Origin of the sequence: Enterobacter cloacae complex sp. P12RS (genome assembly GCF_014895875.1) — a bacterium.
In the GTDB taxonomy this organism is placed as follows: domain Bacteria; phylum Pseudomonadota; class Gammaproteobacteria; order Enterobacterales; family Enterobacteriaceae; genus Enterobacter; species Enterobacter bugandensis.
In genome coordinates, this window is the sequence record NZ_JADBQO010000013.1 from 56074 (window position 1) to 103071 (window position 46998).

Here is a 46998-nt window from a genome sequence, read left to right on the forward strand (position 1 = left end):
CGGCGGCCCGGTTATCCTCGACCTGCTGTTAAAACGTATCCTGACCCTGCCTGGCCTGCGCATTGCGAAGCCGGGCGAATTCTCCGAGCGTGCCTTCCTGAACGACAAGCTCGACCTGGCACAGGCCGAGGCGATTGCAGACCTGATCGACGCCAGCTCTGAACAGGCGGCCCGCTCCGCCCTGAACTCGCTGCAGGGCGCGTTTTCCGCACGTGTGAATCACCTTGTGGAAGCACTTACTCACCTGCGAATCTATGTCGAAGCGGCTATCGACTTCCCGGACGAGGAAATCGACTTCCTCTCTGACGGTAAAATCGAAGCACAGCTGAACCAGGTGATGAGCGATCTGGATGCCGTCCGCGCCGAAGCGCGTCAGGGCAGCCTGCTGCGTGAAGGGATGAAGGTCGTCATTGCTGGTCGCCCTAACGCCGGGAAATCGAGCCTGCTGAACGCCCTGGCGGGCCGTGAAGCGGCGATCGTCACCGACATAGCCGGTACCACCCGCGACGTGCTGCGCGAGCATATCCACATCGACGGGATGCCGCTGCACATTATCGATACCGCGGGCCTGCGCGATGCCAGCGACGAGGTTGAGCGTATCGGTATTGAACGCGCCTGGCAGGAGATTGAGCAGGCCGACCGCGTGCTGTTTATGGTAGATGGCACCACGACCGACGCCGTTGACCCGGCGGAGATCTGGCCGGACTTTATCGCCCGTCTGCCGGCCAAGCTGCCTATCACCGTGGTGCGTAACAAAGCGGACGTTACCGGCGAAACGCTGGGCATCAGCGATGTGAATGGTCACTCACTTATTCGCCTTTCGGCACGTACAGGGGAAGGCGTGGAAGCCCTGCGTAACCATCTCAAGCAGAGCATGGGCTTTGATACCAGCATGGAAGGTGGCTTCCTGGCGCGTCGCCGTCACCTGCAGGCGCTGGAAGAGGCGGCACGCCATCTTGACCAGGGCAAAGCGCAGCTGATTGGTGCGTGGGCGGGTGAACTGCTGGCGGAAGAGCTGCGTCTGGCGCAGCAGAATCTGAGCGAGATCACCGGGGAGTTCACGTCGGACGATCTGTTGGGCAGGATTTTCTCGAGCTTCTGTATTGGTAAATAGTTTCCGCTAATTGATGGTGATTTCCTCTCAGGAAATCACCATTGTCCAAATGGCAACTCGCTTTAATCCTTTTCACCCCCTATTCTGCATGCCTGCATTTATGGGGGGTTTATGGCGCGTTTTCTGTTTTGTAGTTTCGCATTAGTTCTGCTTTATCCGTCGGGTATTGATATGTATCTGGTGGGATTACCGCACATCGCCCGCGATCTGGGTGCCAGCGAAGCGCAGCTGCATATCGCGTTTTCGGCCTACCTCGCAGGAATGGCGTCGTCGATGGTCTTTGCCGGGAAGATCGCGGATAAGGCTGGCCGTCAGCCCGTCGCAATAACCGGAGCCATCATCTTTGCCCTGGCCTCTCTTCTCTGCTCACAGGCACAGAACAGCACCTTGTTCCTGGCAGGACGTTTCATCCAGGGCATTGGTGCCGGCGGCTGTTACGTGGTGGCGTTTGCCATTTTGCGCGACACCTTAAGCGCCCAGCGCCGTGCTAAAGTGCTCTCCATGCTGAACGGGATAACCTGCATCATTCCGGTCCTGGCACCGGTTGTAGGCTATCTGATCATGCTGAAATTCCCGTGGCAGAGCCTGTTCTGGACCATGGCAGCCATGGGCGCCCTGGTGTTTGTGCTGTCGATCGCCGTACTGAAAGAGACCCACCCGGGCTCGCAGAACCCTAACCATACCGCGACCATTCATCCGGCAGAGAAACTTCTCAATCGCTTTTTCCTCAGCCGTCTGGCCGTAACCACGTTAAGCGTGGCGGTGATCCTGACGTATGTAAACGTTTCCCCGGTGTTGCTGATGGAGACCATGGGTTTCGATCGCGGTGAGTATTCAACGGTGATGGCATTAACCGCTATGGTCAGTATGGCCGTCTCATTTTCTACCCCCTTCGCGCTGAATCTCTTCCGCCAGCGCACGCTGATGCTGACCTCGCAGGTACTGTTTCTCGCCGCAGGTGTGGTTCTGGCAACCACCAGCTCGCATGCGCTGATGCTGGTGGGCATTACGCTCATCTGTGCCGGGTTCTCGGTTGGCTTTGGCGTGGCGATGAGTCAGGCGCTTGGTCCCTTCTCGCTGCGGGCAGGCGTGGCAAGCTCGGTGCTGGGGATCGCGCAGGTCTGCGGCTCGTCTCTGTGGATATGGCTGGCGGCGGTCATCGGACTTAACGCGCTCAATATGCTGATCGGGATTCTGATTGGCTGTAGCATAGTCTGCATCACCTTACTTATGGTCATCCAGCCCGCGGCACAGTATGAAGAAGCCCATCAGCAGTCTCGATCTTAACCTGTTGCTTTGCCTGCAGCTTTTGCTGCAGGAGCGCAGCGTCACCAAAGCCGCGAAGCGGATGAACGTGACGCCGTCGGCGGTGAGTAAATCGCTGGCCAGGCTGCGCGACTGGTTTGACGACCCGCTGTTTGTCAAAACGCCGTTAGGGCTGCTGCCTACGCCACTGACGGTCAGCCTGGAGCAGGATTTGGCCGACTGGATGCAGATTGGCAACCAGATCCTCGATAAATCTCACCATGATTCGCCTGGCGGGCTGACGTTTGTGCTGGCCGCCGAAACGCCGCTGATGCTCATCCGCTTTAACGCCCTGCTTGAGCAAGTGAACCAGCGTTATCCGCAGGCGACGGTGAAGATGCGTCACTGGGATTACGACTCGCTGGACGCCATTACGCGCGGGGAAGTGGACGTTGGCTTCACCGGTCGCGAAACCCACCCGCGCTCGCGTGAACTGCTGAAACTGATGCCGTGGTTTATCGACTACGAAATCCTGTTTAGCGACCATCCATACGTCTATTTGCGTGAGGACCATCCCGCTCTGCAGGAGGAGTGGAATCTGGAGACCTTCCTGCGCTATCCCCATATCAGTATCTTCTGGGAACGGAGCGACACCTGGGCGCTGGATGAGGTGCTAAAAGAGATGGGGCGGGAGAGAAACATTGCCATGTGTTTGCCGGGCTTTGAGCAGTCGATGTTTATGGCGGCGCAGCCCGGCCATAACTATATCGCCACGGCTCCCCACTACTGTCGCCACTACAATGAACTCCACCAGCGGAAGCTGATCGCGCTTCCTATTCCCATTGACGAAGCGCAGGCTGAAAAGCTGACCGTTCCCTTCACGCTGATCTGGCATAAACGGAACAGCCATAATCCGAAAATCCTCTGGCTGCGGGAGACCATCAAGGCGTTGTACGGTGGCAGCGATCCAATTTTTGCCTAAGAAAATGTAAAGTTCGGCCTTCAGGCTTCTCTTACTCCGATTTACTGATTAAAACAGGAGTCAAGTTAAGCGATAATCATGTAACCGTTTAACCGATTACGACCATTATCAAGGAGCGAAAAATGGCAACGCACTTTGCAAGAGGGATACTTACAGAAGGACGTCTCGTATCGGCCAGACTCTCTTCAGCCTGTCACAGTGAGGCGCTCAAACTCCCCGAACACCGCAGGACGCGGTTTTTAGCCTCGAGAGCACTTCTCGCAGAACTGCTGTTTATGCTGTACGGCACCAGCGAACTCCCGGAGATCGTCACGCAACCAGAAGGCCGCCCGGTCTTTGCTGACCCGGAACTCCCCCGTTTTTCCATTGCCTATACGGGCAATATCATTGGCGTGGCGCTGACCACCGAAGGGGATTGCGGGCTGGATATGGAGCTTCAGCGTGCAACGCGGAGCTTCCACGGCGCAAGCCCGCACGATGACTACCCGCTCTCCAGTAATGAGAAGCTGTGGGTACGCAACCAGAACGACTCCGTCGAGGCCAGAGCCCAACTCATCACCCTGCGCCAGAGTATTCGCAAGCTCTGCGGATGCGCTTCAGACGACGCCAGCCTGTTGCAATTGTTGCCCGGCTCCGGACGCCTGCGTGCTGCTAAAGCTACGCTTGTAGAGGCGCTCAGCGATGCAGAAGATGTGTTGATATGGTCTGTTGCAGTTAGCCCAGCCATCGAACGGCTAAAGATTTGGGAATTTGACAGTAAAGAGGGATGGAGTAGCCTTCCGGATGTGCCCGAGCGCGCCAACGAGCCCGCCGCACGCCTGATGCGTTTAACCAGTTTACCGGCAGAAAAAGCATTTACCCATAGCTGATCCAATCAGGGTCATCATGATGAAACAGGAGTAATCATGTCTGATACGTTGAAAGTAGTTACGTTACTGGGAAGCCTGCGCAAAGGTTCATTTAACGGAATGGTTGCCCGCACGCTGCCGCAGCTGGCCCCGGCAGGTATGGAAATTAGCGCCCTGCCATCTATTGGCGATATCCCGTTGTATGATGCAGATGTCCAGCAGGAAGAGGGGTTCCCGCAGAGCGTGGAGGCGATAGCCGAGCAGATCCGCCAGGCCGACGGTGTGGTCATTGTCACGCCGGAGTATAACTACTCGGTTCCGGGTGGCCTTAAGAACGCCATTGACTGGTTATCCCGTTTACCGGAGCAGCCGCTGTCTGGCAAACCGGTGCTGATCCAGACCAGCTCAATGGGCGCGATTGGTGGCGCACGCTGCCAGTATCACCTGCGTCAGATCCTGGTGTTCCTGGATGCGATGGTGATGAACAAGCCGGAATTTATGGGCGGTGTGATTCAGAACAAGGTCGACCCGCAGACGGGTGAAGTGGTGGATCAGAGCACGCGTGACCATCTCTCTGGCCAGCTGACCGCGTTTGGGGATTATATTAAGCGGGTGAAGGCGTAAGCCGGAGCGGCCTGATGCCCTCACCCAGGCCCTCTCCCACGTGGAGAGGGAACAAACCTGTTTATTTCGCGTCAATAAACACAATCTTCAACACAAACAGCAGCGCAACGATAATCACGCACGGGCTGAGTTCGCGGAAGCGGCCGGTACCGATCTTCATTACGCAGTAAGAGATAAAGCCCAGCGCGATACCTTCGGTGATCGAGAAGCTGAACGGCATCATCACGGCGGTAATAAAGGCCGGCACCGCTTCGGTTAAATCTTCCCACTTCACGCGCGCCAGGCTCGACGTCATCAGCACGCCCACGTAAATCAGCGCGCCGGCAGCCGCATACGGTGGAACCATACCCGCCAGCGGAGAGAGGAAGATCACCAGCAGGAACAGGATACCCACCACCACCGCCGTCAGGCCGGTACGGCCACCCACGGACACGCCGGAAGAGGATTCAATGTAAGCGGTAACAGATGAGGTGCCGATGAAAGAGCCGGCGACGGACGAGATGCTGTCCACATACAGCGCCTGCTTCATGCGCGGGAATTTGCCTTTCTCGTCAGCCAGACCCGCTTTGTCCGTCACGCCAATCAGCGTACCGGAGGAGTCAAACAGGTTGACCAGCATGAAGGAGAAGATCACGCCCGCCAGGCCCAGGTTCAGGGAACCCGCCAGGTCAACGTGACCAATCACGGTAGAGACGCTCGGCGGCGCAGAGACAATACCGCTGTAATGCACGTCACCCAGCATCCAGCCCAGCAGCGTGGTCACGATGATAGAGACCAGCACCGCAGCGTGGATGTTGCGCGACGCCAGGATCGCGATGATGAAGAAGCCCAGCACGCCCAGCAGCACGCTGTGCGAGGTCAGGTTACCGATGCTCACCAGCGTTTCCGGGTTCGCCACGATCACACCGGCGTTTTTCAGCCCCATCATGCCGATGAACAGACCGATACCGCTGGTGATACCCACGCGCAGGCTCACCGGGATATTGGCAATCATCCAGTAGCGGACGCGGAAGATGGTCAGCAGCAGCAGGCCGACCGCACCCCAGAAGATAGCGCCCATACCAACCTGCCACGGCAGGCCCATCGCCTGAACCACCACGAACGCGAAGAACGCATTCAGGCCCATAGCGGGTGCCAGCGCCACAGGCAGGTTAGCGAAAACGCCCATCAGGATGCTGCCAAGGGCCGCGATCAGACAGGTGGTAACAAAGACGGCGCTGGTGTCCATGCCAGCGACGCCCAGAATTTGCGGGTTCACAAAAACGATATAGACCATCGTCAGGAAGGTGGTGAAACCGGCGATCACTTCGGTGCGTGCCGTTGTGCCGTGCTCGCGCAGTTTGAATACGCGCTCAAGCAGACCCTGACCAGATGTCTGGGTTGTGTGTTGTTGACTCATCATCAATTTCCGAACAAGGAGGGAAAATTCGTCGCTATCCTATACCAAAATGCGACAATAGTGGCGGTTACGGGATACTTTTTTCATTGATTATGCTTATACGGCAACGATTGCGTCTCGTAAATCTGTCGTACGTAAACGTTAAACTTGTTAAAAGGGAAGGGCATGTCCGGAATTGAAGCGGTATTTTTCGACTGTGACGGTACGCTGGTCGACAGTGAGGTCATTTGTTCCCGCGCGTATGTCGCCATGTTCCAGGAATTTGGCATTACGCTCGATCTCGAAGAGGTGTTCAAACGCTTTAAGGGCGTGAAGCTGTACGAGATCATCGACATCATTAACGAAGAGCACGGGGTGGATCTGGCGAAAGCGGAGCTGGAACCAGTGTACCGCGCCGAGGTCGCACGCCTCTTCGACTCAGAACTGGACGTTATTGCCGGGGCTAACGCGCTGCTGGATGCGATGACAGTGCCAATCTGCGTAGTTTCCAACGGTCCGGTCAGCAAAATGCAGCATTCACTGGGCAAGCTTGAAATGCTGCACCACTTTCCGGAAAAGCTGTTCAGCGGCTACGATATCCAGCGCTGGAAGCCCGATCCGGCCCTGATGTTCCACGCGGCGAAAGCGATGAACGTCAACGTGGAGAACTGCATTCTGGTGGATGACTCGCCTGCGGGCGCCCAGTCGGGGATTGATGCGGGGATGGAGGTGTTTTACTTCTGTGCCGATCCGCACAACAAGCCGATCGATCATCCAAAAGTGACGACCTTTACCGATCTGGCGCAATTGCCAGAGTTGTGGAAGGCCCGCGGGTGGGATATTACGCGTTAAGCTAACGTAGGGCGGGTAAGCGCCAGCGCCACCCGCCACAACAATCACTCTTTCGGATCTTTACCCGCCAGCAGCTTGTCCAGCTCGTCGCCGCCCACGTGACGGAAGTCCTGTCCCTTCACGAAGTAGAAAATATATTCGCAAATGTTCTGGCAGCGGTCGCCGATACGCTCGATAGAGCGCGCGCAGAACAGCGCGGTCAGCACGCTTGGGATGGTACGGGAATCTTCCATCATGTAGGTCATCAGCTGACGCACAATGCCTTCATACTCCTGGTCGACTTTCTTGTCTTCACGGTAGATACGCACCGCTTCGTCCAGATCCATACGCGCAAAGGCATCCAGCACGTCGTGCAGCATCTGCACAGTGTGGCGGCCCAGCGACTCCAGGCTCACCAGCAGCGGCTGATGCTGCTGGGAAAACTTCTCCAGCGCGGTGCGGCAGATTTTATCCGCCACGTCACCAATACGTTCCAGCTCGGCGATGGTTTTAATGATCGCCATTACCAGACGCAGGTCGCTCGCGGTCGGCTGACGCTTGGCGATAATACGCACGCAGGCTTCGTCGATCGCCACTTCCATCATGTTGACGTTATGGTCGCCTTCGATGACGCGCTTCGCCAGCTCGCTGTCCTGGTTATGCATTGCCGTAATCGCATCAGAAAGCTGCTGCTCGACCATGCCACCCATGGTCATCACCTGCGTGCGAATACTTTCCAGCTCTGCGTTGAACTGGCCTGAAATGTGTTTATTAAGATTGAGGTTGTCCATGGTTTCTCCACATGCACTAAGGCAAATCAACCGTAGCGGCCAGTAATATAATCTTCGGTTTGTTTCTTCGCGGGCCGGGTGAACAGCGCGTCCGTATCGCTGAACTCAATCAACTCGCCCAGGTACATAAACGCCGTGTGATCTGAGCAACGCGCAGCCTGCTGCATGTTGTGGGTCACGATAACCACGGTGTAATCCTGCTTCAGCTCGGTGATCAGCTCTTCAATACGGCCGGTTGAGATCGGGTCCAGCGCTGAACATGGTTCATCCAGCAGCAAGACTTCCGGGCGAATGGCGATACCGCGCGCAATGCACAGACGCTGCTGTTGACCACCGGAGAGAGAGTACCCGCTCTGATGAAGTTTATCTTTGGTTTCGTTCCATAATGCGGCCTTGGTCAATGCCCACTGCACGCGCTCGTCCATGTCCGCACGGGAGAGCTTCTCAAACAGGCGAACGCCAAACGCGATATTGTCATAGATGGACATCGGGAACGGCGTCGGTTTCTGGAACACCATGCCCACTTTGGCACGCAGCAGGGCGATATCCTGGGCCTGGGTCAGAATGTTTTCGCCATCCAGGATAATTTCACCTTCAGCGCGCTGCTCCGGATAGAGCGAATACATTTTGTTAAAGGTACGCAGCAGCGTGGACTTGCCACAGCCAGACGGACCGATGAATGCCGTGACCTGGTTCTTCGCGATATCCAGGTTGATGTTCTTCAGGGCATGGAATTTGCCGTAGTAGAAGTTCAAATCACGAACCTGAATCTTACCCGGGGCAGTATCAACCATACTCATTGACTCATTTCCTCATTCGACGCCGCGAGCTGCCGCGCCGTAAAAAATTAACCGTGTTTCTTCTTCGCGAAAATGACGCGCGCCAGAATGTTCAGCAACAGTACGCAAAGGGTGATGATCAGCACCCCGGCCCAGGCCAGCTGCTGCCATTCCGCGAATGGGCTCATCGCAAATTTAAAGATCGTCACCGGCAGGTTGGCGATCGGCTGCATCATGTCCGTGCTCCAGAACTGGTTGGAGAGGGCAGTAAACAGCAGCGGTGCCGTTTCACCGGCAATACGGGCGATAGCCAGCAGGATACCGGTCATGATCCCGGAGACCGACGCTTTGAGGGTGATCGCAGAAATCATTTTCCATTTCGGCGTACCCAGCGCGTAAGCTGCTTCACGCAGGCTATCCGGCACCAGTTTCAGCATGTTTTCGGTGGTACGAATGACGATAGGCACCTGCAGCAGCGCCAGCGCAATTACGCCCGCCCAGCCGGAGAAGTGTTCCATTTGCGCGACTACGATGGTGTAAACAAACAGGCCCACGACAATCGACGGAGCGGAAAGCAGGATGTCGTTAATGAAGCGAATCACCTCTGCCAGCCAGGATTTACGCCCGTACTCGGCCAGGTAGATGCCGGCCATGATGCCCAGCGGCGTACCGAAAACGGTCGCCCACAGGATCAGCAGGCCGCTGCCCGCCAGGGCGTTCGCCAGACCACCACCCGCCGTATTTGGCGGCGGCGTCATCTCGGTGAACAGCGCCAGAGACATTCCATCAATACCACGCGTGATGGTGGACATCAGGATCCAGATCAGCCAGAACAGGCCGAATGCCATCGTTGCCATGGAAAGCGTCAGCGCAATGCGGTTTTTAAAACGACGCTTCGCCTGCATTTTGCGGCGGGATTCGGCAAGCTGAGCGGTGCTTTGCATTTCGAGAGTTGCCATCAGCGTGCCCCCTCATTTTTCGCGAGACGCAGGATCATCAGCTTGGAAATCGCCAGAACAATGAAGGTGATAACGAACAGAATCAGACCCAGTTCCATCAGCGCTGCGACGTGAAGCCCGGATTCCGCTTCGGCAAATTCGTTTGCCAGCGCGGAGGTAATACTGTTACCCGGCATATAGAGTGAAGCGCTGTCGAGCTGGTAGGTGTTACCGATGATAAAGGTGACCGCCATAGTTTCACCCAGCGCGCGACCTAAGCCCAGCATTACGCCGCCGATCACCCCATTTTTGGTGAACGGAAGGACAATGCGCCAGATAACTTCCCAGGTGGTACAGCCGATGCCGTAGGCCGACTCTTTCATCATCACCGGGGTTTGTTCGAAGACATCGCGCATTACCGCCGCAATGTACGGAATAATCATGATGGCGAGGATCACACCTGCCGCCAGAATACCGATACCGAATGCCGGGCCAGAGAACAGGGCACCCACAAACGGAACGGCGGAGAGAACATTACCTACCGGCTCCTGGAAGTACGTGGCAAACAGCGGCGCAAAGATAAACAGGCCCCACATGCCGTATACGATACTTGGGATGGCCGCCAGCAGTTCGATGGCAATACCCAGCGGGCGACGCAGCCAGCCCGGCGCGAGTTCCGTCAGGAACAGCGCAATACCGAAGCTTACCGGAACCGCAATCAGCAGGGCGATGAACGAGGTCACCAGCGTACCGTAAATCGGCACCAGCGCACCGTAGATATCGTTCGGCGCGTCCCACTCTTTGGTCCACAGGAAGGAGAAACCGAATTTCTGAATGCTCGGCCAGGAGGAGAAAATCAGAGACACGATAATGCCGCCCAGCAGCAATAGCACAATCAGCGCAGCCAGTTTGACCAGCGCGCCGAAAATCATGTCACCTTTTTTACCCGGAGGGTTAAATGCAGGCTTGGTTGCAGCCATAAATCACTCTTCTGTTAAACGCGTTTACGAAATCGGCGGGTAAGCGCAAGCGCCACCCGCCATTTTCGTCAGAATGCTAAATTAATACAATGCTTTACCGCTGCTGTCTTTCACGTTGGTTTTCCATGCAGCACGAATCTGCTCAACCACGCTGTCTGGCAGGCTGGCGTAATCCAGGTCGTTAGCCTGTTTGCCGCCGTTTTTGTATGCCCAGTCAAAGAACTTCAGCACTTCAGTACCTTGCTCTGGTTTCTTCTGATCTTTGTGAATCAGAATGAACGTTGTAGAAGTGATTGGCCACGCGTTGTCGCCTTTCTGGTTAGTCAGATCCTGTGCGAAGGATTTGCTCCAGTCAGCGCCTTTCGCTGCGTTAGCGAAGTTCTCTTCAGTTGGGCTAACCGGTTTGCCGTCAGCAGAAACCAGTTTGGTGTAAGCCAGGTTGTTCTGCTTCGCGTAAGCGTATTCTACGTAACCGATAGAGCCCGGCAGACGCTGTACGAAGGCAGCGATGCCGTCGTTACCTTTACCGCCCAGACCGGTTGGCCAGTTAACGGTAGAGCCGGAGCCGACTTTCGATTTCCACTCTTCGTTCACTTTTGCCAGGTAGCTGGTGAACACGAAGGAGGTACCAGAGCCGTCAGCACGGCGAACCACAGCGATGTTCTGCGAAGGCAGCTTAACGCCCGGGTTCAGCTTAGTGATGGCTTCGTCATCCCATTTTTTGATTTTGCCCAGGTAGATATCGCCCAGGGTTTTGCCGTCCAGCACCAGCTCGCCTGATTTCAGGCCAGGGATGTTAACGGCCAGCACAACGCCGCCGATCACGGTCGGGAACTGGAACAGGCCTTCCTGATTCAGTTTTTCATCAGACAGCGGAGCGTCGGATGCGCCGAAATCAACGGTATTCGCGGTAATTTGTTTTACGCCACCGGAGGAGCCGATACCCTGATAGTTAACCTTGTTACCGGTTTCTTTCTGGTAGGTATCCGCCCATTTGGCATACACCGGCGCAGGGAAGGTTGCACCAGCGCCAGTCAGGCTTGCTGCTGCAAAAGCAGAGAAAGCGCTCAGAGATAAGGTCGCGGCGACAACAGTTGCGACAGTGGTACGCATAACTTTCATAATGTCTCCTGCAAGGATTTCGTAAATCATTGTTTAAGTGGCTACGATGAGCAAAATAGGACAAACAGGTGACAGATAAATGTACGAAATATGACAGTTTTATGACAATCAACGTGTTTGATTTAAGGTAATGATTTTAATACAAATAAAATCATATCCCTGTCATGATAATGTCACACTGAGATGCGTTAAGCCTGGTTCAAAGATGTGAATATGACAACGGCTGTCATAAACAGCCGTTGTTATTAATTTTGAATTTCGAAGGTCACGGTTGCCCAGGCTTCAAAGGCGCCGGGCTTCGGAATACTCCCCGTCGCGCTGGCCGGGGCAGCAGAGAAGGTGAGTGAGTTAACTTCGGCGCCCCCCTGGTTGGCTCCCATATCCATCTCCATGCTCCCCCCATTGACGTTGACGACGCGGTCCCATTTATCATAAATAACGATCCCTACATCATCATTGCCGTTCACTTTCATCATCGTGGCGTCAGCGTCAACGGGATCGGCATGGAAAGCGGATCGGACGATGTTCTCATCCAGCATGCCGGTACATTTCACCTGTATCATCTTGCGGATTTTGCGGCTACCGACCGCCTCGCCTTTGGTGGCTGAAAACGCGCTGGCGGGAATTTTTCCAAAATCAATTTCCAGCGACTGACCCGGCGCAATCTCGCAGTTTTGCGGTACCACGATGTCTCCGGCAATTTTTATTTCGGCGAGCTTCTCGGTACTTGCCAGAGAGGACGCTTCATCGATACCGCCATAGAGCGTGGCAATCGTCGTACCCGGAACGGTAATTTTTCCAATAAAGGGCTTGTCGATCAAAAACGATATTTTTACCTGAGAGCCGGTATCAAGCGTTGCCTCTGAGCCCTCTACACTGGAGGTATAACAGTAGATACCGGACGTCACCCGGTTGGGCTCCGCCTCAAAGGGAACGGCGAGATAGTCACGTCCCAGCACGTGAATAGAGGACGCAATACTGAGGTGATCGTTCAACCTGTAGTAGGTATATCCATTTTTAACGGTATTAACGCTTAAGGGCGAACGCGCGGTGAAGTAGACGCTACGAAACGTGGTGGTGAAATGGGTCAGGCAGTTACATCCCAGTTTATACTGGGAAGGCGATTGCAGGGTCGTCAGATCGCGCACCTCGGTTCCCGCCTGGTTTTTATCTGCCGGTATTTCTGCCCCGTTAAGATTCAGATTGAAAATATAGGTGCCGCCGATGGCGAAACACACCCCGCCTTCTGTCGTCGCAGCGTGGGAAAAAGGGGTAAAAAGCAGCATGGCGACTGCTATAAAAGTGATACGTCGTTTCATCTCATTTCCCTATTGGCACACGACCGCTGTTTGAACCAGTTCAACACCCGTTGGTTTGGGGAACTGATAATGGACCTTGCAAGGTTTTGTCTTTTCACTCCCCCACTTCAGCGTGAACGTTCCCTCTTCCGGCATGCCCGAAAGATACAGTTCGCCATTCTCGCCGGTAATGCCCGACACGCTGCCCGTCGCCAGTTCGGCAGACGCCACTGCGCCAAAGGGAACCGGTTTGCCGTTGGCCTGTGTGACCTCAAAGAGCACGCGATAGCCAACGTGGGTGATAAATTCCGCCCGCACCACCGCACCTCGCGTGGGGATGACGTTAAGCACACTGTTCTCCAGCTCGACGTTCGCTTTTTCAAAATAGCCGCTCTCAATTTCCACACGGTTTTCATCGTAAGCGTTAAGCTGCGTTTGAACGGTGTAGCCTCGCCAGTCGGTTGCCGTACCGGTGCCGTTTTCCATTGCCAGACCGGCTGCACCGGGTGCTTTAATCAGCGCCACGGTTTCGCCCATCTCCTGCGAGAACGTCACTCCATCGCCATGCAGCAGGATCCCGCCGCGCGCGCCGTAGTTGAGCCGCTGGCTGTCCTGGTTGTAGTCATAGCTGCCGTTAACCGAACCATAGGTTCCGTCATATCCCACCCCCGCGCTGCTGCTGTACACACTGTCATCCGCATCCCAGGACTGCTGGAGGTTCCAGGAGAGATTACGGTTATCAAGTGCCGTACCGTTCAGGCCAAGCTGGTGCATTCCTTTTCCGCTGTTGTTCTGTGTGAGGCCGTAGCTCACATAGCTGTCCGGCAGCAATGCTGACAGCGGCACGGAGAACGACAGCATAAAAACCTGTTCGCTTTCTCGATCGTCGCTATCTGTATACTCCGCGCTCTGCGCCGTGGTGATGGAATCGCTGTAGTTCCAGGAGAGGTTCCAGGAAAGCGACCGCCAGACATTGCTGTAGCCAAGCTGAACCAGGCGTTCAACTTCGTCGGTTTTCCAGTACTGCTGGCGGCTCAGCGTGAGATAAATGTTCCCCATGCCATCGCCGAAATTCTGCGTCCAGGACCCTTCAAGCCGGCTGCGTCGGTTGCCCGTTACCCAGAAATCGCGCTGACTGTTCTGGCGTGACGCCCATTCATTGAGGGTGTAGTAGCCCTGTGTTGAGTAGCGATACCCCACCAGCCTCAGCGTGGTATCCGTCTCATCAAACCGTTTCGAATAGAGAAAACGCCAGGACTGGCCGGACTCCTCTGAGTCCTCGTCCGTAAACTGCGCGCGTGCCTGGGTGATATCGACGGAAAACGCGCCAACTGCACCCATATCTTTGCCGACCCCCACCGCTGCCGAGCGATACGCTTCCGCGGCCTGCACGCCACCGTATACCGTAATCCCGGCAGGAAAGCCGTGCAGAACCTGCGCCTGAAAAACGTTGGGCTGGAATTCGCTTTGATCGCGCAGTTCACCCGCGCTGATATCGACGTCGGTCTGATCTTCACGCTTGAGGATGGCCAGCGAGGCGTAGGGCTGCGTGAAGTGTTGCTCACTGCCGTCTTCTTCTTTGATGGTCACGTCCAGGTCTCCGCCGGAGCTGGTGGTGTTTAAATCCTTTAGCGCAAACGGTCCCTGCGGCACGGCAGATTGGTAAATGATGTAGCCGTTCTGCCGAATAATCACCGTCGCATTGCTTTTCGCTACGCCCCGAACGACCGGCGCAAAGCCCGTCAGGCTGGAAGGAAGCATTTCATCATCGGTATACAGGCGCACGCCGCGCACCTGGGTACTGTCGAAGACATCGCTCGCGGTCCAGGTATCACCCAGCATGATCTGGCTGCGTAACGTCGCGAGGTTTCGCTGCACATAGGTGCTGATGGAATGGTAATCCGAATGACCGTCAATGATGTTTAGCGTGCTGTAATTGCGTAAACGCCACGCGCCAATGTTCGCCCCGTTTCGCAGGTTCAGATAGTAGAAATCGCTATTGTCGTCATCATCAGACTGCAACGTGCTGGAGCCAGAAAAGTCATAGTTCATCATCAACGCATTAATACCTTCATCCCAGCGGGCAGGATTGATGGTGCCGCGGGCGGTGGTATCAATGTAAATCTGCGGCAGCGTGACGTTGAGCAGCAGCTTATCGGTATCGAACGTCCATGTGGCGCCAGGGATCAGCGGGGTAGGGTCCACACAGGCGTTTTCGTCCAGGCGATCCAGCGAACCGATCGCCGCCACCTTAGCCCCGAGCTCCGCAAGCACCGTCCTGACGTGCTTAAAACAGGGATGCAGCCTATCGCCAGCCTTATCTTCAATAAAGGTGACCTCCCGGCTATCGATAAACTCATCGTTAGCATGAATATCAACCTTATAAGAGCCCGCAGGTAACGTATTGGCGCGGTTAAACTGGTGGATATCAACATCCACCGGATGGTCAATTTCAAGAAGCGCAGGGTTAAAGATATCTTTCGCCAGCGTCACGCCTGAAAAGCCGAGAGATACCCCCGAGGCCAGCGCAATGAAAAAACGGAAACACCCCATATCAAACATCCCTATGTTTACAGCGTGACGTGAATTTCCTGACTGATTGCCCCAAAATCGTTAACGAAACGCCAGACCAGCGCGTGGCCGTTAATCCCTTCCGGAAGCGGCAAACGCACAGTGTCAAAAGGGGGAATGATGTTTAAGGGAACGTCTTTTTTATCGACGGTGACATTCATAACGTTAATATGTAGCGGGCTCGGATTTTCAATCACGAGCTGCCGGTTTTGAACACGCCATTTAACCTTCGCTGCAGCCCGTTCAGGCGTGATATTCAGGGTCGCCGGACGCCAAAAAAGTTTTATCCGCGTCTTAATCGCAATTTCGAGCGAATTGGGGTTTGAACTGGACGGCGGAATATTTTTGATGTTGAGCCAGAACAGCGATTCCCGATCGTGAGGCAGTTCGCCCTTCACTTTCATGATGCGCAATACTTTCTCCTGCCCGGCCTCCAGCCTTGAAACCGGCGGAATAACGGTAAAAGGAGGTTTATTCGACGCTGTATCGCCTTTAAAAGGATCGACCCACGTCTGTATGAGATAAGGCGTGGTCGCTTCGTTATTTTTTATGCTAATTGTCGCATCGGATTTATCGCTACTATAAACAACGCGGGTTCCGCCAATAATGACGCCAGCCGTCGACAAGGGTGTTAAAAATGAAAAAGAGAGCATGATGAACAGAGTCAACAAACGCCGTAAATACATCAGTTATCCTCACATCCTGTGGAGGAGCCTGCAAAAAGGATAAAACAGGCTCCTGGCGAACAGCTGAAGATTATTTCAGGTATTCAATGGTGAACTGGGAATCCGCGTTCGCTGTACCCGGCGTAACCGTAGCCAGCGTCTGCACAAACTTCGCTTTAAAGCCCATGTCCGCTTTGCCGTCGGTGATAGCAACATAATTTGAATTGTTATACAGCGGGATCGCCGTATCATCGTTCAGGTTGAAGAGCTTGATTGCAACGCCGGTAGCCGTAACGGCTTCACCTTCGCCGGTGTAAATACCGTCAGTATCCGCTTCACCGTTAACAGGCGTGCCAATAGACAAATATCCTTTGCCGATGGTGTCTTTATCTTCTGTTCCGTCAAAACGAACTGCTGCCTGAGTATAGGTTGCAGGGCATTTCTCCAGTTTAATATGGAAATCTTTTACTGACGCCGTTGAGTCAATGCCGGAGAACGTCGTTTTGGCAACGCGGCCGATATTCACCGTCTGATCGGCGGTATCAGGCGTCACTTCACACGTTGAATCAATAACCTCTCCGCGGAAATGAACCGTACCATCCGCAGCAAATGATTGTCCTGCCATTAACGCCGATGCGAGTGCAATCGCCACCGTAATTCCATTATTTTTCATGATAACTCCATTAATTAAATCAATATTGCGTTTATCATAAAGACAACGCCATCCCAAATGCGATGAAATAATATTCTTCGGGAAGAATGATCTTCAAGGGGGGAGTTTAAATTAATGGAATAATGACGAACCATAGCTGGAATAATAATAGAGAAAAACAAATATAATATTATTTTTGCTTTGTCATTAAAATTCCTTTTCAGTATACACATAAAAAGGACACATATTTTATAAACAAACCATTTTTAGGATTCCGTTAATAAAAGCTGATCGTTTAGTGATCAAAATAGAAAATACTAATGCCTGGAAGCAATCTCGTTCATTATTCACACAATAAAGTAACGAAATGCGTCAGAATAAGATGATTGATAGCAAAGAGAAAGCTGATGAGAAAAAGTAAGGAAAAAATGGCTACACGTCGTGTAGCCATTAACAGAAGGGATTATTCTACGGTGACCGATTTCGCCAGGTTACGCGGCTGGTCAACGTCGGTGCCTTTGATCAGCGCCACGTGGTAAGCCAGCAGCTGCAGCGGAACGGTGTAGAAGATCGGTGCAATCACCTCTTCCACATGCGGCATCTCGATGATGTGCATGTTGTCGCTGCTGGCGAAACCGGCATCTTTATCAGCGAAGACGTACAGCACGCCGCCGCGGGCGCGTACCTCTTCGATATTAGACTTCAGTTTTTCCAGCAGTTCGTTGTTCGGTGCGACAACAATGACCGGCATATCCGCGTCAATCAGCGCCAGCGGGCCATGCTTAAGCTCGCCTGCCGCGTAGGCTTCCGCGTGGATGTAGGAGATCTCTTTCAGCTTCAGTGCGCCTTCCAGCGCAATCGGGTACTGATCGCCACGACCCAGGAACAGAGCATGGTGCTTATCAGAGAAATCTTCCGCCAGCGCCTCAATGCGTTTGTCCTGAGACAGCATCTGCTCAATACGGCTCGGCAGCGCCTGGAGACCGTGAACGATGTCGTGCTCAACGGAAGCATCTTCGCCTTTCAGACGCGCCAGCTTCGCCACCAGCATCAGCAGAACGGTCAGCTGAGTGGTAAACGCTTTGGTGGAGGCCACGCCGATTTCGGTGCCCGCTTTGGTCATCAGCGCCAGATCGGACTCACGCACCAGGGATGAGCCCGGAACGTTACAGATGGCCAGCGAGCCCAGATAACCCAATTCCTTAGACAGACGCAGCGCTGCCAGCGTATCCGCCGTTTCGCCGGACTGGGAAAGGGTGATCATCAGGCTGTTACGACGCACTGCAGACTTGCGATAGCGGAACTCAGACGCGATTTCCACGTCGCACGGCACGCCCGCCAGGGATTCAAACCAGTAGCGAGAGACCATACCGGAGTTATAAGAGGTACCGCAGGCTACGATCTGAATATGTTCAACCTTGCCGAGCAGTTCGTTGGCGTTTGCCCCCAGCTCGCTCAGATCCACCTCGCCGTGGCTGATGCGCCCGGTCAGAGTGTTTTTGATAGCGTTCGGCTGCTCGTAGATCTCTTTCTGCATGTAGTGACGGTAAGCGCCTTTGTCGCCCGCGTCGTACTGCAGGTTAGATTCGATCTCCTGACGCTTCACCTGCTCGCCTTTGGTGTCGAAGACGGTCACGCTGCGGCGCGTCACTTCCGCGATATCGCCCTCTTCCAGGAAGATAAAGCGACGGGTGACCGGCAGGAGCGCCAGCTGATCGGAGGCGATAAAGTTTTCACCCATGCCCAGACCGATAACCATCGGGCTACCGGAACGCGCGGCCAGCAGGGTAGATGGATCGCGGGAGTCCATGATCACCGTACCATACGCACCGCGCAGCTGAGGGATAGCGCGCAGCACCGCATCACGCAGCGTACCGCCCTTTGCCAGCTCCCAGTGAACCAGGTGAGCAATCACTTCGGTGTCGGTTTCAGAGACGAAGGTATAGCCGCGCGCTTTCAGTTCTTCACGCAGCGGTTCGTGGTTTTCGATAATGCCGTTATGCACCACCACGATGTGTTCAGACACATGCGGGTGCGCGTTACCTTCAGACGGTTCGCCATGCGTCGCCCAGCGGGTGTGCGCGATACCGGTACCACCGTGCAGCGGATGTTCTTCCGCAGCCTGAGCCAGCATCTGCACTTTACCGAGACGACGCAGACGGGTCATATGCCCTTCTGCATCCACGACAGCCAGACCGGCAGAGTCGTAACCACGGTATTCCAGACGACGTAAACCTTCGAGAAGGATTTCAGCAATATCACGCTGCGCAACTGCGCCAACAATTCCACACATATTTTAGATTCCGAATTTAGGCATTATGCCTGCGTTGTCGCTGACCTGTATTTACCCTTTCCGGGCGCCCCGAGCCTTGTAGAGAGTGGGGTTATTTTTATGGGTACTGCTTGTGGGGGGAGATATATATTTATCTCCTCTCCCGGGTTTGCCTGATGACGGCTACGCCTTATCAGGCCTACTCAATCGTAGGGCGGGTAAGCGTAGCGCCAACCCGCCTTGTTGTTACTTTTTCTTCACCGGGCGTTTCCAGCCCTGCTTGTGTACCTGCGGCACGCGGCTTAACACCAGCTCGTTATCCGCTACGTCGCGCGTGACGGTCGTGCCGGCGGCAATGGTCACGCCGTTACCCACGGTAACCGGTGCCACCAGCTGCGTGTCAGAGCCCACGAACACGTCATCGCCGATGATGGTTTTAAACTTATTGGCGCCGTCATAGTTACAGGTAATGGTTCCTGCACCAATATTCACGTTATCGCCAATCTCCGCGTCGCCCAGATAGGTTAAATGACCCGCTTTGGAGCCTTTACCCAGACGCGCTTTTTTCATTTCCACGAAGTTGCCCACGTGCGCGCCTTCCAGCAGCTCAGCACCCGGGCGCAGACGCGCAAACGGGCCGATAGTACACGCTGCTTCAAGATGAGCATCTTCCACCACGCTGTACGGGCTGATTTCGCAGTCGTCACCGATGACGCTGTTTTTAATCACGCAGCCGGCGCCAATTTTGACGCGGTTGCCCAGCGTGACGTTGCCTTCCAGGATAACGTTAGTATCGATCTCAACGTCGCGCCCGTGAGACACGGTGCCGCGCAAATCGAAACGCGCCGGATCGCGCAGCATCACGCCAGCAAGCAGCAGCTTCTCTGCCTGCTCGGACTGATAAATACGCTCAAGACGGGAAAGCTGCAGGCGGTTATTCACGCCGTCCGTTTCGCTGATGCGCGCCGGATGAACGGCGGCGATCTCACGCCCTTCGTGATACGCCATCGCAATGATGTCGGTGATGTAGTACTCACCTTGCGCGTTATTGTTGTCGAGCTGAGAGAGCCAGCGCTTCATGTCCGCACCATTGGCAATCAGGATGCCGGTGTTGATCTCCTGAATCTTGCGCTGTTCATCACTGGCATCTTTATGTTCAACGATACCCGTTACGTTGCCGTTTTCACGCGTGATACGGCCATAGCCCGTTGGATCGTCCAGCACAACGGTCAATAAACCGATGCCGCCCTGCGGCTTGGCTGCACGCAGGCGAGTCAGCGTTTCAACGGAGATCAGCGGAACATCACCGTAGAGCATCAGAATATCTTCGTCATCGGCAAAGAACGGCGCAGCCTGCTGCATCGCATGACCGGTACCCAGCTGTTCAGCCTGAAGCACCCAGTTGAGCGCGTCATCGCTCAGCGTCTTTTTAAGCAGATCGCCGCCGTGGCCGTAGACCAGGTGAACCTGACGGGCACCCAGTTCATTCGCTGCATCAATGACATGCTGCACCATTGGCTTTCCTGCCAGCGTGTGGAGCACTTTAGGCAGATCGGAATACATGCGGGTACCTTTGCCAGCGGCAAGGATCACCACGCTCATCGCACTGTTTGACATACGCATCCTGACGGTAGTTTGAGTGAGAAGTAAAAACGTTTGATGCCTAAAATTCTACATCTTTTTCATCATGAATTAAGGATGAAAAAAAAAGCCAGTCTGGTATCCAGACTGGCTTTTGTGCTTTTCAAGCCGGTGTTACATCGCTTTTTTGGTCAACTCGATAACGCGCAGTTTCGCGATCGCTTTGGCCAGCTCCGCAGACGCCTGAGCGTAATCCACGTCACCATGAGAGCTGCTAATGTGCTCTTCAGCCTTACGCTTCGATTCCAGGGCTCGCGCTTCGTCGAGATCCTGGCCACGAATAGCGGTATCGGCCAGAACGGTCACACTGCCAGGCTGCACTTCAAGAATGCCGCCGGACAGATAGATAAACTCTTCGTGACCGAACTGTTTAACGATGCGGATCATACCAGGCTTAATGGCGGTGAGCAGCGGTGCGTGACCCGGGAAAATACCCAGTTCACCTTCACTGCCCGTTACCTGGATTTTCTCGACCAGACCAGAGAACATTTGTTGCTCTGCGCTGACGACGTCCAGGTGGTAAGTCATTGCCATATCACCCTCCGATTAAGGCGTTAAAGTTTTTTGGCTTTTTCCACGGCTTCTTCGATGGAACCAACCATGTAGAACGCCTGCTCTGGCAGGTGATCGTATTCGCCTTCCATGATGCCTTTAAAGCCACGGATGGTGTCTTTCAGGGAAACGTATTTACCCGGAGAACCGGTGAATACTTCCGCAACGAAGAACGGCTGGGACAGGAAGCGCTGGATCTTACGCGCACGTGCTACCACCAGTTTGTCTTCTTCAGACAGTTCATCCATACCCAGGATGGCGATGATGTCTTTCAGTTCCTGGTAACGCTGCAGCAGGGACTGTACGCCACGCGCGGTGTCGTAGTGTTCCTGACCAACAACCAGTGGATCCAGCTGACGGCTGGTGGAGTCCAGCGGGTCAACGGCCGGGTAGATACCCAGAGACGCGATCTGACGGCTCAGTACCACGGTTGCGTCTAAGTGCGCAAAGGTGGTTGCTGGAGATGGGTCAGTCAAGTCATCCGCAGGTACGTATACCGCCTGAACAGAGGTGATAGAACCGGTTTTGGTAGAGGTGATACGTTCCTGAAGAACACCCATCTCTTCCGCAAGCGTAGGCTGATAACCTACCGCTGAAGGCATACGACCCAGCAGTGCAGATACTTCGGTACCGGCCAGGGTGTAACGATAGATGTTATCAACGAACAGCAGAACGTCACGGCCTTCGTCACGGAATTTCTCAGCCATCGTCAGACCAGTCAGCGCAACGCGCAGACGGTTTCCTGGTGGCTCGTTCATCTGGCCGTAAACCAGGGATACTTTGTCCAGAACGTTGGAGTCGGTCATTTCGTGGTAGAAGTCGTTACCCTCACGAGTACGTTCACCTACGCCCGCAAACACGGAGTAACCGGAGTGCTCGATCGCGATGTTACGGATCAGCTCCATCATGTTTACGGTTTTACCTACACCCGCACCACCGAACAGACCAACTTTACCGCCCTTCGCAAACGGACACATCAGGTCGATAACTTTGATGCCGGTTTCCAGCAGTTCCTGAGAGCTGGACAGCTCTTCGTAGGAAGGTGCCGCGCGGTGGATAGCCCAACGCTCTTCTTCACCGATGTCGCCTTTCATGTCGATTGGCTGACCCAATACGTTCATGATACGACCCAGTGTTGCTTTACCTACCGGGACTTCGATCGGGTGCTCAAGGTCTTTAACTTCCAGACCACGACGCAGACCGTCGGAAGAACCCATCGCGATGGTACGCACGATACCGCCGCCGAGCTGCTGCTGAACTTCCAGCACCAGGCTCTCGTTACCATTCTGTACCTCAAGCGCGTCGTACACGCGTGGTACGGCGTCCTGAGGGAACTCGACGTCCACCACGGCGCCGATTACCTGGACAATCTTTCCAGTAGCCATCTTGAATCCTCTACGTAATTCGTAAACCTGGTTAAACCGCGGCGGCCCCCGAGACGATCTCGGTGAGTTCCTGAGTAATGCTGGCCTGACGAGCTTTGTTGTAAACCAACTGCAGCTCTTTAATCAGGCTGCCGCCATTATCGGTCGCGGCTTTCATCGCCACCATTCGTGCGGCCTGCTCGCTGGCCAGGTTTTCTACAACGCCCTGATAAACCTGAGATTCAACGTAACGACGCAGCAGGGTATCCAGCAGCGGTTTCGGATCGGGTTCATACAGGTAATCCCAGGCTTTCTGCTTCAGCTCGTCATCTTCTGATGCCGGTAACGGCAGCATCTGAGTGAGCGTTGGAACCTGAGACATGGTGTTAATGAATTTGTTGCTGACAACGTACAGTCTGTCCAGACGGCCTTCATCGTAGGCCTGCAACATCACTTTAACCGGGCCGATCAGTTCGGACAGGGACGGGTTATCACCCATACCGGTCACCTGAGCGACAATGTTGCCACCAACGGAGTTAAAGAAAGAGACGCCTTTAGAGCCAATCAGTGCCAGATCGCACTGAACGCCTTTATCAGACCAGCCTTTCATATCCGCCAGCAGTTTTTTGAACAGGTTAATGTTCAAGCCGCCACACAGACCACGGTCAGTCGACACCACCAGGTAGCCCACGCGCTTAACGTCGCGTTCTTCCAGGTAAGGGTGCTTATATTCCAGATTACCGTTTGCAAGGTGACCAATCACTTTGCGCATGGTCTCTGCATAAGGACGGCTGGCCGCCATGCGATCCTGCGATTTACGCATTTTGGAAGCGGCGACCATCTCCATCGCTTTAGTGATCTTTTGCGTGTTCTGGACGCTTGCGATCTTACTACGTATCTCTTTTGCGCCGGCCATGAGCTTCTCCTCAATGCCAGGCGGCTTGCCCTGAGACAAGCCGCCGGACGATTACCAGGATTGGGTTGCTTTGAAGGAATCGAGGATAGCTTTCAGCTTGCCTTCGATTTCGTCGTTATAGCCACCGGTCTGGTTGATCTCTTGCATCAGCGGAGCGTGATCACGGTCGACGTAAGCCAGCAGAGCGGCTTCAAAGCTACCGATTTTCGCCAGTTCCACATCTTCGAGGTAACCGCGTTCAGCCGCGAACAGTACCAGGCCCTGCTGAGCAACAGACATTGGAGCGTACTGTTTCTGCTTCAGCAGCTCGGTCACTTTCTGACCGTGGCTCAGCTGTTTACGGGTTGCTTCGTCCAGATCGGATGCGAACTGAGAGAACGCAGCCAGTTCACGATACTGTGCCAGCGCGGTACGGATACCACCGGACAGTTTCTTGATGATCTTGGTCTGAGCAGCACCACCCACACGGGATACGGAGATACCCGGGTTAACCGCCGGACGAATACCGGAGTTAAACAGGTTGGTTTCCAGGAAGATCTGACCATCGGTAATGGAGATTACGTTGGTCGGAACGAACGCAGAAACGTCACCCGCCTGGGTTTCAATGATCGGCAGCGCGGTCAGAGAACCTGTTTTACCCTTCACTTCACCTTTGGTGAAGTTCTCGACGTATTCCGCGTTAACGCGGGAAGCACGCTCCAGCAGACGAGAGTGGAGGTAGAATACGTCGCCCGGGAATGCTTCACGTCCTGGTGGACGACGGAGCAGCAGGGAAACCTGACGATAAGCAACAGCCTGTTTAGACAGGTCATCGTATACGATCAGCGCATCTTCACCGCGGTCACGGAAGTATTCGCCCATTGCGCAACCGGCGTATGGCGCCAGGTATTGCAGTGCAGCAGATTCAGACGCGGTTGCTACCACAACGATGGTGTTAGACAGTGCGCCGTGCTCTTCCAGTTTACGAACCACGTTAGAAATAGTGGACGCTTTCTGGCCGATAGCCACGTACACACATTTGATGCCGGAGTCACGCTGGTTGATGATGGCGTCGATTGCCATCGCGGTTTTACCGGTCTGACGGTCACCGATGATCAGTTCACGCTGACCACGACCGATTGGGATCATGGCGTCAACGGACTTATAACCAGTCTGCACTGGCTGATCAACGGACTGACGGTCGATAACGCCTGGTGCGATAACTTCGATTGGGGAGAAGCCATCGTGCTCAACCGGACCTTTACCGTCGATTGGCGCACCCAGGGTGTTAACAACGCGACCCAGCAGGCCACGGCCAACCGGCACTTCCAGAATACGGCCAGTACACTTAACCTTCATGCCTTCGGCGAGGTCAGCGTATGGACCCATCACAACTGCACCTACGGAGTCGCGCTCCAGGTTCAGTGCGATAGCGTAACGGTTACCCGGCAGGGAAATCATCTCACCCTGCATACAATCGGCCAGGCCGTGGATGCGGATAACACCGTCACTTACAGAAACAATAGTACCTTCGTTGTGAGCTTCACTCACAACATTGAACTGAGCAATGCGCTGCTTGATCAGTTCGCTGATTTCGGTGGAATTCAGTTGCATGCTCCAGTCCCCTTAAGACTGCAAGACGTCTGCAAGGCGCTCAAGACGGCCGCGTACGCTGCCATCAATGACCATATCACCCGAGCGGATGATTACGCCTGCCATTACAGACTTATCGATTTTGCAATTCAGCTTAACTTTGCGTGACAGACGTTTTTCCATCGCGGCGGTGATTTTCGCAAGCTGTTCGTCACTCAGTTCAGTCGCGGAAGTCACTTCGACTTCTGCAGTTGCTTCACTAAGGGCACGTAAGTGCTCAAACTGCTCGAGAACATCCGGGAGCACACGGAGACGACCATTTTCTGCCATGACCTTAATCAGGTTCTGGCCGTTGGCATCCAGTTGCTCTCCGCACACGGCGATAAACGACGCGGCGAGAGTTTCAGGCGCTAACGCACCGGAAAGCAACTCGGCCATTTGTTCGTTTTTCGTCACCTCAGCGGCAAACGCCAGCATATTCTGCCAGCGATCGACATTTTGGTGTTCGACAGCAAAGTCAAAAGCTGCTTTGGCGTAGGGGCGAGCTACCGTAACAAATTCAGACATCAGCCCCTCCCTCCTTACAGTTCAGCGACAAGTTTGTCCACGATGTCGCTGTTAGCAGCTTCATCCACGGAACGTTCGATGATCTTCTCGGCGCCAGCAACAGCCAGAATCGCAACCTGCTTACGCAGTTCTTCACGAGCACGTTTACGCTCAGCTTCAATTTCAGCCTGAGCCTGTGTCACGATCTTAGTACGTTCCTGTTCTGCTTCAGCTTTGGCTTCGTCCAGGATCTGAGAACGGCGCTTGTTAGCCTGTTCAATGATTACCTGAGCTTCAGCTTTCGCTTTTTTCAGCTGGTCTGTCGCGTTGGCCTGTGCAAGGTCCAAATCTTTCTTAGCGCGTTCTGCGGAAGCCAGACCGTCAGCAATTTCTTTCTGACGTTTTTCGATGGCAGCCATTAAAGGCGGCCATACATACTTCATGCAGAACCAGACAAAGAGAATAAACGCGATGGCCTGGCCGAGGATTGTTGCGTTCATGTTCACAGCACAATACCTCTTAAATTTCTGTGGCTTGGGGTTTTAAAACAACTACTACGCGACAGCAAACATCACGTACAGACCCAGACCTACAGCGATCATTGGGATAGCATCCACCAGACCCATAACGATAAAGAACTGAGTACGCAGCAGAGGAATCAGATCAGGTTGACGCGCTGCGCCTTCCAGGAATTTACCTCCGAGGATGCCGATACCGATCGCAGCACCGATAGCCGCCAGACCCATCATCACAGCGGCAGCCATGTACAGCAGATCCATATTCAGGTTTTCCATGACAGTCTCCAGTTTGTTTCAATTAAAACGTAGTAGTGTTGGTAAAAAATCAGTGCTCTTCAGACGCCATCGACAGATAGACGATCGTCAGAACCATGAAGATAAAGGCTTGCAGCGTAATGATCAGGATGTGGAAAATGGCCCATGGCACATTCAGAACCCACTGTGACCACCACGGCAGAAGACCCGCGATCAGAATGAAAATCAGCTCACCCGCATACATGTTGCCGAACAGTCGCAGACCCAGTGAAACAGGTTTGGACAGCAGGCTAACGCCTTCCAGGATCAGGTTGACCGGAATAAACGCCCAGTGGTTGAACGGCTGCAAGGTAAGCTCTTTCACAAAGCCGCTTACGCCTTTCATTTTGATGCTGTAGAAAAGAATCAGGATAAACACGCCCAGCGCCATAGACAGGGTGATGTTCACGTCCGCAGACGGTACAACACGCAGCGCAGGCAGGCCGAAGATGTGCTCGCCGATGAACGGCAGCAGGTCAATTGGCAGCAGGTCCATCAGGTTCATCAGGAAGACCCAAACGAACACGGTCAGGGCCAGCGGAGCAATCAGCTTGCTCTTACCATGGTACATGTCTTTCACGCTGCCATGGACGAAGCCGATGATCATCTCAACGAACGTCTGGAATTTCCCTGGAACACCGCTGGTCGCTTTTTTAGCAACGCTGCGGAACATGGCCAGGAACAGAAGACCCAAAACCACCGAGAAGAACATGGAGTCGATGTTGATCGTCCAGAAGGTGGCCGGGGGGTTATGTGGATCCACCAGCGAGAATGTACGCAGGTCCAGCTGAAGGTTATTCAGATGGTGACCTATGTAATCCTGCGGCGTCATATTTTCTGAAGCCATGATGCCTTTTACCCTTTGTTATTGATTACAGCTGGAGCCAGAACTTGTACCACCAGCACCAAAACCCACGTTGCTATCAGCGGCATGAATACCACTTTCAAAACCGCCAGCGCCATCACCAGTAGAGCAAAGGTCAGCAACACCTTACACACTTCGCCGAGGGCGAAGGACCAGGCCACGCGGCCTTTGGCGGGTGTATGCGCCTGATGACGCCAGGCAAAAATCATAAACAACACGTTTGGCAGCACGACCGCCAAACCCCCGCACACGGCGGAGATGCCCCAGAAGGGGTCTTTGAGGCTAAACAGCAGTCCACTTGCTATCACAGCCAGAAACTGAATGAACAGAAGCTTACGAGCAACGTTTCTACTCAAGAGCGACACAGACATCACGTTTTTACTCCTGCTCCCTTCGAGGTATGCCGCGTGTCGTATAAAACGTCCTTTAAGGCTCAGAGTCAAGCATCAAAAAGCGGACAAATTATACGGTGCGTACCCGTGATTTCAAACATTAAGTAGCGAAAAGGTGAATAAATGTTTAAATATTTTTCCCCAGCGCTATTTTTTAACTTTCGTAGAAAGCACCGACCTTCGAGCAAAACTGCAAACAGCGCGAAAACGTTGACTACAAAGCGTGCACGAGATCACAAAACACACATTTGCGATAAGGTTGTATTTATCAAAGCCGTAAATCGCCCAGGATTATCTTTCTGAAATTAAACACAAAATATCGCAACTATTTTCAAAACAGCCCCGTACACAATAAAAACCTTTTATTGACATTCTTAATAAATAATTAACATTGCGTTCTGGTTACAGCCTTCCACTTTTAGCAGGCTGATATTTTCATAGTTGACTATCTTCGCGATGAATAATCGACGTGAGGTTAACCGCAAGAAAATCCCTGGTAAAAAAGCGGTTAAACGCTCTCTGGTTAATCCCGGTTAGTTGTGCTGTTTTTTAACATACTCAGAACAGCACAAATTCCACATTTTTTATTATTTTTTTAAAAATTGTTTGGCTTAATTATCACCAGATGACGTTCACCGTCGAGCTGCGGAACGTTTAATTTCTCGATGGTTTCAACGCTAAAACCGTCCGGAAGCTGTTCAATTTCATCACCGGGCAGCTGCCCTTTCAGCGCATAAAAACGGCCATCTTCTGCCGGCAGATGCTTACACCAGCTCACCATGTCATTGAGCGAAGCAAACGCACGGCTGATAACGCCGTCAAACGGCGGCTCTGCCGGAAACTCCTCTACCCTGCTCTGTACGGGCGTGATGTTATCGAGCTTCAGTTCATGCTGAACCTGGCGTAAAAAGCGCACGCGCTTGCCCAGGCTGTCCAGCAGCGTGAAATGGCTCTCAGGTCGGACAATCGACAGCGGAACGCCCGGCAAACCCGGCCCCGTCCCCACGTCGATAAAACGTCCACCTTTCAGGTACGGCGCCACCACGATACTATCGAGAATATGGCGAACCAGCATCTCGTTGGGATCGCGCACAGACGTCAGGTTGTACGCTTTATTCCATTTGTTCAGCATATCGACATACGCCACCAGCTGGTTTTTCTGGTGATCGGTGAGCGAAATACCTGCCTGATCCAGCAGACGAGAGAGTTTGTTGAGCACGGTGAATACCTGTTGAGAGTTTTTTTGCCCGGTGGCGCTGCCGCTTACCGAGCCTACGAATAAGTAGGGCGGGTCAGCGAAGCGCCACCCGCCAAAAGCAATGTCAATTACGCGCTACGGCGCAGCATGCCCTGCTTTTTCAGCCACACCAGCAGGATCGAAATCGCCGCCGGCGTAACGCCCGAGATACGGGAGGCCTGGCCAATCGATACCGGTTTGTGATCGTTCAGCTTAGCGATCACTTCGTTGGAAAGGCCCGTCACCTGACGGTAGTCCAGCATTTCCGGCAGCAGCGTGTTTTCGTTGCGCTGCTGTTTTTCGATCTCATCCTGCTGACGCGCGATGTAGCCTTCGTACTTCACCTGAATTTCGACCTGCTCGGCAGCTTCAGCGTCTTCAAGGCCCGGTGCGAACGCGGTCAGTTTGACCAGATTCTCGTAGGTGACTTCAGGACGACGCAGCAGATCTTCGCCGCTGGCTTCACGCGACAGCGGCGCTGTTAAGTGAGCGTTCACTTCGGCAGCGGTTTCCGCCTGTGGGTTTACCCACGTGGTTTTCAGGCGCTGACGTTCCTGTTCAATACGTTCCAGCTTCTCGTTGAAGCGCGCCCAGCGTTCGTCATCCACCAGACCCAGCTCGCGGCCTATCTCGGTCAGACGCAGGTCGGCGTTGTCCTCGCGCAGCATCAGACGATATTCCGCGCGAGAGGTAAACATACGGTACGGTTCTTTGGTGCCCAGCGTGCAGAGATCGTCGACCAAAACGCCCAGATAGGCCTGAGAACGCGCCGGTGCCCAGCCCTCTTTCTCGGCCGAGAAGCGGGCAGCGTTCAGACCGGCAAGCAAACCCTGCGCTGCGGCTTCTTCGTAGCCGGTGGTGCCGTTAATCTGCCCCGCGAAGAACAGGCCGTGGATGAATTTGCTCTCCAGCGTCGGCTTCAGGTCACGCGGGTCGAAGAAATCGTACTCAATAGCGTAGCCAGGGCGAACGATTTTCGCATTCTCCATCCCCTGCATTGAGCGAACAATTTGCATCTGCACGTCGAAGGGCAGGCTGGTGGAGATGCCGTTCGGGTAAATTTCGTTCGAGGTCAGCCCTTCCGGCTCCAGGAAGATCTGGTGCTGGTTACGATCGGCAAAGCGCATCACTTTGTCTTCGATCGACGGGCAGTAACGTGGGCCGATCCCTTCGATCACGCCAGCGTACATTGGGCTGCGATCGAGGTTATTGCGGATCACGTCATGGGTTTTTTCGTTGGTATGCGTGATGTAGCACGGTACCTGCTGCGGGTGTTGCGCCGCGTTGCCCATGAACGAGAAAACCGGCATCGGGTTATCGCCGTGCTGTTGGGCCAGTACGCTGAAATCAATGGTGCGCGCATCGATACGCGGCGGCGTGCCGGTTTTCAGACGGCTGACGCGCAGCGGCAGTTCACGCAGACGACGAGACAGCGGAATGGACGGCGGATCGCCAGCACGGCCACCGCTGTAGTTGTCCAGACCAATATGGATTTTGCCGTCCAGGAATGTCCCAACCGTCAGCACCACGGCTTTGGCGCGGAACTTGAGGCCCATCTGGGTCACGGCGCCCACGACGCGATCGTTCTCAACGATAAGATCTTCTACCGCCTGCTGGAAGATCATCAGGTTCGGCTGGTTCTCCAGCGCGGTGCGCACGGCCTGGCGGTAAAGCACGCGGTCTGCCTGCGCACGAGTGGCGCGAACAGCAGGGCCTTTACTCGCGTTTAGTATCCTAAACTGAATGCCCGCATGATCGATCGCTTTCGCCATCAGGCCGCCAAGTGCATCCACTTCTTTTACCAGGTGTCCTTTCCCAATGCCGCCAATCGCCGGATTACAGGACATTTGTCCCAGCGTGTCGATATTGTGTGTCAAAAGCAGGGTCTGCTGACCCATTCGCGCTGCGGCCATTGCGGCCTCAGTGCCTGCATGACCCCCGCCAATGATGATGACGTCAAAAGGATCCTGATAAAACATGGTGGTCTGCCTCGCGTAAAGCGGTATGAAAATGGATTGAAGCCCGGGCCGTGGATTCTACTCAACTTTAGTCTTTCGAGAAAGCATTGGGATCCTGGGCTATTAAAAAGAAGATCTTTTTTATTTAGAGATCTGTTCTATTGTGATCTCTTATTAGGATCGCGGACACGTGTGGATAAGTCCGATCCTGCAAATAAGATCATGCAGTTAGGAAGGATCGTTTGCTGTGAATGATCGGTGATCCAGGACCGTATAAGCTGGGATCAGATCGCCACTTTATACACAGGCCAAAAACGACGCTAGGGTTGTTCTTTGGATAACTACGGGTTAATACGAGCTTTTAACCAGAGTTATCCACATCTGTTCGCGCGATCTTTAATCGTTTTTGAGTAAATTTTTCCATTCCGCGAGCCAGATCTCGGCTGGATCTTCCGGAATGTCATGATCGAGGATGTTGATCTTGAGCGTTTCACCCAGCTGTTTTGCTCCGCAAGCGGTAACAGCGGCTTCGACCTTCTCTATTGCCCCGCAAAAGGTGTCATATTCACGACTGCCGATCCCCACTGCGCCAAAACGGACGTTTGACAGGTCGGGCTGCTGTTCCAGCAGTTCGTCATATAAAGGTTGCAGGTTATCCGGCAGATCGCCCGCGCCGTGCGTGGAGGTGATCAGCAGCCAGACCCCGTCAGCCGGGAGATCTTCAAGCAGCGGCCCGTGCAGCGTTTGTGTAGAAAAGCCTGCATCTTCCAGCTTCTCAGCCAGATGTTCCGCTACGTATTCCGCACCGCCAAGAGTGCTGCCGCTGATAAGGGTAATGTCCGCCATTGATCGCTCGCTCAGATAAAGAGGGGATCATTGTACGCTGTGAACGAGCTGGGATCTACCTGTGGAAAATGTGGGAATGAATTTGCCCGATCACGGGCGGATGGTACGCATGATCGGGTTTTGCAGGGAGATCAGTGTCTCGGTGGACTGAATTTCATCAATTGTTTGGATCTTGTTGATAAGTACCTGCTGGAGGGCATCGATGGAGCGGCACATCACTTTAATAAAGATGCTGTAGTGCCCGGTGGTGTAGTACGCCTCGGTGACTTCATCGAGCGCGTTCAGCTTTGCCAGCGCGGAGGGGTAATCTTTTGCGCTTTTAAGAATAATGCCGATGAAGCAGCAGACGTCGTAACCCAGCTGCTTCGGGCTGACGTCGATGCGCGCGCCGGTAATAATCCCTGCCTGCTTCATCTTCTCTACGCGAACGTGAATGGTTCCCGGGCTGACGCCAAACTGTTTCGCCAGTTCGGCGTAGGCTGTACGGGCATTGGCCATTAAGGCCTCAAGGATGCCGCGGTCCAGATTGTCGATCTGATAATTTTCCATAGCTTTTTCTTATGAAGATTAATGAATACGTCTATTCTAGCGTCTTATTTTAACGAATCAAAAGTGAAGGTGGCTTTTTGTTGATGGGTTATTGAATTAAGTGTCGGTTCTGTTGCTTAATCATTATCAACAGGACGCAGGAGTATAAATAATGAAAACCGCTTACATCGCAAAACAACGCCAGATCAGTTTCGTAAAATCCCATTTTTCCCGCCAACTGGAAGAGAAGCTTGGTCTTATTGAAGTTCAGGCGCCGATTCTTAGCCGCGTGGGTGACGGGACGCAGGATAACCTGTCTGGATGCGAAAAAGCGGTACAGGTGAAAGTGAAAACACTGCCAGATGCACAGTTCGAAGTGGTGCATTCCCTGGCGAAGTGGAAGCGTCAAACCCTGGGACAACACGACTTCAGCGCGGGCGAAGGGCTCTATACGCACATGAAAGCCCTTCGCCCCGATGAAGACCGCCTCTCCCCGATTCACTCTGTCTACGTTGACCAGTGGGACTGGGAGCGAGTAATGGGAGATGGTGAACGCCACGTCGGCACGCTGAAATCCACCGTTGAGGCGATCTACGCGGGGATCAAAGCGACCGAAGCGGCCGTGAGCAAAGAGTTTGGTCTGGTACCGTTCCTGCCGGATACGATCCACTTTGTCCACAGCCAGGAACTGCTGAGCCGTTTCCCGGATCTGGATGCCAAAGGCCGCGAGCGGGCGATCGCCAAAGAACTGGGCGCGGTATTTCTGATTGGCATCGGCGGCAAATTGTCTGATGGCAAACGTCACGACGTTCGTGCGCCGGATTATGATGACTGGAGCACCGCGGGCGAAAGCGAATATGCCGGTCTGAACGGCGATATTCTGGTCTGGAACCCGGTTCTGGAAGATGCGTTTGAGCTCTCTTCGATGGGGATCCGCGTGGATGCAGAGGCGCTGAAGCGCCAGCTGGCGGTGACCGGTGATGAAGATCGCCTTCAATTAGAGTGGCATCAGGCGCTGTTGCGCGGTGAAATGCCGCAGACCATCGGCGGCGGTATCGGGCAGTCCCGTCTGACCATGCTGCTGCTGCAACTGTCTCACATTGGTCAGGTGCAGTGTGGGGTCTGGCCGCAGCAGGTACGTGAAAGCGTCGATTCTCTTCTTTAATTAACGCCGCCAGCGTCTGAGCAGGCGGCTACGCAACCCGGTATCAAAGCGCCAGATATGATCGAAGATGCGCATGATGCCGGGTTTTCCATGTGCGGACATCGCCACGGCATGAAAACGGTGCTGGTGCACGCGCTGCAGCTCCTTCACTTTATTTACCACATCTTCCGGCAGCCGCTGGGCAATGAAATCGGAAATCACCACCGCGTCAGCGTCGTACCAGTCGCCGCCCTGCATCCGTTCTACAATGCTGCGAAAACAGCTGGCCAGATCGGTGCCGCCGCGAAAACGCTGGCTTAAAAAGCGGATGGCCTGCTCAATGCCCTGCTGGTTCGTCAGCTCATAGCCCACGACTTCGCTGGAGAAGAGCATGATAAAGCAGCGACGGCGGTCAGCGAGCGCCACGCGCATCAGCGCCAGACAGAACGCCTTCGCACACTGCTCGTTAAAGCCGCCCATTGAGCCGGACGTATCCACGCAGACAATAAACGGCCCGCGCGGCTGCTCATCAAAGTCCTGATGCACGACCGGGCGCTGGCTGAGCTTCTCTCGCCAGGCTTCGCCGTGCAGCCGATAGGTGAGAAGCTGTTTTTCCACCAGCCGCCGGTAAAACTCATACTCCAGTTCGGTCATCCCCAGCGTGCTTAGCTCGGTCGGCAGCAGGCGCAGGATGTCATCGCTTTGCTGGAGTCCGTCGACCTGCTCCGGCACGGTAGCCGGTTCGCGTACAAGGGTGCGGAAGGTTTCCATCGGGGCATCCTTCTTTGGGACCGATTTGGCCTCTCGCGAGCGGCCGAGCTGTTCCGCGAGCTTCATCAGCTCCGGCTGCTGGGTAAGAAAGTCGCCGTACTTCACGATCAGTTGATAATCCCCGCGCCGCAGCTGCCCGGCGCTCATATCCCAGAGGCGACCAGCGGCGTTTTCATTTTCTACCAGCACCTCTTCGAGCTGGCCACTCAGCGTCATGCGTTCCTGGACTTCGCTGAGCAGCTGTTCCCGCTCTTCATCCAGAAGCTGTTGGTTCAGCGTGGTAGCCTGGACGACCAGGCTCAGGCGCCAGCGCTGTAAAAAGAGCGTGTGCAGCGCCGGGGTAAAGGTGGCGTTTTCTGTGACCAGCGTTCTGGCCTGGCTGGCAAACGGAGAGTGGACTTTATCGAGCAGGGTAAGGGTTTGCGGGATCTGGACGATAAACTGTGGCGTCGATAGCCGCTGACACTGCTGATAGGCCGCGACTTCCTCCGTCAGTTCGGGCGGGACTTCTGTCTCCTTAAACCGCTGCCGCAGATTGTCGCGCCAGCGCGGGAGATCGTCCGTCATCGCTTTTTTGAGTTTCGGGAATTTTTCAAAGAAGGCCGCCAGCTGCGGCGATGCCAGAAGGGTAATCACCACCTCCTCGATCAACCCTTCCTCGCTGACGGCCAGCATCATATTGAGCGTGTCCAGCGTTAGCATTGACGCGCCTGTTTGATCTGCGCGCTGACGTCCTGCAGGCTGGCTTCAATGCGACCTAGCCAGTCGCTATGAATAAAGAGGCATTTTTGCTGCTCGCTGAAGCGGGTGTGCTGCTGATGCCATTCGGTATCCAGCGCTTCCAGCTGCTGTTTAATCTCTTCCGGCACGCTGTCCGAGGCGGTGCCGGGAAGCGCAAGACGCGATCCCTGAAGGCTCACGTCGCGGATCACCAGGTGCTGACTGCTGTCCACTTCCATATTCAGCGGCTGCGCGAAACCGATGCCGTTGAGCTTTCCGCGGATCTCCCCGCCCTTATCCAGCCACTGCGCCAGCGGCTCGCGTTCAATCGTAATGTGCACCACCTGCATATCATGCAGCTTGAGGGGCTGCTGGAGCAGCAGTGTCAGCGTCGTGCCGGTCAGATCGGCGGGTAGCTCGTAATGCGGTTTGCGGGCGAACATGCCGCCCAGTCGGTTCACTTTTAGCGCGGTTTTATCGCTTTGCTGCTGCTGGAGCTGAATGCGCCGTTGGGCAATCGCCCCCAGCTGGTTGAGCATCGCCTGCTGCCCCCAGGCGTGCCCGGTCATCAAAACGTCCAGCTGCTGCTGCATCAGGTTCATGCCTTCTGCGTCGTGCCAGAGGCAGTCTTTTAGCAGGATCAGATCGATAGGGGCGACCGCGTCGCGACCGCTGAACAGCGCGCTGGCCTGGAGCAGACGGATCGCTTTTTTCCAGCGACGATCCGAGACGTACGGGGCGGAAGGCAGGGAATCAAGCTGCTGGCGCAGCATGAAGATCAGCTCAAAGACGGCGTCGGGCAGCTTAATTTTACCGATCTCGTCCTGCCACTGATGGTACTCCTCGTCCGTCACCTGCAGTGAAGGCGCGACCGGGTTTTCGTTTTCGTCCTGCTGGCTCACCAGCATTGAACGGAAGTTTGATTTATCCTGGACTTTATCCAGCCACAGGCGGATCAGCATGCGGTCATACAGCGCTTCCAGGCTGCTGTCGGCTTCGGGCAGTTCGTTTGACGCGGCCACCAGCAGGCGCATGGGGATCTTCTCTTCGCTCGCGCCGTTGCGGAAGCGGCGTTCGTTGATTGCCGTCAGCAGGGTATTCAGAATGGCCGGGCCGGCTTTCCAGATCTCATCAAGAAAGACGATTTCCGCTTCCGGGAGATAGCCCGCCGTCAGACGCTCATAGCGCCCTTCATCTTTCAGCGCCTGAATAGAAAGCGGGCCGAAAACTTCTTCTGGCGTGGAGAAGCGCGTCATCAAATACTCGAATGCGCGAGCGTTCTGGAAAGCGAACTTTAGGCGGCGTGCAATCAAACTTTTGGCAATGCCCGGCGGTCCCAGCAGAAATACGCTTTCACCGCTCAATGCCGCCAGCAGGCAAAGGCGAATGGCGTGGCTACGTTCGTAAAGGCCTTTCTCCAGCGCGCTGCTGAGGCGGGAAATTCTTTCTGCTAATAAATGTGAGTGAGCCATAATAGTTTTGCATCCTTTCGCCGTTGTGGCGGCCAATTGAAGCGAGTATAGACGTTTCAGTCAGGGCTGGTAATAGGCTGAAGTGCGGCGCAATTTTCTTTGCGCTACATTAATGCGGTTGCATTTAGGGGTACGATTTTGCAATGAATCGTGCATACTGTGCGCTTTTTGTGGACCAAGGGACAGGAACACATTTGTTATTTAAACGAAAAGACTAGTCTATGAGCACTGATAATAAGCAATCATTACCCGCAATAACGCTTGCGGCGATCGGGGTTGTCTACGGTGATATCGGCACCAGCCCACTTTATACGCTTCGTGAATGTTTGTCCGGCCAGTTTGGCTTTGGTGTTGAGCGCGATGCCGTGTTTGGCTTCCTGTCCCTCATCTTCTGGCTGCTGATTCTGGTCGTTTCCGTTAAATATCTCTCCTTCGTTATGCGTGCAGATAATGCGGGCGAAGGCGGGATCCTGACCCTGATGTCCCTTGCCGGTCGCAATACCTCGGCCAGAATGACGTCTGTGCTGGTGATTATCGGCCTGATAGGTGGCAGCTTCTTCTACGGGGAAGTGGTGATAACACCGGCTATCTCGGTGCTCTCGGCGATTGAAGGGCTGGAGATTATTGCCCCGCAGCTTGATGCCTGGGTTGTCCCGCTGGCAATCATCGTGTTGACGCTGCTGTTCATGATCCAGAAACACGGTACCGGGCTGGTGGGCAAACTGTTTGCGCCGATTATGCTGGCCTGGTTCCTGATCCTGGCGGCGCTCGGTTTGCGCAGCATTATTGCGAACCCGGAAGTGCTGCATGCGCTGAACCCTTACTGGGCGGTGCATTTCTTCCTTGAATACAAAGTGGTTTCCTTCGTGGCGCTGGGTGCGGTCGTGCTCTCCATCACCGGTGTGGAGGCGCTCTATGCTGACATGGGGCATTTCGGGAAGCTGCCTATCCGCGTGGCATGGTTTATTGTGGTACTCCCGTCGCTGGTGCTGAACTACTTCGGTCAGGGCGCGCTGTTGCTCAAGAACCCGGAAGCGATTAAGAACCCATTCTTCCTGCTGGCACCTGACTGGGCGCTGGTGCCTATGCTGATCCTCGCAACGCTGGCGACCGTGATTGCCTCTCAGGCGGTGATTTCCGGGGTGTTCTCTCTGACCCGTCAGGCCGTTCGTCTGGGATATCTCTCGCCAATGCGCATTATCCATACCTCAGAGATGGAGTCGGGCCAGATCTACATCCCGTTCGTTAACTGGCTGCTCTACTTCGCTGTTGTGATCGTGATTGTTAGCTTCGAACACTCCAGTAATCTGGCGGCGGCCTACGGTATTGCCGTGACCGGTACGATGGTGCTGACGTCGCTTCTCTCCACCACGGTGGCGTACCGCAACTGGCACTGGAATAAGTTCCTCGTGGGGATGATTCTGGTGGGCTTCCTGTGCATTGACGTGCCGCTGTTCTCTGCGAACCTCGACAAAATTGTCTCCGGTGGCTGGCTGCCGCTGACGCTGGGCCTGTTGATGTTCATTGTCATGACCACATGGAAAAGCGAGCGCTTCCGCTTGCTGCGCCGCATGCATGAGCACGGTAATTCTCTGGAGGCGATGATCGCGTCGCTTGAGAAATCCCCGCCGGTGCGCGTGCCGGGTACCGCGGTTTACATGTCTCGTGCCCTGAATGTGATCCCGTTTGCGCTGATGCATAACCTTAAGCACAACAAAGTGCTGCACGAGCGCGTGATCCTGCTGACGCTGCGCACCGAAGATGCGCCGTACGTTCACAACGTGCGCCGCGTACAGATTGAGCAGCTGTCCCCGACCTTCTGGCGCGTGGTGGCGAGCTACGGCTGGCGCGAAACGCCGAACGTGGAAGAGGTGTTCCACCGCTGCGGTCTGGAAGGGTTAAGCTGCCGGATGATGGAGACGTCGTTCTTTATGTCCCACGAGTCGCTGATCATCGGCAAGCGCCCATGGTATCTGCGTCTGCGCGGTAAGCTGTATCTGATCCTGCAGCGTAACGCCCTGCGCGCGCCTGACCAGTTTGAGATCCCGCCTAACCGCGTCATTGAGCTGGGGACGCAGGTCGAGATTTAAGTCTCCGTGCGGCCTGATGCCCTCACCCCGTCCCTCTCCCACAGGGAGAGGGCGCAAACATCTAAAACGGTAACCTGACGGTTACCGTTTTGCATTTACCTCCCCTCCATTTCACTTAGCGAAACGTTTCGACGTTGATCACAAATCCGTTACGTCATGATGGTTTTCTGAACATTTATGCGGCTACACTATTTTTAGCGAAACGTTTCGCTAGTGGAGCAAGAAAATGAAGAAAGGCACGGTTCTCAACTCAGAAATCTCATCGGTTATTTCCCGTCTTGGGCATACCGATACGCTGGTGGTTTGCGATGCAGGCTTACCGGTTCCGCGCAGCACAACCCGTATCGATATGGCGTTAACGCAGGGCGTGCCCTCGTTTATGCAGGTACTGGAGGTGGTGACGGCGGAGATGCAGGTTGAGGCGGCCATTCTCGCGGCGGAAATCAAACAACATAATCCGCAACTCCACGAAACGTTGCTCAGCCACATTGAGCAACTGCAACAACACCAGGGAAACACCATAGAAATTCGTTACACAACGCACGAACAGTTCAAACAACAAACCGCAGACAGTCAGGCGGTGATTCGCAGCGGGGAGTGTTCCCCGTATGCGAATATCATTCTCTGTGCTGGCGTCACCTTCTGAGGCCATCATGGACGCATTACTGCAACTCAAAGGGATCGATAAGTCGTTCCCGGGCGTAAAAGCCCTCTCCGGTGCGGCGCTTAACGTCTACCCAGGACGCGTGATGGCGCTGGTGGGCGAAAACGGTGCCGGCAAATCCACCATGATGAAAGTGCTGACCGGGATCTACCAGCGCGATGCCGGTTCACTCGTTTGGCTGGGTAAAGAAACCACCTTTAACGGCCCGAAATCCTCTCAGGAAGCGGGCATCGGCATTATTCACCAGGAGCTGAACCTCATCCCGCAGCTGACCATTGCGGAGAACATCTTCCTGGGCCGCGAGTTCGTGAACCGGTTCGGCAAAATCGACTGGAAAACCATGTACGCCGAAGCGGACAAGCTGCTGGCGAAGCTGAACCTGCGCTTTAAGAGCGACCGCCTGGTGGGCGACCTTTCCATCGGCGATCAGCAGATGGTGGAAATCGCGAAGGTGCTGAGCTTCGAGTCGAAGGTCATCATTATGGATGAACCGACCGATGCCCTGACCGATACCGAAACCGAATCCCTGTTCCGCGTGATCCGCGAGTTGAAAGCGCAGGGGCGCGGCATTGTCTATATCTCTCACCGCATGAAAGAGATCTTCGAAATTTGCGACGACGTGACCGTCTTCCGCGACGGCCAGTTTATCGCCGAGCGCGAAGTGGCGACGCTGACCGAAGATACGCTGATCGAAATGATGGTGGGACGTAAGCTCGAAGACCAATATCCGCATCTGGACAAAGCGCCGGGCGAGATCCGCCTGAAGGTAGATAATCTCTGCGGCCCGGGCGTAAATGATGTGACCTTTACCCTGCGTCAGGGCGAGATCCTGGGCGTGGCGGGCCTGATGGGCGCGGGCCGTACCGAGCTGATGAAAGTGCTGTACGGCGCACTGCCGCGCACCAGTGGTTACGTTACTCTTGACGGCCATGAAGTGGTGACCCGCTCGCCTCAGGACGGGCTGGCGAACGGCATCGTCTATATCTCCGAAGACCGCAAGCGCGACGGCTTAGTGCTGGGCATGTCGGTGAAAGAGAATATGTCCCTCACCGCGCTGCGCTATTTCAGCCATAGCGGCGGCAGCCTGAAGCATAAAGATGAGCAGCAGGCGGTCAGTGATTTTATCCGTCTCTTCAACGTTAAAACCCCGTCGATGGAGCAGGCTATTGGCCTGCTTTCCGGCGGGAATCAGCAGAAAGTGGCGATTGCCCGCGGGCTGATGACGCGCCCGAAGGTGCTGATCCTCGACGAGCCAACCCGCGGCGTGGACGTGGGCGCGAAAAAAGAGATCTATCAGCTGATTAACCAGTTCAAGGCCGACGGTCTGAGCATCATTCTGGTCTCTTCCGAGATGCCAGAAGTATTAGGCATGAGCGATCGCATTATCGTCATGCATGAAGGGCATCTCGGCGGTGAATTCACTCGCGAGCAGGCCACCCAGGAAGTTCTGATGGCTGCCGCTGTGGGCAAGCTTAATCGCGTGAATCAGGAGTAAGAAGATGACTACCCAGGCTGTTTCTGGTCGCCGCTATTTCACAAAGGCATGGCTGATGGAACAAAAATCGCTGATTGCCCTGCTGGTGCTGATCGCGATTGTTTCGACCATGAGCCCGAATTTCTTCACCGTGAATAACCTGTTCAACATTCTGCAGCAGACGTCGGTGAACGCCATTATGGCGGTCGGCATGACGCTGGTGATTTTGACCTCGGGTATCGATCTGTCCGTCGGTTCCCTGCTGGCGCTCACCGGTGCGATCGCCGCTTCAATTGTGGGAATTGAGGTCAACGCGCTGGTGGCCGTTGCGGCTGCACTGGCGGCTGGCGCGGCGATTGGTGCCGTTACCGGTGTGATTGTGGCAAAAGGCCGCGTTCAGGCGTTTATCGCCACGCTGGTGATGATGCTGCTGCTGCGCGGTGTGACCATGGTTTACACCAACGGTAGCCCGGTGAATACCGGGTTTACGGATAACGCGGATCTGTTTGGCTGGTTCGGTATCGGTCGCCCGCTGGGTGTCCCGACCCCGGTCTGGATCATGGCTATCGTCTTCCTGGCGGCGTGGTACATGCTGCACCATACCCGTCTGGGACGTTATATCTATGCCCTGGGCGGTAACGAAGCGGCCACGCGCCTGTCCGGCATCAGCGTTAATAAAGTCAAAATTATCGTGTACTCCCTGTGCGGCCTGCTGGCGTCACTGGCGGGCATCATCGAAGTGGCGCGCCTCTCTTCCGCGCAGCCGACGGCGGGTACGGGGTACGAGCTGGATGCCATCGCGGCGGTGGTTCTGGGCGGTACGAGCCTTGCGGGCGGTAAAGGTCGCATTGTTGGGACATTGATCGGCGCACTAATCCTCGGTTTCCTGAATAATGGTTTGAATTTGTTAGGTGTTTCCTCCTATTACCAGATGATCGTTAAGGCAGTGGTGATTTTGCTGGCGGTACTGGTAGACAACAAAAAACAGTAACTGACGACACTACAGGACATCTTAGATATGAACATGAAAAAAAAACTGGCTACCCTGGTTTCCGCTGTCGCGCTGAGCGCAACCGTAAGTGCTAACGCCATGGCGAAAGATACCATCGCGCTGGTTGTCTCTACCCTGAACAACCCGTTCTTCGTCTCCCTGAAGGACGGTGCGCAGAAAGAAGCGGACAAACTGGGCTACAACCTGGTGGTGCTGGATTCACAGAACAACCCGGCGAAAGAGCTGGCTAACGTTCAAGACTTAACCGTTCGTGGCACCAAAATTCTGCTGATCAACCCAACCGATTCTGATGCCGTAGGCAACGCCGTGAAGATGGCAAACCAGGCGAAAATTCCGGTGATCACTCTGGACCGTCAGGCAACGAAAGGCGAAGTTGTGAGCCACATTGCGTCTGATAACGTGCTGGGCGGTAAAATTGCTGGTGACTACATCGCGAAGAAAGCCGGTGAAGGCGCGAAAGTTATCGAACTGCAGGGTATCGCCGGTACTTCCGCGGCCCGTGAACGTGGTGAAGGCTTCCAGCAGGCCGTGGCTGCACACAAATTCAACGTGCTGGCCAGCCAGCCGGCAGACTTCGACCGTACTAAGGGTCTGAACGTCATGCAGAACCTGCTGACCGCGCATCCAGATGTGCAGGCGGTATTTGCACAGAACGATGAGATGGCGCTCGGTGCGCTGCGTGCGCTCCAGACCGCAGGTAAATCAGATGTGATGGTTGTCGGATTTGACGGCACGCCGGATGGTGAAAAAGCAGTAAATGATGGCAAACTGGCTGCGACCATCGCTCAGCTGCCTGAGCAGATTGGCGCGACTGGCGTTGAAACTGCCGACAAAGTGCTGAAGGGCGAAAAAGTTCAGGCCAAATACCCTGTTGACCTGAAGCTGGTCATTAAGCAGTAAAGGCGATTCAGGCAGTCGCTGGCTGCCTGAGGGACACCAAATAAAAGAAAAGTGTGGCATACGCCACCGGGTAATACCGGTGGCGCTCTCAGATGGACACCTCAATACATGAAAACCGCAGGCAACCTCGTCGTCCTTGGCAGTATCAATGCCGATCACATTCTTAACCTTGAAACGTTCCCCACTCCGGGCGAAACCGTCACCGGCAATCAGTATCAGGTCGCGTTTGGCGGTAAGGGCGCAAACCAGGCAGTTGCCGCCGGGCGCAGCGGGGCGAATATCGCGTTTATCGCCTGTACGGGTGATGACGATACCGGCGAGCGCGTACGCAAGCAGCTGGCAAGTGACAACATCGATACTGCACCCGTCAGCGTTGTTGAAGGGGAATCTACCGGTGTGGCGCTGATCTTCGTCAATGCAGAAGGTGAGAATGTCATCGGTATTCATGCGGGGGCTAACGCCGCGTTAACGACTGAACGCGTCGAAGCGCAGCGTGGGATCATCGCCGGAGCGGAAGCCCTGCTGATGCAGCTGGAGTCTCCGGTTGAAAGCGTGCTGACCGCCGCGAAAATTGCGCATGAAAATCATACCACTGTCGTACTTAACCCTGCGCCTGCCCGTGTATTATCAGATGAACTGCTGGCGCTGGTAGACATTATTACGCCGAACGAAACCGAAGCGGAAAAGCTGACGGGCATTCGCGTTGAAAATGACAATGATGCCGCGCGTGCGGCGAAAGTGCTGCATGCAAAAGGCATCGGGACCGTTATCATTACTCTTGGTAGCCGCGGGGTGTGGGCTAGCGTCAATGGCGAAGGCCGTCGCGTGCCGGGCTTTAAGGTCAAAGCCATTGATACCATCGCCGCTGGAGACACCTTCAATGGTGCGCTGGTGACGGCATTGCTGGAAGGAAAAGCGATGGATGACGCGATCCGCTTTGCGCATGCCGCCGCCGCGATTGCGGTGACGCGCAAAGGCGCACAGCCTTCCGTTCCGTGGCGTAAAGAGATCGATGAATTCTTAAGTCAGCAGGGGTAACGCTTGGCTACGATGAAAGATGTCGCCCGCATGGCGGGCGTTTCTACTTCGACCGTCTCTCACGTTATTAATAACGACCGCTTCGTCAGCGAGGCGATTCGGGAGAAAGTCGAAGCCGCAGTAAAAGACCTCAACTATGCGCCGTCGGCGCTGGCGCGCAGTCTGAAGCTTAACCAGACGCGCACCATCGGCATGCTGATCACGGCCAGTACCAATCCTTTCTATTCTGAACTTGTTCGTGGCGTAGAGCGCAGCTGCTTCGAGCGTGGCTACAGTCTGGTGCTGTGCAATACTGAAGGCGACGAGCAGCGCATGAACCGCAACCTGGAAACGCTGATGCAAAAACGCGTCGACGGGCTGCTGCTGCTCTGTACCGAAACGCATCAACCTTCAAAAGAGATCATTCAGCGCTATCCTTCTATTCCCACGGTAATGATGGACTGGGCGCCGTTCGACGGGACCAGCGATCTGATTCAGGATAACTCGCTGCTGGGCGGCGATATGGCGACGCAGCACCTGATTGATAAAGGCTATACCCGCATTGCCTGCATTACCGGCCCGCTGGATAAAACCCCGGCGCGCTTGCGTCTGGAAGGCTATCTTTCGGCAATGGAGCGGGCAGGGCTTGCCATTCCTGATGGCTATCGCATCACCGGCGATTTCGAGTTTAACGGCGGTTTCGAGGCAATGCAGACGCTGCTGGCGCAAGAGCCTCGCCCGCAGGCGGTGTTTATCGGCAACGATGCGATGGCGTTTGGTGCCTATCAGGCGCTGTATCAGGCGGGATTGCGCGTTCCGGACGATATGGCTATCGTGGGCTACGATGATATCGAACTGGCGCGCTACATGACGCCGCCGCTGACCACGATCCATCAGCCGAAGGATGAACTGGGTGAGCTGGCCATCGACGTGTTGATCCACCGTATGGCGCAGCCCACGCTGCAACAGCAACGTTTGCAGCTTACTCCTGTTCTGATGGAACGCGGTTCGGTTTAGCTTTCTCTTTGTGACGCTCTTTAATCAGGTTCCGGCCATCTTTCGGTTTTAACAACATAAAGACCAGCGCCGACACCACGGTAAGCGCGCCCATGGTGATAAAGGTATAGTGGAACTGCTCAACGGTATTCGTGCCGTCAAACCCTTCATAAAACCGCAGCACCGCCGCGCTCACGGCTACCCCGAGGCTGATCGACAGCTGTTGGGTCACCGCCAGTACGCTGTTGCCGCTGCTCGCGTTCTCGTCGGTCAGGTCCGCAAGGGTGATGGTGTTCATCGACGTGAACTGCGTTGACATCGCCATTCCCAGCACAAACAGCGGCAGGATCAACATCCAGACCGGTAACGCCGCGGATTGCAGCGAGAACTGCGCAATCATCAGACCGATAAAGACCGTCACGCCAACCAGCGTTTTACGATAGCCAAACCAGCGCAGTACCTGTGTGACCGTCGATTTCGCCAGAATGGAACCCATTGCCGTGGGCGCCATCATGCAGCCGGCAATCAACGCCGGGTAGCCGAACCCCACCTGCAGCATCAATGGCATCAGGAACGGTACGCAGCCTGTGCCCAGACGTGAGGCAATATTGCCCGCGATCCCGACGGAAAAGGTTCGGGTGTTAAAGAGAGATAAAGAGATAAGCGGTGTCGGGTGACGACGCGCATGGCGTATATAAAGAAGGAACAGCAGAATACCGCTGAGGATGACGGTGAGCGCCAGCCACGTTTCAACGAGCTTCTCGCCAATGAGCTCCATGCCACTGGAGAACAGCACCAGGCTCAGTCCAAACAGGAAAAAGCCGCCCATATCGAAGCTGCGCCTTGGCGTGGTGAAGTTCGGCATATATTTGCGGGCATAGATCAGCCCTGCCACGCCAATCGGAATATTAATCAGGAAAATCCAGTGCCAGCTTGCCCAGGTAACCAGCACACCCCCGAGGACCGGGCCAAGTATTGGGCCGACCAGCCCCGGCATGGTGACAAAGTTGAGTACGGGGAGCAGTTCGCTGCGTGGGTAGGCACGCAGCAAAGCGAGGCGCGCCACCGGCATCATCATCGCGCCGCCTATTCCCTGCAGTACGCGAAAGATAACCAGCTCCGTTAATGAAGTGGAGAGCGCGCAGGCCAGTGAACCGAGCGTAAAGAGCGTTACGGCCAGCATGAAAACTCTGCGGGTACCGAAGCGATCGGCCAGCCAGCCACTTACCGGGATCAACATCGCCACCGTGAGGGTGTAGCTGATGATGGCAGACTGCATTGCCAGCGGGGAGCGGTTAAGGCTTTGCGCAATGGCGGGAAGCGCCGTATTGAGGATGGTGGCATCCAGTGCCTGCATAAAGAACGCCATGGCTGCAATCCACGGCAATCCCGCCATGCTGCGCGCTTTTTTCTCTGTCATTTATTTACCTGCTGGTGGGTTGGTGCGGTCAGCAATGCCTGACATGCAGTCAGGGCTCGCTGCCCGTCGCTCTCCTGAATGGCATCTACTATCGCCTGATGCAAATCCAGCTTTACCACTTCGTCTTGTGTAATAGAGGTAAAGTAGGTGTGGTACACCGAATGGAATAACGAAGCAAAGGAAGTGAGGAACGGATTGGCGCTCATCATATAGATATGTTCATGCCAGGCCATATCGACCTCAATCCATCGTTCCCGGTTGAAGTGTTTTTTCAGGAACACCATCTCTTCCATGAGTGCGTTAAGCTGCGCTTTCTGCTCTGCTGTCCCGAGCGTGGCGGCAAGCAGGCATGCCTGAGGTTCAAGGCTGCTGCGCATTACAAGAAAGTGATCGACGACCTGATGAAAGTTGTCTTCGGTCATCCACCAGGAGAGCAGCTCCTGATCGAGAAAATTCCAGTTATTCTGTGGCATCACGCGCGTGCCAATACGAGGGCGTGGAAGCACCATGCCTTTTGCCGTCAGGGTTTTCACCGCCTCGCGAACCGCGGTACGGCTTACTCCAAACTGCTCACCCAGCTCCAATTCACCCGGCAGGATGCTCCCCGGGGCATATTTACCCGCTAAAATCCGCTGCGCCAGCTTTTCTGCCAGCACATAGGACAGATTTTTTTGGGCGGCCAGCTGTTGTGCGCTTAATGGCATCGCTTTTATTCCTTAATGTTTCATGCTGTTAATTATGCCACCTCGAATGTGATTGTGGTTGCAGATACATCAAATAGAACAATTTGTAGCTTGATATCACCTTTGTTGGTGAAAAAAAACACGGTCAGAAACTTTTTTTGAATTTCCTCTTGTCACTTAAGAATAACGCCCTATAATGCGCCTCCACTGACACGGAACAACGGCACACACGCCGCCGGGTCAGCAGAGAACAGCGAAAATAAACGCTTGACTCTGAAGCGGGAAAGCGTAATATACACACCCCGCGTCGCAGCGA

At 54.7% G+C, this 46998-nt stretch carries 43 protein-coding genes (1 of these 43 only partly in view); 14 read left to right on the forward strand and 29 right to left on the reverse strand.

Annotated features, from left to right (window positions below; all coding sequences use genetic code 11):
- The 5 genes from mnmE to IM284_RS09925 form a co-directional block, all read left to right on the forward strand.
- A protein-coding gene (gene mnmE / locus IM284_RS09905; RefSeq protein WP_028014930.1) for a tRNA uridine-5-carboxymethylaminomethyl(34) synthesis GTPase MnmE crosses the window boundary here: on the forward strand, positions 1-1114 show its 3' portion. It extends 251 nt beyond the left edge of the window; only the last 1114 of its 1365 coding nucleotides appear in the window; its start codon lies beyond the left edge, outside the window; it ends in the stop codon at positions 1112-1114.
- A 111-nt stretch (positions 1115-1225) separates the two neighbouring features.
- Positions 1226-2401, forward strand: coding sequence for an MFS transporter (locus tag IM284_RS09910; RefSeq protein ID WP_047366736.1), 1176 nt, complete (start codon positions 1226-1228; stop codon positions 2399-2401).
- Positions 2370-3341 carry an HTH-type transcriptional regulator YidZ gene (gene yidZ / locus IM284_RS09915; RefSeq protein ID WP_047366737.1) on the forward strand — a complete coding sequence of 324 codons (972 nt, stop codon included), beginning with the start codon at positions 2370-2372 and terminating at the stop codon, positions 3339-3341. The genes IM284_RS09910 and yidZ overlap by 32 nt, the downstream gene beginning before the upstream one ends.
- A gap of 122 nt (positions 3342-3463) precedes the next feature.
- A complete protein-coding gene (locus IM284_RS09920; protein ID WP_047366738.1) occupies positions 3464-4210 on the forward strand; it encodes a 4'-phosphopantetheinyl transferase superfamily protein in 747 nt (248 codons plus the stop codon).
- Positions 4211-4246: 36 nt separating this feature from the next.
- Entirely contained in the window at positions 4247-4813 is a 567-nt protein-coding gene (locus tag IM284_RS09925; protein WP_003861147.1) for an NADPH-dependent FMN reductase, read from the forward strand.
- Between the two features lie 61 nt (positions 4814-4874).
- On the opposite strand, the gene adeP is transcribed toward IM284_RS09925, so the two are convergent.
- The gene (adeP, locus tag IM284_RS09930) at positions 4875-6212 is read right to left on the reverse strand and encodes an adenine permease AdeP (protein WP_145965165.1); all 1338 of its coding nucleotides are present in this window, start codon (positions 6210-6212) and stop codon (positions 4875-4877) included.
- 165 nt (positions 6213-6377) lie between these two features.
- Between adeP and yieH the strand changes: the two genes are divergently transcribed.
- A complete protein-coding gene (yieH, locus tag IM284_RS09935) occupies positions 6378-7043 on the forward strand; it encodes a 6-phosphogluconate phosphatase (protein ID WP_047366739.1) in 666 nt (221 codons plus the stop codon).
- Positions 7044-7087: 44 nt separating this feature from the next.
- On the opposite strand, the gene phoU is transcribed toward yieH, so the two are convergent.
- The 24 genes from phoU to asnC form a co-directional block, all read right to left on the reverse strand.
- A complete protein-coding gene (phoU, locus tag IM284_RS09940; RefSeq protein ID WP_003861153.1) occupies positions 7088-7813 on the reverse strand; it encodes a phosphate signaling complex protein PhoU in 726 nt (241 codons plus the stop codon).
- A gap of 26 nt (positions 7814-7839) precedes the next feature.
- Entirely contained in the window at positions 7840-8613 is a 774-nt protein-coding gene (gene pstB, locus IM284_RS09945; protein WP_010426574.1) for a phosphate ABC transporter ATP-binding protein PstB, read from the reverse strand.
- 47 nt (positions 8614-8660) lie between these two features.
- Positions 8661-9551: a phosphate ABC transporter permease PstA gene (gene pstA, locus IM284_RS09950; RefSeq protein ID WP_014881893.1), complete on the reverse strand. Its 891-nt coding sequence runs from the start codon at positions 9549-9551 to the stop codon at positions 8661-8663.
- Positions 9551-10510: a phosphate ABC transporter permease PstC gene (gene pstC / locus IM284_RS09955; protein WP_028014924.1), complete on the reverse strand. Its 960-nt coding sequence runs from the start codon at positions 10508-10510 to the stop codon at positions 9551-9553. The genes pstA and pstC overlap by 1 nt, the downstream gene beginning before the upstream one ends.
- A gap of 81 nt (positions 10511-10591) precedes the next feature.
- A complete protein-coding gene (gene pstS / locus IM284_RS09960; protein ID WP_028014923.1) occupies positions 10592-11632 on the reverse strand; it encodes a phosphate ABC transporter substrate-binding protein PstS in 1041 nt (346 codons plus the stop codon).
- A gap of 245 nt (positions 11633-11877) precedes the next feature.
- Positions 11878-12951, reverse strand: a complete 1074-nt coding sequence (stgD, locus tag IM284_RS09965; RefSeq protein WP_052954293.1) for a fimbrial protein StgD — start codon at positions 12949-12951, stop codon at positions 11878-11880.
- Between the two features lie 9 nt (positions 12952-12960).
- Positions 12961-15483: a fimbria/pilus outer membrane usher protein gene (locus tag IM284_RS09970; protein ID WP_047366750.1), complete on the reverse strand. Its 2523-nt coding sequence runs from the start codon at positions 15481-15483 to the stop codon at positions 12961-12963.
- 17 nt (positions 15484-15500) lie between these two features.
- Positions 15501-16187, reverse strand: a complete 687-nt coding sequence (locus tag IM284_RS09975) for a fimbrial chaperone (RefSeq protein ID WP_047366741.1) — start codon at positions 16185-16187, stop codon at positions 15501-15503.
- A 70-nt stretch (positions 16188-16257) separates the two neighbouring features.
- Positions 16258-16839 (reverse strand): chaperone-usher fimbrial major subunit, encoded by a 582-nt coding sequence (locus IM284_RS09980; protein ID WP_047366742.1) that lies wholly within the window; start codon positions 16837-16839, stop codon positions 16258-16260.
- 442 nt (positions 16840-17281) lie between these two features.
- Positions 17282-19111 carry a glutamine--fructose-6-phosphate transaminase (isomerizing) gene (gene glmS / locus IM284_RS09985; RefSeq protein WP_047366743.1) on the reverse strand — a complete coding sequence of 610 codons (1830 nt, stop codon included), beginning with the start codon at positions 19109-19111 and terminating at the stop codon, positions 17282-17284.
- Positions 19112-19336: 225 nt separating this feature from the next.
- Entirely contained in the window at positions 19337-20707 is a 1371-nt protein-coding gene (glmU, locus tag IM284_RS09990) for a bifunctional UDP-N-acetylglucosamine diphosphorylase/glucosamine-1-phosphate N-acetyltransferase GlmU (protein WP_045631290.1), read from the reverse strand.
- Between the two features lie 138 nt (positions 20708-20845).
- Complete coding sequence (locus IM284_RS09995) at positions 20846-21265, reverse strand: F0F1 ATP synthase subunit epsilon (protein WP_006177560.1); 420 nt, start codon at positions 21263-21265, stop codon at positions 20846-20848.
- A gap of 20 nt (positions 21266-21285) precedes the next feature.
- Entirely contained in the window at positions 21286-22668 is a 1383-nt protein-coding gene (atpD, locus tag IM284_RS10000) for a F0F1 ATP synthase subunit beta (protein WP_003862362.1), read from the reverse strand.
- Positions 22669-22699: 31 nt separating this feature from the next.
- The gene (gene atpG, locus IM284_RS10005) at positions 22700-23563 is read right to left on the reverse strand and encodes a F0F1 ATP synthase subunit gamma (protein WP_003862364.1); all 864 of its coding nucleotides are present in this window, start codon (positions 23561-23563) and stop codon (positions 22700-22702) included.
- A gap of 51 nt (positions 23564-23614) precedes the next feature.
- Positions 23615-25156 carry a F0F1 ATP synthase subunit alpha gene (atpA, locus tag IM284_RS10010; RefSeq protein ID WP_003862367.1) on the reverse strand — a complete coding sequence of 514 codons (1542 nt, stop codon included), beginning with the start codon at positions 25154-25156 and terminating at the stop codon, positions 23615-23617.
- Between the two features lie 12 nt (positions 25157-25168).
- Positions 25169-25702, reverse strand: a complete 534-nt coding sequence (atpH, locus tag IM284_RS10015; protein WP_003862369.1) for a F0F1 ATP synthase subunit delta — start codon at positions 25700-25702, stop codon at positions 25169-25171.
- Positions 25703-25716: 14 nt separating this feature from the next.
- Positions 25717-26187 carry a F0F1 ATP synthase subunit B gene (gene atpF / locus IM284_RS10020; protein WP_003862370.1) on the reverse strand — a complete coding sequence of 157 codons (471 nt, stop codon included), beginning with the start codon at positions 26185-26187 and terminating at the stop codon, positions 25717-25719.
- 48 nt (positions 26188-26235) lie between these two features.
- On the reverse strand, positions 26236-26475 hold the full coding sequence (atpE, locus tag IM284_RS10025; protein ID WP_000429386.1) for a F0F1 ATP synthase subunit C: 240 nt from the start codon (positions 26473-26475) through the stop codon (positions 26236-26238).
- 49 nt (positions 26476-26524) lie between these two features.
- Positions 26525-27340, reverse strand: a complete 816-nt coding sequence (gene atpB / locus IM284_RS10030) for a F0F1 ATP synthase subunit A (RefSeq protein WP_028014916.1) — start codon at positions 27338-27340, stop codon at positions 26525-26527.
- 8 nt (positions 27341-27348) lie between these two features.
- Entirely contained in the window at positions 27349-27729 is a 381-nt protein-coding gene (gene atpI, locus IM284_RS10035) for a F0F1 ATP synthase subunit I (protein ID WP_008500194.1), read from the reverse strand.
- Between the two features lie 616 nt (positions 27730-28345).
- Positions 28346-28969 (reverse strand): 16S rRNA (guanine(527)-N(7))-methyltransferase RsmG, encoded by a 624-nt coding sequence (gene rsmG / locus IM284_RS10040; protein WP_028014915.1) that lies wholly within the window; start codon positions 28967-28969, stop codon positions 28346-28348.
- Between the two features lie 107 nt (positions 28970-29076).
- Positions 29077-30966: a tRNA uridine-5-carboxymethylaminomethyl(34) synthesis enzyme MnmG gene (gene mnmG / locus IM284_RS10045; RefSeq protein ID WP_045261176.1), complete on the reverse strand. Its 1890-nt coding sequence runs from the start codon at positions 30964-30966 to the stop codon at positions 29077-29079.
- A 375-nt stretch (positions 30967-31341) separates the two neighbouring features.
- Entirely contained in the window at positions 31342-31791 is a 450-nt protein-coding gene (gene mioC, locus IM284_RS10050; protein ID WP_041911749.1) for an FMN-binding protein MioC, read from the reverse strand.
- 90 nt (positions 31792-31881) lie between these two features.
- Positions 31882-32340, reverse strand: a complete 459-nt coding sequence (asnC, locus tag IM284_RS10055) for a transcriptional regulator AsnC (RefSeq protein WP_008500198.1) — start codon at positions 32338-32340, stop codon at positions 31882-31884.
- Between the two features lie 151 nt (positions 32341-32491).
- Here asnC and asnA point away from each other — a divergent pair, with 151 nt between their 5' ends.
- Positions 32492-33484 carry an aspartate--ammonia ligase gene (asnA, locus tag IM284_RS10060; protein WP_047366745.1) on the forward strand — a complete coding sequence of 331 codons (993 nt, stop codon included), beginning with the start codon at positions 32492-32494 and terminating at the stop codon, positions 33482-33484.
- Here the strand turns inward: asnA and viaA are convergent, their stop codons facing one another.
- Positions 33485-34936, reverse strand: a complete 1452-nt coding sequence (viaA, locus tag IM284_RS10065; protein ID WP_041911751.1) for an ATPase RavA stimulator ViaA — start codon at positions 34934-34936, stop codon at positions 33485-33487.
- Entirely contained in the window at positions 34930-36426 is a 1497-nt protein-coding gene (ravA, locus tag IM284_RS10070) for an ATPase RavA (protein ID WP_045631286.1), read from the reverse strand. Before ravA ends, viaA begins: the two co-directional genes overlap by 7 nt.
- A 221-nt stretch (positions 36427-36647) precedes the next feature.
- Here ravA and kup point away from each other — a divergent pair, with 221 nt between their 5' ends.
- From kup to rbsR, 7 genes are all read left to right on the forward strand, one after another.
- A complete protein-coding gene (gene kup, locus IM284_RS10075) occupies positions 36648-38516 on the forward strand; it encodes a low affinity potassium transporter Kup (protein ID WP_045261172.1) in 1869 nt (622 codons plus the stop codon).
- A 226-nt stretch (positions 38517-38742) separates the two neighbouring features.
- Entirely contained in the window at positions 38743-39162 is a 420-nt protein-coding gene (gene rbsD, locus IM284_RS10080) for a D-ribose pyranase (protein WP_003862392.1), read from the forward strand.
- Between the two features lie 7 nt (positions 39163-39169).
- On the forward strand, positions 39170-40675 hold the full coding sequence (rbsA, locus tag IM284_RS10085) for a ribose ABC transporter ATP-binding protein RbsA (protein ID WP_041911754.1): 1506 nt from the start codon (positions 39170-39172) through the stop codon (positions 40673-40675).
- Positions 40676-40679: 4 nt separating this feature from the next.
- Positions 40680-41645 carry a ribose ABC transporter permease gene (gene rbsC, locus IM284_RS10090; RefSeq protein WP_006808742.1) on the forward strand — a complete coding sequence of 322 codons (966 nt, stop codon included), beginning with the start codon at positions 40680-40682 and terminating at the stop codon, positions 41643-41645.
- 27 nt (positions 41646-41672) lie between these two features.
- Positions 41673-42566 carry a ribose ABC transporter substrate-binding protein RbsB gene (gene rbsB, locus IM284_RS10095; RefSeq protein ID WP_047366747.1) on the forward strand — a complete coding sequence of 298 codons (894 nt, stop codon included), beginning with the start codon at positions 41673-41675 and terminating at the stop codon, positions 42564-42566.
- A 108-nt stretch (positions 42567-42674) separates the two neighbouring features.
- A complete protein-coding gene (rbsK, locus tag IM284_RS10100; RefSeq protein ID WP_045631283.1) occupies positions 42675-43604 on the forward strand; it encodes a ribokinase in 930 nt (309 codons plus the stop codon).
- A 3-nt stretch (positions 43605-43607) separates the two neighbouring features.
- A complete protein-coding gene (rbsR, locus tag IM284_RS10105; RefSeq protein ID WP_072252026.1) occupies positions 43608-44600 on the forward strand; it encodes a ribose operon transcriptional repressor RbsR in 993 nt (330 codons plus the stop codon).
- On the opposite strand, the gene mdtD is transcribed toward rbsR, so the two are convergent.
- The gene (gene mdtD / locus IM284_RS10110; protein WP_047366749.1) at positions 44566-45999 is read right to left on the reverse strand and encodes a multidrug transporter subunit MdtD; all 1434 of its coding nucleotides are present in this window, start codon (positions 45997-45999) and stop codon (positions 44566-44568) included. The genes rbsR and mdtD overlap by 35 nt on opposite strands.
- Positions 45996-46703 (reverse strand): FadR/GntR family transcriptional regulator, encoded by a 708-nt coding sequence (locus tag IM284_RS10115; protein WP_028014903.1) that lies wholly within the window; start codon positions 46701-46703, stop codon positions 45996-45998. Before IM284_RS10115 ends, mdtD begins: the two co-directional genes overlap by 4 nt.
- Positions 46704-46998 lie beyond the last annotated feature (295 nt).

What these genes read in the sequence shown, in the direction of transcription:
- IM284_RS09910 (WP_047366736.1), top strand. Translation starts at nt 1,226, where the DNA reads ATGGCGCGTTTTCTGTTTTGTAGTTTCGCATTAGTTCTGCTTTATCCG.
- yidZ (WP_047366737.1), top strand. Translation starts at nt 2,370, where the DNA reads ATGAAGAAGCCCATCAGCAGTCTCGATCTTAACCTGTTGCTTTGCCTG.
- IM284_RS09920 (WP_047366738.1), top strand. Translation starts at nt 3,464, where the DNA reads ATGGCAACGCACTTTGCAAGAGGGATACTTACAGAAGGACGTCTCGTA.
- IM284_RS09925 (WP_003861147.1), top strand. Translation starts at nt 4,247, where the DNA reads ATGTCTGATACGTTGAAAGTAGTTACGTTACTGGGAAGCCTGCGCAAA.
- adeP (WP_145965165.1), bottom strand. Translation starts at nt 6,212, where the DNA reads ATGAGTCAACAACACACAACCCAGACATCTGGTCAGGGTCTGCTTGAG.
- yieH (WP_047366739.1), top strand. Translation starts at nt 6,378, where the DNA reads ATGTCCGGAATTGAAGCGGTATTTTTCGACTGTGACGGTACGCTGGTC.
- phoU (WP_003861153.1), bottom strand. Translation starts at nt 7,813, where the DNA reads ATGGACAACCTCAATCTTAATAAACACATTTCAGGCCAGTTCAACGCA.
- pstB (WP_010426574.1), bottom strand. Translation starts at nt 8,613, where the DNA reads ATGAGTATGGTTGATACTGCCCCGGGTAAGATTCAGGTTCGTGATTTG.
- pstA (WP_014881893.1), bottom strand. Translation starts at nt 9,551, where the DNA reads ATGGCAACTCTCGAAATGCAAAGCACCGCTCAGCTTGCCGAATCCCGC.
- pstC (WP_028014924.1), bottom strand. Translation starts at nt 10,510, where the DNA reads ATGGCTGCAACCAAGCCTGCATTTAACCCTCCGGGTAAAAAAGGTGAC.
- pstS (WP_028014923.1), bottom strand. Translation starts at nt 11,632, where the DNA reads ATGAAAGTTATGCGTACCACTGTCGCAACTGTTGTCGCCGCGACCTTA.
- stgD (WP_052954293.1), bottom strand. Translation starts at nt 12,951, where the DNA reads ATGAAACGACGTATCACTTTTATAGCAGTCGCCATGCTGCTTTTTACC.
- IM284_RS09970 (WP_047366750.1), bottom strand. Translation starts at nt 15,483, where the DNA reads ATGGGGTGTTTCCGTTTTTTCATTGCGCTGGCCTCGGGGGTATCTCTC.
- IM284_RS09975 (WP_047366741.1), bottom strand. Translation starts at nt 16,187, where the DNA reads ATGTATTTACGGCGTTTGTTGACTCTGTTCATCATGCTCTCTTTTTCA.
- IM284_RS09980 (WP_047366742.1), bottom strand. Translation starts at nt 16,839, where the DNA reads ATGAAAAATAATGGAATTACGGTGGCGATTGCACTCGCATCGGCGTTA.
- glmS (WP_047366743.1), bottom strand. Translation starts at nt 19,111, where the DNA reads ATGTGTGGAATTGTTGGCGCAGTTGCGCAGCGTGATATTGCTGAAATC.
- glmU (WP_045631290.1), bottom strand. Translation starts at nt 20,707, where the DNA reads ATGTCAAACAGTGCGATGAGCGTGGTGATCCTTGCCGCTGGCAAAGGT.
- IM284_RS09995 (WP_006177560.1), bottom strand. Translation starts at nt 21,265, where the DNA reads ATGGCAATGACTTACCACCTGGACGTCGTCAGCGCAGAGCAACAAATG.
- atpD (WP_003862362.1), bottom strand. Translation starts at nt 22,668, where the DNA reads ATGGCTACTGGAAAGATTGTCCAGGTAATCGGCGCCGTGGTGGACGTC.
- atpG (WP_003862364.1), bottom strand. Translation starts at nt 23,563, where the DNA reads ATGGCCGGCGCAAAAGAGATACGTAGTAAGATCGCAAGCGTCCAGAAC.
- atpA (WP_003862367.1), bottom strand. Translation starts at nt 25,156, where the DNA reads ATGCAACTGAATTCCACCGAAATCAGCGAACTGATCAAGCAGCGCATT.
- atpH (WP_003862369.1), bottom strand. Translation starts at nt 25,702, where the DNA reads ATGTCTGAATTTGTTACGGTAGCTCGCCCCTACGCCAAAGCAGCTTTT.
- atpE (WP_000429386.1), bottom strand. Translation starts at nt 26,475, where the DNA reads ATGGAAAACCTGAATATGGATCTGCTGTACATGGCTGCCGCTGTGATG.
- atpB (WP_028014916.1), bottom strand. Translation starts at nt 27,340, where the DNA reads ATGGCTTCAGAAAATATGACGCCGCAGGATTACATAGGTCACCATCTG.
- atpI (WP_008500194.1), bottom strand. Translation starts at nt 27,729, where the DNA reads ATGTCTGTGTCGCTCTTGAGTAGAAACGTTGCTCGTAAGCTTCTGTTC.
- mnmG (WP_045261176.1), bottom strand. Translation starts at nt 30,966, where the DNA reads ATGTTTTATCAGGATCCTTTTGACGTCATCATCATTGGCGGGGGTCAT.
- mioC (WP_041911749.1), bottom strand. Translation starts at nt 31,791, where the DNA reads ATGGCGGACATTACCCTTATCAGCGGCAGCACTCTTGGCGGTGCGGAA.
- asnC (WP_008500198.1), bottom strand. Translation starts at nt 32,340, where the DNA reads ATGGAAAATTATCAGATCGACAATCTGGACCGCGGCATCCTTGAGGCC.
- asnA (WP_047366745.1), top strand. Translation starts at nt 32,492, where the DNA reads ATGAAAACCGCTTACATCGCAAAACAACGCCAGATCAGTTTCGTAAAA.
- viaA (WP_041911751.1), bottom strand. Translation starts at nt 34,936, where the DNA reads ATGCTAACGCTGGACACGCTCAATATGATGCTGGCCGTCAGCGAGGAA.
- ravA (WP_045631286.1), bottom strand. Translation starts at nt 36,426, where the DNA reads ATGGCTCACTCACATTTATTAGCAGAAAGAATTTCCCGCCTCAGCAGC.
- kup (WP_045261172.1), top strand. Translation starts at nt 36,648, where the DNA reads ATGAGCACTGATAATAAGCAATCATTACCCGCAATAACGCTTGCGGCG.
- rbsD (WP_003862392.1), top strand. Translation starts at nt 38,743, where the DNA reads ATGAAGAAAGGCACGGTTCTCAACTCAGAAATCTCATCGGTTATTTCC.
- rbsA (WP_041911754.1), top strand. Translation starts at nt 39,170, where the DNA reads ATGGACGCATTACTGCAACTCAAAGGGATCGATAAGTCGTTCCCGGGC.
- rbsC (WP_006808742.1), top strand. Translation starts at nt 40,680, where the DNA reads ATGACTACCCAGGCTGTTTCTGGTCGCCGCTATTTCACAAAGGCATGG.
- rbsB (WP_047366747.1), top strand. Translation starts at nt 41,673, where the DNA reads ATGAACATGAAAAAAAAACTGGCTACCCTGGTTTCCGCTGTCGCGCTG.
- rbsK (WP_045631283.1), top strand. Translation starts at nt 42,675, where the DNA reads ATGAAAACCGCAGGCAACCTCGTCGTCCTTGGCAGTATCAATGCCGAT.
- mdtD (WP_047366749.1), bottom strand. Translation starts at nt 45,999, where the DNA reads ATGACAGAGAAAAAAGCGCGCAGCATGGCGGGATTGCCGTGGATTGCA.
- IM284_RS10115 (WP_028014903.1), bottom strand. Translation starts at nt 46,703, where the DNA reads ATGCCATTAAGCGCACAACAGCTGGCCGCCCAAAAAAATCTGTCCTAT.